Origin of the sequence: Chelatococcus reniformis, from assembly GCF_014640075.1 — a bacterium.
Taxonomy (GTDB): domain Bacteria; phylum Pseudomonadota; class Alphaproteobacteria; order Rhizobiales; family Beijerinckiaceae; genus Camelimonas; species Camelimonas reniformis.
This window is the reverse complement of record NZ_BMGG01000004.1, coordinates 309818-367488: the sequence shown is the minus strand read 5'-3', so window position 1 is coordinate 367488 and position 57671 is coordinate 309818. Positions and strand designations below refer to the sequence as shown.

44 protein-coding genes (2 of these 44 running past the window's edge) are annotated in these 57671 nt (G+C 68.6%); 22 read left to right on the top strand and 22 right to left on the bottom strand.

What is annotated here, in order from left to right:
* From IEW34_RS12750 to IEW34_RS12725, 6 genes are all read left to right on the top strand, one after another.
* Positions 1 to 213 carry the 3' portion of an ABC transporter ATP-binding protein/permease gene (locus IEW34_RS12750; protein WP_188609562.1) on the top strand. The gene continues 2367 nt to the left of window position 1, outside the view, so the window shows 213 of its 2580 coding nt (coding positions 2368-2580); its start codon lies beyond the left edge, outside the window; it ends in the stop codon at positions 211 to 213.
* Positions 210 to 1985, top strand: a complete 1776-nt coding sequence (locus IEW34_RS12745) for an ABC transporter ATP-binding protein (protein ID WP_188609561.1) — start codon at positions 210 to 212, stop codon at positions 1983 to 1985. Before IEW34_RS12750 ends, IEW34_RS12745 begins: the two co-directional genes overlap by 4 nt.
* A 199-nt stretch (positions 1986 to 2184) precedes the next feature.
* Positions 2185 to 3162 (top strand): NADPH:quinone oxidoreductase family protein, encoded by a 978-nt coding sequence (locus IEW34_RS12740; protein WP_188609560.1) that lies wholly within the window; start codon positions 2185 to 2187, stop codon positions 3160 to 3162.
* Positions 3163 to 3434: 272 nt separating this feature from the next.
* The gene (locus tag IEW34_RS12735) at positions 3435 to 4397 is read left to right on the top strand and encodes a tripartite tricarboxylate transporter substrate binding protein (protein WP_188609559.1); all 963 of its coding nucleotides are present in this window, start codon (positions 3435 to 3437) and stop codon (positions 4395 to 4397) included.
* A gap of 5 nt (positions 4398 to 4402) precedes the next feature.
* Entirely contained in the window at positions 4403 to 4900 is a 498-nt protein-coding gene (locus IEW34_RS12730; protein WP_188609558.1) for a tripartite tricarboxylate transporter TctB family protein, read from the top strand.
* Between the two features lie 10 nt (positions 4901 to 4910).
* The gene (locus IEW34_RS12725; protein ID WP_188609557.1) at positions 4911 to 6413 is read left to right on the top strand and encodes a tripartite tricarboxylate transporter permease; all 1503 of its coding nucleotides are present in this window, start codon (positions 4911 to 4913) and stop codon (positions 6411 to 6413) included.
* 396 nt (positions 6414 to 6809) lie between these two features.
* Here the strand turns inward: IEW34_RS12725 and IEW34_RS12720 are convergent, their stop codons facing one another.
* From IEW34_RS12720 to IEW34_RS12695, 6 genes are all read right to left on the bottom strand, one after another.
* The gene (locus IEW34_RS12720; protein ID WP_188609556.1) at positions 6810 to 7607 is read right to left on the bottom strand and encodes an ABC transporter ATP-binding protein; all 798 of its coding nucleotides are present in this window, start codon (positions 7605 to 7607) and stop codon (positions 6810 to 6812) included.
* Between the two features lie 24 nt (positions 7608 to 7631).
* Positions 7632 to 8531 carry a nitrate ABC transporter permease gene (ntrB, locus tag IEW34_RS12715; RefSeq protein WP_373288245.1) on the bottom strand — a complete coding sequence of 300 codons (900 nt, stop codon included), beginning with the start codon at positions 8529 to 8531 and terminating at the stop codon, positions 7632 to 7634.
* A gap of 16 nt (positions 8532 to 8547) precedes the next feature.
* Positions 8548 to 9882, bottom strand: coding sequence for a CmpA/NrtA family ABC transporter substrate-binding protein (locus IEW34_RS12710; RefSeq protein WP_244641976.1), 1335 nt, complete (start codon positions 9880 to 9882; stop codon positions 8548 to 8550).
* A gap of 354 nt (positions 9883 to 10236) precedes the next feature.
* Positions 10237 to 11343: a CmpA/NrtA family ABC transporter substrate-binding protein gene (locus tag IEW34_RS12705; RefSeq protein ID WP_188609554.1), complete on the bottom strand. Its 1107-nt coding sequence runs from the start codon at positions 11341 to 11343 to the stop codon at positions 10237 to 10239.
* Positions 11340 to 11924, bottom strand: a complete 585-nt coding sequence (locus IEW34_RS12700; protein ID WP_188609553.1) for an ANTAR domain-containing response regulator — start codon at positions 11922 to 11924, stop codon at positions 11340 to 11342. The genes IEW34_RS12705 and IEW34_RS12700 overlap by 4 nt, the downstream gene beginning before the upstream one ends.
* A gap of 80 nt (positions 11925 to 12004) precedes the next feature.
* Positions 12005 to 12913, bottom strand: a complete 909-nt coding sequence (locus IEW34_RS12695) for a universal stress protein (protein WP_188609552.1) — start codon at positions 12911 to 12913, stop codon at positions 12005 to 12007.
* A 254-nt stretch (positions 12914 to 13167) separates the two neighbouring features.
* Here IEW34_RS12695 and IEW34_RS12690 point away from each other — a divergent pair, with 254 nt between their 5' ends.
* Positions 13168 to 13659, top strand: coding sequence for a MarR family winged helix-turn-helix transcriptional regulator (locus IEW34_RS12690; RefSeq protein ID WP_188609551.1), 492 nt, complete (start codon positions 13168 to 13170; stop codon positions 13657 to 13659).
* Between the two features lie 197 nt (positions 13660 to 13856).
* Positions 13857 to 14813 carry a metal ABC transporter substrate-binding protein gene (locus IEW34_RS12685; protein WP_188609550.1) on the top strand — a complete coding sequence of 319 codons (957 nt, stop codon included), beginning with the start codon at positions 13857 to 13859 and terminating at the stop codon, positions 14811 to 14813.
* A gap of 76 nt (positions 14814 to 14889) precedes the next feature.
* Here IEW34_RS12685 and IEW34_RS12680 read toward each other — a convergent pair whose 3' ends face one another.
* The 4 genes from IEW34_RS12680 to IEW34_RS12665 all read right to left on the bottom strand — a co-directional run bounded on the left by IEW34_RS12680 (position 14890) and on the right by IEW34_RS12665 (position 21486).
* Positions 14890 to 16491: a bifunctional aminoglycoside phosphotransferase/ATP-binding protein gene (locus IEW34_RS12680; protein WP_188609549.1), complete on the bottom strand. Its 1602-nt coding sequence runs from the start codon at positions 16489 to 16491 to the stop codon at positions 14890 to 14892.
* 328 nt (positions 16492 to 16819) lie between these two features.
* A complete protein-coding gene (locus tag IEW34_RS12675) occupies positions 16820 to 18637 on the bottom strand; it encodes an ABC-F family ATP-binding cassette domain-containing protein (protein ID WP_188609548.1) in 1818 nt (605 codons plus the stop codon).
* Between the two features lie 4 nt (positions 18638 to 18641).
* Complete coding sequence (locus IEW34_RS12670; protein WP_188609547.1) at positions 18642 to 20243, bottom strand: peptide chain release factor 3; 1602 nt, start codon at positions 20241 to 20243, stop codon at positions 18642 to 18644.
* A gap of 10 nt (positions 20244 to 20253) precedes the next feature.
* Positions 20254 to 21486, bottom strand: a complete 1233-nt coding sequence (locus tag IEW34_RS12665) for an argininosuccinate synthase (RefSeq protein ID WP_188609546.1) — start codon at positions 21484 to 21486, stop codon at positions 20254 to 20256.
* 181 nt (positions 21487 to 21667) lie between these two features.
* Between IEW34_RS12665 and pncB the strand changes: the two genes are divergently transcribed.
* Complete coding sequence (pncB, locus tag IEW34_RS12660) at positions 21668 to 22969, top strand: nicotinate phosphoribosyltransferase (RefSeq protein WP_188609545.1); 1302 nt, start codon at positions 21668 to 21670, stop codon at positions 22967 to 22969.
* 265 nt (positions 22970 to 23234) lie between these two features.
* Entirely contained in the window at positions 23235 to 23885 is a 651-nt protein-coding gene (locus IEW34_RS12655) for an exopolysaccharide biosynthesis protein (RefSeq protein ID WP_188609544.1), read from the top strand.
* Positions 23886 to 23923: 38 nt separating this feature from the next.
* Here the strand turns inward: IEW34_RS12655 and IEW34_RS12650 are convergent, their stop codons facing one another.
* Both IEW34_RS12650 and IEW34_RS12645 read right to left on the bottom strand, forming a co-directional pair.
* The gene (locus IEW34_RS12650; protein WP_188609543.1) at positions 23924 to 25555 is read right to left on the bottom strand and encodes an AMP-binding protein; all 1632 of its coding nucleotides are present in this window, start codon (positions 25553 to 25555) and stop codon (positions 23924 to 23926) included.
* A 107-nt stretch (positions 25556 to 25662) separates the two neighbouring features.
* Positions 25663 to 26904, bottom strand: coding sequence for an ABC transporter substrate-binding protein (locus IEW34_RS12645; RefSeq protein WP_373288244.1), 1242 nt, complete (start codon positions 26902 to 26904; stop codon positions 25663 to 25665).
* Positions 26905 to 27141: 237 nt separating this feature from the next.
* Here IEW34_RS12645 and IEW34_RS12640 point away from each other — a divergent pair, with 237 nt between their 5' ends.
* The 3 genes from IEW34_RS12640 (at position 27142) to IEW34_RS12630 (ending at position 32083) form a co-directional block, all read left to right on the top strand.
* A complete protein-coding gene (locus IEW34_RS12640; RefSeq protein WP_188609542.1) occupies positions 27142 to 28740 on the top strand; it encodes an alkaline phosphatase D family protein in 1599 nt (532 codons plus the stop codon).
* 157 nt (positions 28741 to 28897) lie between these two features.
* On the top strand, positions 28898 to 30721 hold the full coding sequence (typA, locus tag IEW34_RS12635) for a translational GTPase TypA (RefSeq protein ID WP_188609541.1): 1824 nt from the start codon (positions 28898 to 28900) through the stop codon (positions 30719 to 30721).
* A gap of 135 nt (positions 30722 to 30856) precedes the next feature.
* The gene (locus tag IEW34_RS12630) at positions 30857 to 32083 is read left to right on the top strand and encodes an ABC transporter substrate-binding protein (RefSeq protein ID WP_188609540.1); all 1227 of its coding nucleotides are present in this window, start codon (positions 30857 to 30859) and stop codon (positions 32081 to 32083) included.
* Between the two features lie 158 nt (positions 32084 to 32241).
* Here IEW34_RS12630 and cysK read toward each other — a convergent pair whose 3' ends face one another.
* The 6 genes from cysK to ubiE form a co-directional block, all read right to left on the bottom strand.
* Positions 32242 to 33225 (bottom strand): cysteine synthase A, encoded by a 984-nt coding sequence (cysK, locus tag IEW34_RS12625; RefSeq protein ID WP_188609539.1) that lies wholly within the window; start codon positions 33223 to 33225, stop codon positions 32242 to 32244.
* A gap of 112 nt (positions 33226 to 33337) precedes the next feature.
* Positions 33338 to 33790, bottom strand: a complete 453-nt coding sequence (locus IEW34_RS12620) for an RrF2 family transcriptional regulator (protein ID WP_188609538.1) — start codon at positions 33788 to 33790, stop codon at positions 33338 to 33340.
* A gap of 145 nt (positions 33791 to 33935) precedes the next feature.
* Complete coding sequence (gene dut, locus IEW34_RS12615; protein WP_188609537.1) at positions 33936 to 34397, bottom strand: dUTP diphosphatase; 462 nt, start codon at positions 34395 to 34397, stop codon at positions 33936 to 33938.
* Between the two features lie 10 nt (positions 34398 to 34407).
* Positions 34408 to 35715 carry a phosphopantothenoylcysteine decarboxylase domain-containing protein gene (locus IEW34_RS12610; protein WP_244641948.1) on the bottom strand — a complete coding sequence of 436 codons (1308 nt, stop codon included), beginning with the start codon at positions 35713 to 35715 and terminating at the stop codon, positions 34408 to 34410.
* A 161-nt stretch (positions 35716 to 35876) separates the two neighbouring features.
* A complete protein-coding gene (gene ubiB, locus IEW34_RS12605) occupies positions 35877 to 37457 on the bottom strand; it encodes a 2-polyprenylphenol 6-hydroxylase (protein WP_188609535.1) in 1581 nt (526 codons plus the stop codon).
* 65 nt (positions 37458 to 37522) lie between these two features.
* Positions 37523 to 38302 carry a bifunctional demethylmenaquinone methyltransferase/2-methoxy-6-polyprenyl-1,4-benzoquinol methylase UbiE gene (gene ubiE / locus IEW34_RS12600; protein ID WP_188609534.1) on the bottom strand — a complete coding sequence of 260 codons (780 nt, stop codon included), beginning with the start codon at positions 38300 to 38302 and terminating at the stop codon, positions 37523 to 37525.
* A gap of 107 nt (positions 38303 to 38409) precedes the next feature.
* Here ubiE and mutM point away from each other — a divergent pair, with 107 nt between their 5' ends.
* From mutM to dnaA, 4 genes are all read left to right on the top strand, one after another.
* The gene (mutM, locus tag IEW34_RS12595) at positions 38410 to 39309 is read left to right on the top strand and encodes a bifunctional DNA-formamidopyrimidine glycosylase/DNA-(apurinic or apyrimidinic site) lyase (RefSeq protein WP_188609533.1); all 900 of its coding nucleotides are present in this window, start codon (positions 38410 to 38412) and stop codon (positions 39307 to 39309) included.
* A 108-nt stretch (positions 39310 to 39417) separates the two neighbouring features.
* Positions 39418 to 40191 carry an enoyl-CoA hydratase gene (locus IEW34_RS12590; RefSeq protein WP_188609532.1) on the top strand — a complete coding sequence of 258 codons (774 nt, stop codon included), beginning with the start codon at positions 39418 to 39420 and terminating at the stop codon, positions 40189 to 40191.
* 299 nt (positions 40192 to 40490) lie between these two features.
* Positions 40491 to 40757 carry a 30S ribosomal protein S20 gene (gene rpsT, locus IEW34_RS12585; protein WP_188609531.1) on the top strand — a complete coding sequence of 89 codons (267 nt, stop codon included), beginning with the start codon at positions 40491 to 40493 and terminating at the stop codon, positions 40755 to 40757.
* A 1370-nt stretch (positions 40758 to 42127) separates the two neighbouring features.
* Positions 42128 to 43624, top strand: coding sequence for a chromosomal replication initiator protein DnaA (dnaA, locus tag IEW34_RS12580; protein ID WP_188609530.1), 1497 nt, complete (start codon positions 42128 to 42130; stop codon positions 43622 to 43624).
* Positions 43625 to 43739: 115 nt separating this feature from the next.
* On the opposite strand, the gene IEW34_RS12575 is transcribed toward dnaA, so the two are convergent.
* Positions 43740 to 44906, bottom strand: a complete 1167-nt coding sequence (locus IEW34_RS12575) for a M20 aminoacylase family protein (RefSeq protein WP_188609529.1) — start codon at positions 44904 to 44906, stop codon at positions 43740 to 43742.
* Between the two features lie 366 nt (positions 44907 to 45272).
* On the opposite strand from IEW34_RS12575, the gene dnaN reads away from it, so the two are divergent.
* The 3 genes from dnaN to gyrB all read left to right on the top strand — a co-directional run bounded on the left by dnaN (position 45273) and on the right by gyrB (position 50373).
* The gene (gene dnaN / locus IEW34_RS12570; protein ID WP_188609528.1) at positions 45273 to 46391 is read left to right on the top strand and encodes a DNA polymerase III subunit beta; all 1119 of its coding nucleotides are present in this window, start codon (positions 45273 to 45275) and stop codon (positions 46389 to 46391) included.
* A gap of 88 nt (positions 46392 to 46479) precedes the next feature.
* Positions 46480 to 47631: a DNA replication/repair protein RecF gene (gene recF / locus IEW34_RS12565; protein WP_188609527.1), complete on the top strand. Its 1152-nt coding sequence runs from the start codon at positions 46480 to 46482 to the stop codon at positions 47629 to 47631.
* A gap of 312 nt (positions 47632 to 47943) precedes the next feature.
* The gene (gene gyrB / locus IEW34_RS12560) at positions 47944 to 50373 is read left to right on the top strand and encodes a DNA topoisomerase (ATP-hydrolyzing) subunit B (RefSeq protein WP_188609526.1); all 2430 of its coding nucleotides are present in this window, start codon (positions 47944 to 47946) and stop codon (positions 50371 to 50373) included.
* A gap of 168 nt (positions 50374 to 50541) precedes the next feature.
* Here gyrB and panD read toward each other — a convergent pair whose 3' ends face one another.
* The 3 genes from panD to IEW34_RS12545 all read right to left on the bottom strand — a co-directional run bounded on the left by panD (position 50542) and on the right by IEW34_RS12545 (position 52831).
* The gene (gene panD, locus IEW34_RS12555; protein ID WP_188609525.1) at positions 50542 to 50997 is read right to left on the bottom strand and encodes an aspartate 1-decarboxylase; all 456 of its coding nucleotides are present in this window, start codon (positions 50995 to 50997) and stop codon (positions 50542 to 50544) included.
* 62 nt (positions 50998 to 51059) lie between these two features.
* A complete protein-coding gene (locus IEW34_RS12550) occupies positions 51060 to 52016 on the bottom strand; it encodes an NAD(P)-dependent oxidoreductase (RefSeq protein WP_188609524.1) in 957 nt (318 codons plus the stop codon).
* Positions 52017 to 52057: 41 nt separating this feature from the next.
* On the bottom strand, positions 52058 to 52831 hold the full coding sequence (locus tag IEW34_RS12545) for a 2-keto-4-pentenoate hydratase (protein ID WP_188609523.1): 774 nt from the start codon (positions 52829 to 52831) through the stop codon (positions 52058 to 52060).
* Between the two features lie 189 nt (positions 52832 to 53020).
* On the opposite strand from IEW34_RS12545, the gene ilvD reads away from it, so the two are divergent.
* Positions 53021 to 54709, top strand: coding sequence for a dihydroxy-acid dehydratase (gene ilvD, locus IEW34_RS12540; protein ID WP_188609522.1), 1689 nt, complete (start codon positions 53021 to 53023; stop codon positions 54707 to 54709).
* A gap of 247 nt (positions 54710 to 54956) precedes the next feature.
* Positions 54957 to 57671, top strand: the 5' portion of a protein-coding gene (locus IEW34_RS12535; RefSeq protein WP_188609521.1) for an indolepyruvate ferredoxin oxidoreductase family protein. It continues 774 nt past the right edge of the window; the window shows 2715 of its 3489 coding nt (coding positions 1-2715); the start codon lies at positions 54957 to 54959; the stop codon falls past the right edge of the window.

The following is a 57671-nucleotide window of genomic DNA, read 5'->3' as shown; positions in this document are numbered from 1 at the left end:
TCGGAGCATCTCGTCCAACAGGCGCTGAGTGCGCTCGTCGGCCGGCGCACGGTGCTGGTGGTGGCGCACCGGCTCCATACCGTCACCCATGCCGACTGCATCGCCGTGATGCAGGCGGGCCGCATCGTCCAGAGCGGGCGCCATCAGGAACTGCTCGCCCGGCCCGGCCTCTACCGCGACCTCTGGCAAGCCGGGGAAAGGAAGAGCGCATGATCGTCGCCGCCCTCCTGCCGGCCGAGGCGCGTGCCCGCCTCGTGCCCTTTGCGCTGCTCGCCGTCGTGGCGGCGGCCTTGCGGGCCGCTTCGGCCCTGCTGCTCGTACCGTTGCTCGGCGGGCTGTTCTCGCAGAGCCCGCGCGCCGCCCTGCCCTGGCTCGGTGCGCTGGCGGTCAGCGTCGCCGCGGGCTGGATACTCGAACGCCATCTGGTGATCCGGTCCTTCGATCTCGGCTTCGCGATGATGGGCTCGATGAACCAGCGCCTCGTCGATCATCTCATGGCGGTTCAGATCGGCTGGTTCGGCGCGGAGCGGCAGGCCCAGGCGAAACGCGCCCTCGCCGGTGCCGTCCCCGAGCTCTTCGCCAGCACCGTCAATCTCGCGACGCAGGCGTCGATCTGCGTCGCTCTGCCGCCCGCGATCGCCATCGGCCTTCTCTTCGTCGCCTGGCCGCTCGGGCTGGTGGCGCTCGCTGCGGTGCCGCTGCTGTTCGGCGCCCTGCTCCTGGGCGGGCGGCTGATGCGCCGGGCCGAGGCCGACTTCGCAGCCGCGTCCGGCGAGGTGGCGGCCCGCACGGAGGAGTTTGCGCGCTCCCAGCTCATGCTGCGCGCCGCTGGACGAACGGGCACGTCCGGGACGCCGCTCGGCGACGCGATCGCGACGCAGAGGCGCAGCGGTCTGCGCATCCTCTGGTTCGCGCTGCCGGGAACACTGGCCTTCTCGCTCGCGATGCAGGCCACGCTGCTGGCGATGGTGGCGGTTCTTGCGCTGATGTTCACGCAGGGCACGGACGACGCCGTCCGCACGGTCGCGCTGATCGTCGTGGCGCTGCGTTTCCTGGAGCCGCTCAACACTTTGTCCGAGCTGTTTCCTGCGCTGGAATCGACGCGTGCGGCGGCAGGGCGCGTGCTCTCCGTCCTCGACGTCCCGACACAGACGAAGCCGGAGCGAGACGCCCGGCCCGGACCCGCGGCAGTCGCGTTCCGCAACGTCTGCTTCGCCGCCGATGGCAAGCGCGTGCTCGAGAACGTGTCCTTCGTCGTCCCGGCCGGCACGATGACGGCGATCGTCGGACCTTCCGGATCGGGCAAGAGCACGATCCTGTCGCTGGTGGCCCGGCTGCTCGATGCCGATGCCGGCGAAGTCGAGGTCTGCAGACACGACGTGCGCGGCTATCGGCCCGACACGCTGATGGAGCAGCTCGCAGTCGTCTTCCAGAACGTGCAGCTCTTCGAGGGTGGCATAGCCGAGAACATCCGCATCGCCCGGCCGCAGGCGAGTGATGCGGACCTACAGGCAGCCGCGTCGGCTGCCGGCGTCGACGAGATCGTCGCCCGCTTGGGAAGCTGGGATGCGCCGGTCGGTGAAGGCGGAGGCGCCCTGTCCGGCGGCGAACGCCAGCGCGTCAGCATCGCCCGCGCGCTGCTGAAGCAGGCCCCCATCCTGCTGCTCGACGAAGCCACGAGCGGACTGGACACCCTGAACGAAGCTGCCGTTGCCACCGCCCTCAGCCGCTTCAGCCATTGCACCGTCCTCGTGGTGGCGCACCGGTTGGAGACGATCGCCCATGCCGACCAGATCGTGTTCGTCGAAGCGGGGCGCGTTGTCGAATCGGGCTTCCGCGAGTCGCTCGTTGCGGCGGGTGGACGGTTTGCTGCCTATTGGCACCATCGCCGTGATGCACAGCGCTGGCAGATGCAGCACAGCCATGCTGGAGCGCTTCGCGATCGGATGGCATCACCCGCTGGAGGTCGGACCTCAGTGACCTGAGGGATTTCTGCGCGGTTGGAAGATTTCATCCCGTTGCGACAGGCTCCAGGTGACCCGGCCGGCGCTTGCATCGGGGTGACCTCTGCCGCCCGCGCAGGCATGGCTGGCTTGACCCGGCCACTCATCCACTTGAGAACGATGGCATAACGGCAGCCTGCCGGGCTCCGCCGACGTCATCACCATAATCAAGGAGGACACCATGCCGCGCGCCGTCGTCTGCCGTACGCTGGGAACGCCCGACGGCGTCAAGCTCGAGGAGCTGCCACGGGCGGAGCTCCCCCCTGACCAGGTGCGCGTCGCCATCCATGCGGCCGGCATCAATTTCCCCGACCTCCTGATGCTGACCGGGGACTACCAGCACAAGCCGCCGCTGCCGTTCATTCCCGGCTTCGAGGCGGCAGGCGTGGTCACCGAGGTCGGCGCCGAGGCGGCGGGCTACGCCGTCGGCGACCGGGTGATGATCGGCGGCAAGACCGGCGCCTTCGCCGATGAAGCCGTGGTCAAGCCCGAACTGCTGGAGCACTTGCCCGACGAGCTGAGCTTCGCCGAGGGTGCCACCTTCCGCGTCGCCTACCAAACAGCGCACCACGCGCTCACCGAGCGGGCTCATATCAAGCCGGGCGAGGTGCTGCTGGTGCACGGCGCCGGCGGCGGCGTCGGCCTCGCCGCGGTGCAGATCGGCAAGCTGCTGGGCGCCACGGTGATCGCCTGCGCCTCCAGCCAGGCGAAGCTCGACGTCGTGAAGGCCTGCGGCGCCGATCACACGATCCTCTACGGCGCCGGCCCCTTCAAGGACGAGGTCAAGCGGCTCACCGACGGCAAGGGTGCCAACGTCATCTTCGACCCCGTGGGCGGCGAGATCTTCGAGCAGAGCCTGCGCTGCATGGCCTTCGGCTGCCGGGTGCTGATCATCGGCTTCACCGGCGGCATCGGTGTCGCCAAGACCAATCTGGTGCTGATCAAGGGCGCCAGCGTGCTCGGCGTGCGGGCTGGCGAATCGACCAAATACGATCACGCCATGGGCGAGCGCACCAAGGTCGCGCTGCGCGAGCTCGCCGCCTCCGGCAAGCTGCGCCCGCAAGTCTCCCACACCCTGCCGCTCGAGCAGTTCCGGGAGGGCATGGAGCTCGTGCGCGACCGCAAGGCGATCGGCCGCGTGGTGCTGACGGTCAGGTGAGCGCGCACGGCCACTCCCGGGCGTGACCGGGCGGATCGCCGCGACAAGGCTCGGGACACCGGGCACTGGCGTCGCGGCCGCGGCCGCATGCCTGCAAGGCTGATCGGTTGCGCCGGATCGGACGGCGGCCGGCACGGCCTCGGTGACGCTGCTCAGAATGCAGGCCACGCCTGTAGTTGAGTGTGCATGACAACCCAGGGCTATTGACGAGCGTCCTGACGCTCCGCACACTGGCTTTATAAAATATTGAAAATTTCAGGGAGGACGTGAGGATGCCGGCAGGAATTCTGCGGTTTGCGATGGGTCTGGCGTTGTTGCTCGGTGTGGCGGCACCGGGCGTCGCCGGAGCCGATACCTGGCCCAGCCGCGAGATCACGCTGATCAACAACTTCCCGCCGGGCGCCGCAACCGACCTGACGGCGCGCATCCTGGCACGCAGCATCGAGAAGCAGCTGGGACAAACCGTCGTGGTCAAGAACGTCCCCGGCGGCGCCGGCCAGCTCGGCCCGGCCGAGCTCGCCGCCAGCAAACCCGACGGCTACACCATGGGGCTCGTCGGCACCTCGACCTATCTCACCGCGCCGCACATGATGGACGTGCCGTTCGATGCCTGGAAGGCGTTCTCGCCCATCGCCCAGGCGAGCGAGCTGCGCTACGGCCTCGCCGTTCCGTCGTCGTCGCCGATCAAGTCCGTCGAGGACCTCATCGCCGCGTCGAAGAAGAAGCGCCTGACCTACAGCTCGACCAGCCCCAACAACGTCGTCGCCCTGTTCCAGCTCGCCAAGCTGACCGGCGCCAACCTGCGCTGGGTGGTGTTCAACGGCGGCAACGAGGCGGTGCTGCAGGCTGTCGGCGGCCATGTCGACGCCGTGCTCCAGAGCGCCACCGAAATGAAGCCCCAGATCGAGGCTGGCAAGCTGCGGCTGCTCGCCTCCGCCTCACCGGCCCGCTGGGCCGAATATCCGGAGGTGAAGACGCTGCGTGAACTCGGCTACGACGCCAGCAGCCCGGGCCCCATGGGCTACGCGTTCCCCGCGGGCGTCGATCCGAAGATCCGCGACCGGATGGAGGAGGCCTTCAAGGGCGCCCTCGCCGACCCGGAGGTGCAGAAGCAGATCCAGGCGCTCGGCATCGTCCCGGAGTACCGGAGCGGCACCGACTTCATCAAATACCTGCGTGACCTCCAGCAGCCCCTGCTGGTCGTGCTCACCGAAAGCGGCATGAAGACCCGGTAAGCGCGATGTCGATCGGTGGAGCGCGGTGGACCGCGCTCGGTCTCCTGGCCGCGGCGCTGGCAGCGCTGTGGCAGGCTCTCAAGCTGTCGCGGTGGGGCTTCGACGGCCCCGGCCCGGGGCTTTTTCCTCAGGCCCTCGGAGCCGTCTGCGCGGTGCTGGCGCTGGCCGTGCTTCTGGCGCCGGCGAGTGACGACGATGCGCAGGCGGAGGGCGGCGGCGTGGAGCGCTACGGCAGCGCCCCGCCCGCCCAGCGGCACACGTTCCACGTCTATCTGATCGCGCTGGCCTTGCTCGTTGCCGGGACCTTCTGGGCCGGCTTCGTCGTCACCGCGTTCGTCGTCGTCGTGCTGATGATGCGCTTCGGCGAGGGGGTCGGCTGGCTTCGCTCGCTGGGCTTTGCCGCGGCCTGCACCGCCCTCGGGCTGGTCTGCTTCGGCTGGCTGCTGCGCGTGAGCCTGCCCACGGGCTGGGTCGACCGCGCCATCTACGCCATGTTGCGATAGGAGGCCGACGATGGAAGCTCTCCTCGGCGGCTTCGCCACCGTGTTCCAGCCGATGACGCTGCTTTATTGCTTCATCGGCGTCTTTCTCGGCACCGTGGTCGGCATCCTGCCCGGTCTCGGGCCGCTGACGACCATCGCCATCCTGCTGCCGATCACCTTCAAGATGGACGTCACGTCGGCGATCATCATGCTGTCGGGCATCTATTATGGCGTCGCCTACGGCGGCACCATCACCTCGGTGCTGATGCGCATTCCGGGCGAAGCCTCGTCCATCGTGACCTGCCTCGACGGCTACGAGATGGCGCGCAAGGGCCGGGCCGGCGCGGCGCTCGGCATCGCCGCCCTCGGCTCGTTCTTCGCCGGCACGGTCGGCGTGATCGCGGTGTCGTTCCTGTCGCCGCCCCTGGCCAGTGCGGTGCTGGCCTTCGGGCCGGCCGAATACACCATGGTCATGCTCGCGGGCCTCGCGCTGGTGACGTATTTCTCCAGCGGCTCGCGCTTCAAGGCGCTGTTGATGGTCGGCTTCGGCCTGCTCCTGGGCTGCATCGGTTCCGATCCCCTGGCCATGACCCCGCGCCTGACCTTCGGCGTCTTCCACCTGTCGGGCGGCGTCGATCTGGTCCCGCTGGCCATCGGGCTGTTCGGCATCTCCGAAGTCCTCTCCATGGCGCTACAGAAGCCCGAGAATCTCAAGGTGCTGGCGCCCCCCTCGCGGCTGCTCGGCTTCCTGCCGTCGCGCACCGAGGCGCGCCGGTCGGTCGGTCCGGTGGCGCGCGGCACGGTGCTGGGTTTCCTCGTGGGGCTGCTGCCGGGCGGCGGCGCGGTGCTCTCGACGTTTCTGTCCTATGCGGTCGAGCGCAAGCTGTCGCGCCACCCTGAGGAGTTCGGGCGCGGCGCCGTCGAGGGGCTCGCCGGGCCCGAATCGGCCAACAACGCGGCCACGGCCGGCGCCTTCGTGCCGCTGCTCTGCATGGGCATACCGGCCAACGCGATCACGGCCCTGCTGCTCGGCGCCTTCATGATCCACGGCGTGGCGCCGGGGCCGACAATCCTGGAGCGCCAGCCGGAGCTGTTCTGGGGGGTCGTCGCCAGCATGTATATCGGCAACGTCATGCTGCTGATCCTCAACCTGCCGCTGGTCGGGCTTTTCGTGAAGATTCTCGAGGTGCCGCGCGCCTATCTGGCGCCGCTGATCCTCATCATCTGCATGATCGGCGTATACTCCACCAACAGCGCCGCCGCCGACGTGTTGCTGGCGGCCCTGTTCGGCGTGGTCGGCTATGTGCTGCGGCGCTACGGCTACGACCTCGGGCTGGTGATCCTCTCCTACGTGCTGGGCGCGATCTTCGAGCGCTCGGCGCGGCAGGCGCTGGCGATCTCCGACGGCGATCTGTCGATCTTCGCCTCGAGCCCGCTGTGCATTGCGTTCGCAGTGATCACCGCCGTCCTGCTCGCCGTCGCGCTTATCCCGCGGCGACGCCTGCCGGTCCCGGCGCTGCAGCCGCCAGCGTGAAGGCGCGAGGGAGACGGAAGGCTGCCTTGTCGAAGAGTTGCATCTGATGGGCCGGATCCGCTCATCAGATCGATGGAACCCGCGATAGCGCAAGAGGTACTCCGCCATCGGATGGAGACCATTCAATGGCGGAGCATGATGATAAGGCAAGTTAAGCTGGGGCTCTTGTCGTGCGGATTGGGCACTCTATCCAATCGCTTCGCGCCCCAGCGAGCTAACCGTTTCCGACGACTTTGGCCATCTTGCTTCGCTCCTGCGAGAATTGAGGCTTCCATCTTGCAGCATGTCAGATGGTACCTCCCGGCAGAGCCTGCAAGTACCTCCGATGGGCGAGACTTGATCAGAGTAGGGCGCTGATTTGCGAGGGAAAGTTTATGCGGCCGCAAGCAATGGCGCTCAGGCCGCTTCCACGTAGCGATGACGCTCGTAGAGGAAGCGCAGCACCGCCTCGCGGCAGTTCAGATAGATCGGATCGCTCGCCGCCTCGAGCCGGTTGCGCGGGCGTGCCAGCGGCACCGTCAGCAACTGGCCGATCTGGGCCGCCGGCCCGTTGGTCATCATGACGATGCGGTCGGAGAGCAGCACCGCCTCGTCGACGTCGTGGGTGATCATGATCACCGTGTTGCGCAGCTTCATGTGGATCTGCATCACCTGGTCCTGGAGGTGCGCCCGCGTCAGCGCATCGAGCGCGCCGAACGGCTCGTCGAGCAGCAGCACCTTGGGCTCCATGGCAAGCGCCCGGGCGATGCCGATGCGCTGCTTCATGCCGCCCGATACCTCCGCCGGACGCTTGTCCCTGGCGTGGGCCATGTGCACCAGCTCCAGATTGTGCAGCGTCCAGTCGTGCCGCTCGGCGCGGCTGCGCGTGCCGCCCGACACCTTGTCGACGGCAAGCCGCACGTTCTCATAGGCCGTCAGCCACGGCAGCAGCGAATGGTTCTGGAACACGATGGCCCGGTCCGGACCGGGACTGTTGACCTCGCTGTGGTCGAGGATGACTGCGCCGGTGGTCGCCCGGGTGAGACCCCCAATGATGTTGAGCAAGGTGGACTTGCCGCAGCCGGAGTGGCCGATGATCGAGATGTACTCGCCTGCGTCGATGGCGAGGTCGATGTCGGCCAGCACGTGGCTGGTCTTGCCGCCGCTGACGTAGGTCTTGCCCACGCCTTCGATCCTGAGGAATTCGCCGGACACGGGGGATACTCCTTCGTGAGAGGCTCAGGCGGCGGTGCCGCGCGTGGCCAGGCGGCCGATCAGCGCGACCAGCCGGTCGAGGAGGAAGCCGACGACGCCGATGTAGAGCAGCGCCACGATGATGTCGGGCAGGCGCGAGGAGTTCCACGCGTCCCAGATGAAGAAGCCGATGCCGACGCCGCCCGTCAGCATCTCGGCGGCGACGATGGCAAGCCACGACAAGCCGATGCCGATGCGCAGGCCGGTGAAGATGTAGGGCGCCGCCGACGGCACCATGATGCGCCAGAAGAATTCGATCGAGTTGAGCCGGAGCACCGCGGCGACGTTGCGGTAATCCTGGGGGATGTTGCGGATGCCGACGGCGGTGTTGATGATCACCGGCCAGATCGCGGTGATGAAGATCACGAAGATCGCGGATGGATTGGCGTCGCGGAACGCCGCCAGCGCCAGCGGCAGCCAGGCGAGCGGCGGCACCGTGCGCAGCACCTGGAAAATTGGATCGAGGCCGCGCATGGCCCAGACGCTCTGACCGATCAAGGTGCCGAGCAACACGCCGACGATCGCCGCTAGTCCGAAGCCGATGGCGACGCGCTGAAGGCTGACCAGCACGCGCAGGCCGAGGCCGATGTCCTGGCTGCCGTGATTGAAGAACGGGTCGACGATGAGATCGTGCGCCTCGCTCCAGATCTGCACCGGGGACGGCATGCCCGATCCGGGCGCCCCGGTGAGAAGCTGCCAGATCAGCCCCAGCAGGGCGACTGCGATCAGGGGCGGCAACGTATTCGCCAGCAGCCGCCGCAGCAGGGGGGCGAGGCGCGTCGTGGCGGCGGAGGCGCCGTGCCGCGGCCGCGGGGCTTCCGAGGTGGCGGCATTGGGCAGTTGCGGCAGCACGCGTGGGTCTTGCGAGGTCAGGGGCATGGTCACGTGGCGGCTCCGCTCCTCAGACCATGGCGCGCTTGATCGACAGGCTCTTGAGGTAGCCCACGGGATCGGCAGGATCGAAGACCTTGCCGTCGAAGAAGGTCTCGACACCGCGCGAGGTGGAGGCCGGGACGTCGGCGGCCGCCGCGCCGATCGCCTTGGCCGCCTCGCGCCACAGATCCTCCCGGTTCACCTTGTCGACCCAGGCCTTGATGTCCATCGTCGGCTCGTATTTGCCCCACCGGATGTCCTCGGTGATGAACCAGGTGTCGTGGCTCTTGAACGGATAGGAGACGCCGCCCGTCCAGAACTTCATCTGCTGGTCGGTGCCGGTCGCCGCGCGCCCGTTGCCATAATTGATGTCGCCCTTCAGTCGCCCGATGATGTCGGCGACGGGCACGTTGAACCACTGGCGTTTGCCGACGATCGTGGCCAGCTCGGCCTTGTTCTCCACCTTCTCGCACCACTGCTGCGCCTCCATCACCGCCATCAGCAGCGCCAGCGCCGCCTTGGGGTTCCTGTCGACCCAGTCGGCACGCATGCCGAGCGCCTTCTCGGGATGCCGCTTCCAGATCTCGCCTGTCGTGCAGGCCGTGAAGCCGATGCCCTGGTTGACGAGCTGCTCGTTCCAGGGCTCGCCCACGCAGAATGCATCCATGGTGCCAACTTTCATGTTGGCGACCATCTGCGGCGGCGGCACCACGATGGTGGAAACGTCCTTGTCGGGGTCGATGCCGGCGGCCGCCAGCCAATAACGGATCCACAGATCGTGCGTGCCGCCGGGGAAGGTCATCGCGACCTTGACCTCCTTGCCTGCCGCCTTGCGCTCCGCGAAGGCGGCCTTGAGCGGCGAGGCGTCCACGGTGACCTTGAGGTCCTTGTAGTCGTTGGAGACGGAGATTGCCTGGGCGTCGTAGTTGAGGCGCGCCAGCAGGTACATGGGCGTCGGCTGGTTGTTCTGGGTGACCTTGCCCGTCGAGATCAGGTAGGGCGTTGGGCTCAGGATGTGTGCGCCGTCGATCCCGTTCGCCGCCCCGCCCAGGACGAGGTTGTCGCGCGTCGCGCCCCACGAGGCCTGCTTGACCACCTCCACATCGGGCATCCCGTACTTGGCGAACAGCCCCTTCTCCTTGGCGATGACGAGGGGCGAGGCGTCGATCAGGGCGATGTAGCCGAGGATCGCTTTGCTGGTCTCCGGCCCCGCGCCCTGGGCGAAGGCCCCGCCCGGGAAGACAGCCTTCGCAGCGCTGAACAGGGCCGCGGCCGACACCGTGCCGCCGAGGAAGCTGCGGCGTGTCGGCTGCCCGTGGCCCGCCTCGACAGCGGCTGCTTTCGTGCTGCTCTGCGCATCCATGGTCATCGAGCTCCCTCTGGTCTGGGCACTAGAGCGTTTTCTTCACGCGAACCGGCGTCCACTTCGCTCGAAAACGCTCTAGGCGCCGGAAGGCACAAAAAAAAACCGCGTCGAGCTTGGGAGGGCCCCCAAACCTCGTTCGCGGCATTGCTAGAGGCCCGCCATTAGGCCTTCAGCTGCTCGTCACGCACGTCTCATGCCAGGATGCCAAAATCGCTCGCACCTCGACATCGGTCCCAGCGCCATCGGTGTGACCGCGGCGTTTTTGAGCCGTGGACGCAGCCTTGCGGGCGCCCACCGCTGTCGGGGATGCTGCGGCGCAAAAGAAACAGGCTCGCGGCGCCTGAAAATGCGTCAGCGCCCGTCCCGCAGACGTGCCGCGAACGGCTGGGGGATCGGCGTTTGCCCAGCGGTCACCCCGGCACACTCGAACAGATCGGGGCGGTAGACGCGGTGGGCGTCGGCACGGTGCGCGCCGGGTGAGGCGAGCTGGCCGGCATCGGCCATCTGCGCCAGCAGGAAATCGACCTGGGCCGCGATGGGCCGCAAGGCGGCGGGGTCGAGCCGGATATAGGCCAGATCCGGCGCTGCGGGGGCCGCCGGCCCCAGCGACAGCGCGCCGGCCAGGATCATCTCGACGATGGCGGGTGCCACGCCCAGGATCTCGGGCCGCGCCATGAGCCGCGCCAGGGCGGCGCGGTTAGCCGGATCGGCACACCAGCCGGCCGCGCCCGCCAGCGCGCGCACCAGCGCCGTCACCGTCTCCGGCCTTTCGTCGACGAGGCGCGTCGGCACGCCGAGCACCTTCTCCGGGCAGTCGGCGACGATCTGAGTGCCATGATGCATGATCATCGCGTGCCCCGCGGCGATCGTCGTCGCGTTCCACGGCGCGCCCACGCAGAAGCCGTCGACATGGCCACTTTCGAGGCTCTTGGCCATCAGCGGCGGCGGGATGACGACCAGGTTGGTGTCCCGCTCCGGGTCGATGCCGCCCGCCGCCATCCACGTCCGCAGCTGGTAGTGGTGCGTCGAGAACGGGAAGGTGTGGGCGAAGGTCAGGGGCGGCTGGCCCGCTGCTGCCCGCCGGCCGATGAGGCGCTTCAGCGCCGCGGACGAGGCGCGCGGGTCCTGGCTCGGCGCCGTCGCGGCCTCCGCGGCGAGCGCCTCGTAGAGGGGTCGCGAGACGGTGATCGCGTTGCCGTTGAGGTTGAGTGCGATCGGCACGCTGATCGCCACCTTGATATGGCCGAGCCCGAGCGTCGAGGCGATCGCCGCGGGGGCCAGCATGTGGGCGGCGTCGAACAGGCCGACGTTCAGCTTGTCCCGGATGTTGGCCCAGGACACCTCGCGTACCAGATCCAGGCGGAGGCCCTCGGCCTCGGCGAAGCCCTCATCCCGCGCTGCGACCAGCAGTGCCGCATCGAGCAACGGAATGAAGCCGATCCGCAGGGGGATGGTCATCGCAGCAGCTCCGCCGCCGTCACGATGGATTGCGCCACCTGCGCGAGCGTGCGGTTCTCGTTCATGGCGGCGCGGCGGATGAGGCGAAAGGCCTCGTCCTCGGAGATGTTCTTGACGCGCATGAGAATGCCTTTGGCGCGGTCGAGGACCTTGCGCTCCTCGAGCTTCGACTTCGCCTCCGCCAGCTCCTGCTTGAGCTTGGTGAAGGCGTTGAAGCGGACGATCGCCGTCTCGACGATGTGCTTGACCCGGCTCTGCTTCAGCCCGTCAACAATATAGGTCGACACGCCAGCCTCGATGGCCGCGGCGATCATCGGGCTGTCGGACTGGTCGACGAACATCGCCACCGGGCGGCTGACCAGACGGCTGACGTGGAACATCTGCTCCAGGCTGTCGCGGCTGGGGTTCTCCAGGTCGATCACGATCATGTCCGGATCGATCGCCTGCAGCCGCGCGAGCAAGCCGGAGGTCTCGCCGATCACGATGATCTGCGTGTAGCCGGCGTCGCGCAGCCCCTCCTCCAGGATGGCGCTGCGTACCGGGCTCTCGTCGACGATGGCGATCCGCGTGGCGTTGGTCATCTGCCCCTGGACAGGCACGCCGGCTCACCGGGGCCGACGCAGCCAGCTCAGGCAAATCTTGCGCCGCGGCGGACGTCGGCTCAGTGCGCCAGGAGCAGCGGGGTGTCGGTCAAGGTGATGACGTCGCGCGTGGTGCCGCCGGTGAACCACTCGCGCAGGCGCGAGTGACCGTAGCCGCCCATGACGATCAGGTCGGCGGAGAGGCGGTGGGCCTGATCGAGCAGCACCTCGGCGGCGGCACGACCCGCACGGTCGACGGAATGGACCTCGACCTTGGCGCCGTGGCGATCCAGATGGGTGGCGAGGTCGTCGGCCGAACGCGCGACCAACTCGTCGTCCCTGACGATGGCGTAGACGATATCGGTGCGGGTGGCGCGGGTGATCAGCGGCAGCGCCTCGGCAACGGCGCGCGCCGCTTCCCGGCAGTCGCGCCAGCCGATCAGCACGCGCCGGATGGTGTCGGGCGCGGGCCGGCCGGGCGGGATTAGCATGATGCCGCGGCCGCTCTCCAGCAGCACGGCCTCCACCAGCTCCGCCCAGTCGCCGGCCGCATCGTTGCGGTAGGGGCAACTGGCCACGAACAGATCGGCCCAGCGCGCCTGGCGGGCGGCGAGCCGGGCCAGATTGGCCGGCCGTTCGTCGATGCGCCGCACCTCGGTCGGCACCTCCAGGCGGTCGAGACGCTCGACCAGGCGCGCCGTGATGGCGTCGCCCTCGCGCCGCAGTTGCTCCTCGATGTCGGCGACGACCGAAACGGCCGCGGCCCCCGCCTCGATCGGCATCACCGTCGCGTAATCGGGCAGCGGGTTGGTGAACAGGCCGGTGACGTGGGCGCCGATGGTCGTCGCCACCGTCTGGACGTGACCCAGGCGAACCTCGTCCTCGGCCGATCCGTCGAGATGCACCATCAGGTCCTTGATCATCGCCGTCATCCATGGGTAAGGCTGCGGGGGCGCATCCGGCGGGATTTGCAGTTCGATGCCATTCATGGCATCCGCGTTCTCCAACTTCAAATCCGGCGGCCGCGACGCCACCGATCTGCGAGCGAAGGTGCGCCGCGCGCCGGATGAACGCAAGCGCGGCCGGCCGATCGCCGGGACCGGCGGCCTGCCATCGCGGAACGCCGGTCAAACGACCGCTTTCATGCTAAGAGCCGCGCAGACGGCTTGCGCTTCCCGGAACCGGGACGACGCCTCGCCGTCCGGACGGCTCCCTTCCCGCGCCATGCGCCCTAGGCCACGATATGCACGACCCTTTTCCCGGCGACGACGAGCGCCCCGCCAGCACCGAGGCCACCGGCCCGCTGGTTCTGCAAGACTACATGCCCTACCGCCTCGCGGTCCTGTCCGAGGCGGTCTCGCAGGGGCTCGCCAGGCACTACGCGCGCCGGTTCGGCATCGCCATTCCGGAATGGCGTGTGCTCGCCGTCCTGGGCGAGTTCAAGCGGATGACCGGCAAGGCCATCGGCCAGCACACGCGCATGCACAAGACCAAGGTGTCTCGGGCGGTGTCCGCACTGGAAAAACGCGGCCTGATCGTCGGCGAGGTGAGCCCCAACGACCGCCGCGAGATCAATCTGTCCCTCACCGACGAGGGTTACACCGTGTATCAACAGATCATTCCCGTCGCGCTCGGCTACCAGGAGAAGGTGGTCGGCGGCCTGGCCGACACCGACATCGCGGCGCTCAACCGGGTCATCGATGCGATCTTCGATCGCGTCGATGAGCCCGACTGACGCATCTCACCATTGGATGAGCGCATCCAATGGCACGCAATGGCTTCGGGTCTATCTGGAGCGATTCTCCGCAATTGAGTGATCCCACCCGCACGCGAGGCGATCTGAGCGGTGCCTTGCCTCTTCAACGTGCAACGTTATAACGTTTTATCGACCGGCCGCTCTCCGGCCCGCCGTACGGCTCAAGGAACCATCCCATGGCTTGCATCTCAGATCGGGGCCGCCCCTTCTCCCGGCGGATCGGCGCGACGCGGCGTGCCGTCGCGGGGGCGCTGGCCCTCGTCGCCGCGGCCCTCGCAGCCCCGGCCGCACTGGCGGCCGAGCCGCTGCCGGTGGTCGCCACGTTCTCGATCCTTGGCGATCTGGTCAAGCAGGTCGGTGGCGACCGTGTGGCCGTCGAGGTGCTGGTCGGCCCGGACGGCGATGCGCACGTCTTTTCGCCGGCACCCGCCGACGCCAAGCGGCTGACGGCCGCCAAGCTCATCGTCGTCAACGGCCTCGGTCTGGAGGGCTGGATCGCGCGGCTCATCAAGGCCTCCGGCAGCAAGGCGACCGTCGTCGTCGCCTCCCAAGGGGTGAAGACCATCGCCGGCGAGGACGAGGATCATCCCGGGCGCGCGGCGACCGACCCGCACGCCTGGCAGAACGTTGGCAACACAGAGATCTACGTGGCCAATATCCGCGACGCGCTGATCAAGGTCGATCCGGCCGGCAAGGCCGACTACGACACGCGTGCGACGGCCTATCTGGCCGAACTCGCCAAGCTCGACGGCGAGGTCAAGGCGGCGATCGCCGCCATTCCGCCGGACCGGCGACGCATCATCACGACCCACGACGCCTTCGGCTATTTCGCCCGCGCCTACGGGCTGGAGATCATCGCGCCCCAGGGAGTGTCGACCGAGACGGAGGCTTCGGCCAGGGATGTCGCGCGCGTCATCAAGCAGATCAAGGCGCAGAAGATCCCGGCGGTGTTCCTCGAGAACATCTCAGATCCGCGCCTCATGGACCGTATTGCCCAGGAGACCGGCACCATCGTCGGCGGCAAGCTCTACTCGGACGCGCTGTCGCCCGCCGGCGGCCCGGCCACGACCTATGTCGACATGATGCGCTCCAACAGCGCCGCCTTCAAAGCCGCGCTCGCGCCGAAGTCGTGACCGCGGCGCGGCCGCGCGCTCGCCCACCAAGCGAAGCCAGCGGGCGACTTGCCGTGCTTGGAGGGCTCGGCTCCGATCAGATGAACTCGCCGGACCGGGACAGGCTGTCGGCGCGCTCCAACGTATCCCACGCCGCCGCGACGACCCGATCGGGCGTCGGCGTGGCATCGATCCGGCTCCAGCCGATCGGACCCGTGTCGTAGCGCTGCTGCGCCCGCACCGTATCGGCGCGGGCATCTGACGCGTCCCCGCGCCGCGCCTCGACGCGGGCCACGAGCACGTCCTCGGGCGCCGTCAGCCAAAGGCCGGCAAACGGCACGCCCGCGTTGCGCGCCACCGCTTCGAGGGCGGCGCGCTCATGGGCACGCGCATAGACGGCGTCGACCACCACCGCGGCGCCGGCCTCGAGCGCGGCGGTCGCCTTGCGGGCGAGCGCTGCATAGACCGCCTCCCCGGCCCCCGCGTCGTAGGCCTCGGGCGGCAGTTGCTCGCTCTCCATGACCCCGAACAGCCGCTTGCGCTCGATGTCGCTGCGCAGGTGAACGGCGCCGGGCGCGCGGCCGAGGCGCGGCGCCAGGCGCCCGGCCAGCGTGCTCTTGCCCGTGCCGGAAAGGCCGGCGACGGCGACCAGGCGCGCTGGCACCGGCGCCAGGAAGCTGTCGGCCAGATCGAAATAGCCGGCGACCTCGGCCGCCTCGCGGTCGCGCGCCGCGCCGTCGAGGTGATCGAGACCGGCGGCGGTGACCTTGGCGCGGATCGAGGCGCGGATCGACAGGAACAGAGGCAGCGCCGCGAGCCCCTCCAGATGCGCCTCGTCCGCCAGCCAGAGATAGCGGTTGAACAGCAGGTTGCTCTGATCGGCAAAGCCGCGGTGCACGAGGTCCATCAGCAGGAACGCCAAATCGTAGAGCAGGTCGCAGGTGGCGATGCGCTCGTCGAACTCGATAGCGTCGAACAGCGTCGGTTTGCCGCCGAGCAGCACGATGTTGCGCAGGTGCAGATCGCCGTGGCAGCGCCGGACGTAGCCGCCGAGGCAACGGCTGACGAGCAGGCCCCGGTTCCCGGCGAAGGCCTCGCGTCCGGCGGCGATGATGGCGCGCGCCCGGCTCGCCGCGAACAAGTCCGGATACTCGGCGAACGCCTCGGCGTTCTGCTCCAGGTACATGGCATTGGTGTCGACCTCGGCCGGGTCGAGCCGGCGCTCGCCCGCCTCGTGCGAGGCGGCCACCACCTGCGCGAGGTCCGCCATCAGCGCCGGGGTCAGGCCGCCCGCGGCTGCCACCCGGTCGAGCGTGCAGTCGTGGGGAAAGCGGCGCATCTTCACCGCCCACTCGACAACCTCCCCGTCTGCCGCCCCGTCGAAGCGCAGGCCGCCGTCGGCGCCGCGGCGGATGGAGACGACGCCTAGGTAGATGCTCGGCGCATAGACCGCGTTCACCGCGAACTCGGTGCGGCAGGCGGCCTCGCGCTTGGCCAGCGTGGAAAAGTCAAGGAAGGGGAAGCGGACGGCCCGCTTCACCTTGTAGACGAAGGGCCCCGCCAGCACGACGACGGCGCCGTGCGTGTCGATCCGCACGGGCGGCGCGGCAAGCCCGAAGGTCGAGGCCGACCCGATGAAGGCGAAGACCTCACTCTGATCGGCGACGACGTGGGGAGATGAGCCGGCAAGAGATGACATGGACGGGCCCGCAGCGTTCGCACCTCCCTACAGCCGATCGCAACCGTAAGGAACCGCCGTCGCTGCGGGCTATATAGGCAGCGCGTCCGGAAAGGGATGACTTTTCTTGGGATCATTCCGCGCCAAGTCTCTGTTTTGAGCACGTGTCCGAACACCCGTGTCCACGGCTTGGGCTCACGCTCTCGCCATCGCGCCCTTGGATGGGCGATCATCCGACGGCGCAGAAATGCTCATCGCCTTTCGAATCTGCATCGTCTCATTTGCCCTTGGGTGATTCACCCACGCGCAAGGCGCTCTCGTGCAGCGCTTCGTCCATCACCGCGCGCGCTCAGGAGGCGAGCTCGTCCCGCAGCATCTCCAGCTCCAGCCAGCGGTCCTCGGCGGCCGCGAGCTCCGCTTGCGCCTGGGCCGCCGCGGCGGAGAATGTGTCGAAAGCCGCCCGGTCGCGCGCGTAGAGATCGGGATCGGCGAGCTTGGCCTGGAGTGTCGCGAGCTTGGCCTCCAGCGCCGCAATGGCCTTGGGCAGCGTCTCCAGCGCGTGCTTCTCGCTGAAGCTGAGCCGGCGCCGGCCCTCCCGCGGAGGGGCGGGCGGCGTCGCAGCGGGACGCGCCTTGTCGGCCGGGCGCTCGCGCGGCGGCTCCCTGGCGGCGGCGAGGTCGGCACCGCGCTGGGCCAGCATGTCGGAATAGCCGCCGGCATAGGCCAGCCAGCGGCCCTGGCCTTCCGGTGCCAGCACCGCATCGACGATGCGGTCGAGGAAATCGCGGTCATGGCTGATCAGGATGACGGTGCCCTTGTACTCGCCGAGCATCTCCTCGAGCACATCGAGCGTGTCGAGATCGAGGTCGTTGGTCGGCTCGTCCAGCACCAGCAGGTTCGACGGCTTGGCCAACGCCAGGGCGAGCATCAGGCGCGCCCGTTCGCCGCCCGACAGCACGCGCAGCGGCGTGCGCGCCATCTCGGGCGGAAACAGGAAGTCGCCCATATAGGAGACGACATGGCGCGGCACGCCGCCCACGCTCACCGTGTCGCTGCCGCCCCCGGTCAGCGTCTCGGCCAGGGTGGCCTCCGGATCGAGGCTGTCGCGGCGCTGCTCCAGCGTCGCCATCTCCAGGTTGGCGCCGAGGCGAACCGTGCCGGTGTCCGGCGCCAAGGCACCGGTGAGCAGGTTGAGCAGCGTCGTCTTGCCGGCGCCATTGGGGCCGATGATGCCCAGCCGGTCGCCGCGGTGGATGCGCAGCGACAGATCACTGACGATCGCTCTTTCGCCGAAGGATTTGCCGATGCCCACGGCCTCGATGACCAGCTTGCCCGAGCCGTCCGCCTCGCTGGCCGCCATCGCGGCCTGGCCGGTGGCGCGGCGGGCGGTGCGCCGGGCATCGCGCATGCTCGCCAGTTCGCCCATGCGGCGCATGTTGCGCTTGCGCCGGCCGGTGACGCCGTAGCGCACCCAATGCTCCTCGGCGGCGATCCTGCGGTCGAGCTTGTGAGCCTCCCGCTCCTCCTGCTCGTAGACGCTGTCGCGCCAGGCCTCGAACTTGTCGAAACCGACCTCGGCGCGGCGCGTGATGCCGCGATCGAGCCAGACGGTGGCACGGGCCAACCGGCCGAGAAAGCGCCGGTCGTGGCTGATCAGCACCAGGGCGGTCCGACCTTGCGCCAGCTCGCTCTCCAGCCACTCGATGGTCGGCAGATCGAGGTGGTTGGTAGGCTCGTCGAGCAGCAGAATGTCCGGTGCAGGCGCCAGCACGCGCGCGAGCGCCGCGCGACGCGCCTCGCCGCCGGACAGGTTCGCGGGGTCGGCCTCCGGCTCGAGGCTCAGTTCCTCTACGTAGCGCGCCGCCTGATAGTGGTCGTCGCCGGGGCCGAGACCGGCCTCCACATAGGAGAGCACCGTGGCGTGGCCGGAGAAATCCGGCTCCTGCGGCAGATAACGCAGGGTGGCGCCGGGCTGGAGGAAGCGCGTGCCGCCGTCGGACTCGACCAGGCCGGCGGCGATCTTCAGCAGCGTCGACTTGCCGGAGCCGTTGCGGCCCACCAGCGCCAGCCGCTCCCCGCGGCCCACGGCGAGTTCGGCGCCGTCGAGCAGCGGTTGCGTGCCCAGGCGCAGGCGGATGTCGGCGAGGGCGAGGAGGGGCGGCGCCATGGCGTCAATCGCCCGCGCGCGTCTGGTAGTCCTTCACGTCGCTGGCGCGGATCTCGGGCCAGCGCTCCTGTTCGTAGGTGAGCGAGAAGGCGCTCGCCGCCATGAACACCGGCTCGCGATCGAGATCGAGCGCGATCGACGAGGTGTGGGCGTTGACGAAGCGGTCCAGCTCCAGCTTGTCGTCGCAAGTGATCCACCGGCAGATGGAGAAACGCGTCGGCTCGTAGTCGATCGGCAGGCTGTACTCCGCCGCCAGGCGCTCCTTCAGCACGTCGAGCTGCAGCGCGCCGACGACGCCGACGATGGCGCCCGACCCGTCCACGGGCTGGAACACCTGCACGACCCCCTCTTCGGCCATCTGCTGCAACGCCTCGCGCAGCTTCTTGGCCTTCATGGGGTCGGTGAGCTTGATGCGGCGCAAGAGCTCCGGCGCGAAGCTCGGCACGCCGCGGAAGACGATCTCCTCGCCCTCGGTCAGCGTGTCGCCGATGCGCAGCGTGCCGTGGTTGGGCAGCCCGACGACGTCGCCGGCGAAGGCCTCCTCGGCGATGGCGCGGTCGCGGGCGAAGAAGAACTGGGGCGCGGCCAGGCTCATGGGCTTGCCCGTGCGCACCAGCTTGGCCTTCATGCCGCGCGTCAGCCGGCCGGAGCAGACGCGCATGAAGGCGATGCGGTCGCGATGGTTGGGATCCATGTTCGCCTGGATCTTGAAGACGAAGCCGGTCATGCGCGGCTCCGTCGGCTCGACCAGGCGCGTATCGGCCTGCTGCCCGCGCGGCGGCGGCGCGAACTCGCCCATGGCGTCGATGAGGTCGCGCACACCGAAATTGCGCAGTGCCGAGCCGAAGAACACCGGCGTCAGGTGCCCCTCGCGGAAGCCCGCCAGCTCGAATGGCCGGAGCGCCTCACGGGCCAGCCCCAGCTCCTCGGCGAAGGCGTCGCGCTCGTGCTCCGGCAACATGGCGAGCAGGCGGCCGTCCTCCGGCCCGTTGACGGCGAAGGCCTCCGTATCGTCGTCCAGCCGGCGCACCAGGTTGCGGCGCAGGTCGTAGGTGCCGGCGAAGGACCTGCCGCGGCCGATCGGCCACGTCACCGGGGCGGTATCGAGGGCGAGCGTCTTCTCGATCTCGTCGAGCAGATCGAAGGGGTCGCGCGCCTCCCGGTCGAGCTTGTTGACGAAGGTGACGATGGGGATGTCGCGCAGGCGGCAGACCTCGAACAGCTTGCGGGTGCGCGCCTCGATGCCCTTGGCGGCGTCGATCACCATCACGGCGGCATCGACCGCCGTCAGCGTGCGGTAGGTATCCTCGGAGAAGTCCTCGTGGCCCGGCGTGTCGAGCAGATTGAAGACCCGGCCGCCATACTCGAAGGTCATGACCGAGGTGACGACCGAGATGCCGCGCTCGCGCTCGATGCCCATCCAGTCCGACCGCGTCGCCGCGCCGCCCCGCTTGGCCTTGACCGCGCCGGCGAGCTGGATGGCACCGCCGAACAGCAAGAGCTTCTCGGTCAGCGTGGTCTTGCCCGCGTCCGGGTGCGAGATGATGGCGAAGGTCCGCCGGCGGGCGACGGCGTCCGCCTCTGGGGTCGTGGCATGAATGGTCATCGGTGGCAGCTCAGATGCCGAGGTTCCTCTTACGCTGGGCGAGCGTGCGCAGCCGCAGCGCGTTCAGCTTGATGAAGCCCGCCGCGTCGCGGTGGTCATAGGCCACCGCACCCTCCTCGAAGGTGACCAGGTCCTGGCTGTAGAGCGAATAGGGGCTCTCGCGGCCGACGATATGCACGCCGCCCTTGAAAAGCTTGAGCCGGACCGAGCCGGTGACGAACTCCTGGCTCTTGTCGATCAGCACCTGCAGCATCTCGCGCTCCGGCGAGAACCAGAAGCCGTTGTAGATGAGCTCGGCATACTTGGGCATGAGCTCGTCCTTCAGGTGCGCCGCCCCCCGGTCGAGCGTGATGCTCTCGATGCCGCGATGCGCCAGGAGGAGGATGGTGCCGCCGGGCGTCTCGTACATGCCGCGGCTCTTCATGCCGACATAGCGGTTCTCGACCAGATCGAGCCGGCCGATGCCGTTGATGCGGCCGAGTTCGTTGAGCTTGGCGAGCAGCGTCGCCGGCGACATCCTCACCCCGTCGACGGCGACGGGATCGCCCTTCTCGAAATCGATGCTGACGACCGTCGGGGTATCGGGCGCCTGCTCGGGATCGACGGTGCGGGAATAGACGTAGTCGGGCACCTCGACCGCCGGGTCCTCGAGCACCTTACCCTCGGAGGAGCAGTGCAGCAGGTTGGCGTCGACCGAGAACGGCGCCTCGCCCCGCTTGTCCTTGGCGATGGGGATCTGATGGTCCTCGGCGAACTTGATCAGCGCCTCGCGCGAGCGCAGGTCCCATTCGCGCCAGGGCGCGATGATGGTGACGTCCGGCTTCAGGGCATAATAGGCGACCTCGTAGCGCACCTGGTCGTTGCCCTTGCCGGTGGAGCCGTGGGAGACGGCGTCGGCCCCGGTCCTCTCGGCGATCTCGATCTGCTTCTTGGCGATCAACGGCCGGGCGATCGAGGTGCCGAGCAGATAGAGCCCCTCGTACTGGGCGTTGGCGCGAAACATCGGGAACACGTAGTCGCGGACGAACTCCTCACGCACGTCCTCGATGAAGATGTTTTCGGGCTTGATGCCGAGCAGCAGCGCCTTCTGCCGCGCCGGCTCCAGCTCCTCGCCCTGGCCGAGGTCTGCGGTGAAGGTCACGACCTCGCAGCCATACGTCGTCTGCAGCCACTTCAGGATGATCGAGGTGTCGAGACCGCCGGAATAGGCGAGAACGACCTTGTTGACGGGCTTGGCGGACATAATCTTCCAATCGCGGGGGTACGCTCGGTCGGCCGGGCTGAGAGCTTGGAGGCGCGGACTATACTGAGGCAAGGGCGCGGCGCAAGGAGCGGCTCCGGGCGCCGGCGCGCCGCCGCCGCATCAGCTTGACATTATTCCGCCTGCACGGATTTGTGCCATGGGATAAGCGTGGAGAGGCCCAATGGCCACCATCGATATAGCACGACGGGTCTACGACCACAGCTGGAAGCTCGATCCGATCGTTCGCAGCCTGCTCGATACCGACTTCTACAAGCTGCTGATGCTCCAGATGATCTGGGGCCTCTACCGGGACGTGCGCGCCGACTTCACGCTGATCAACCGGTCGCATTCCGTCCGCATCGCCGACGAGATCGACGAGCGCGAGCTGCGCGAGCAGCTCGACCACGCACGCAGCTTGCGCTTCGCCAAGAAGGAGATGATCTGGCTCGCCGGCAACTCCTTCTATGGCCGGCACCAGATCTTCGCCCCCGATTTCCTCGCCTGGCTCGTCGACTTCCAGCTGCCGGAGTACGACCTCAGGCGCGAGGACGGCCAGTTCGTGCTCAACTTCTCCGGCCCGTGGACCCACACCACCATGTGGGAGATCCCGGCGCTGGCCATCGTCAACGAGCTGCGCTCGCGCGCCGCCATGAAGGGCATGGGCCGCTTCGACCTCGACGTGCTCTACGCACGTGCCAAGGCCAAGCTGTGGGAGAAGGTGGAGCGGCTGCGCAAGCTGCCCGAGCTCCGGATCTCCGATTTCGGCACGCGCCGCCGCCACAGCTTCCTGTGGCAGCGCTGGTGCGTGGAGGCGCTGAAGGAGGGCCTTGGCGAGGCCCTGCTCGGCACCAGCAACGTGCTGCTCGCCATGGACACCGACCTGGAGGCCATCGGCACCAACGCCCATGAGCTGCCGATGGTGCTGGCGGCGCTGGCGGACACGGACGAGGAGCGGCTGACGGCGCCCTACCGCGTGTTGGAGGCCTGGGAGCGCTACTACGGCGGCAATCTGCTGGTCGTGCTGCCCGACGCCTTCGGCACCACCTCGTTCTTGAAGCGCGCGCCCGACTGGGTCGCGGACTGGACCGGCTTCCGACCCGATTCCAAGCCACCGATCGAGGGGGGCGAGGAGATTTATACCTGGTGGCGTCTCAGGGGCCGTGATCCGCGCGAGAAGTTGCTGGTGTTCTCCGACGCCCTCGACGTGGAGGCGATCGAGAGCACCTACCACTACTTCCAGGGCCGCGTGCGCATGAGCTTCGGCTGGGGCACCAACCTCACCAACGACTTCGAGGGCTGCGCGCCGGGGCCGCGGGACGGACTGAAGGCCGCCTCCCTGGTGTGCAAGGTGTCCAGCGCCAACGGCCGGCCCGCGGTCAAGCTGTCCGACAACCCGCAGAAGGCGACCGGCGAGGAGGCCGAGATCGCCCGTTACGAACGGCTGTTCGAGTTCGAGGAGCCCTCGCGCGCCAAGGTGGCGTGAGCCACGCTGGCCACCGCAACATCCCGCCCACGCCTCACCGTGGTCGCCAAGTTGACGCTATTGGTGGCCACGATTGGGAGTTCGACCGAGCATCTCGGGTAAATGGTCTCATCCGCCCGGTGAGAGGCGTGTCGTTTGTGTAAAGCCAAAGCGCTGCCGCAGGCGCCCGGATGGTCCGTCCGCCTGTCAGCACTCCTCGAGGTCCGTTGGGATGAGTGATAGCCAAGCCATCGCCGAGGGCCGAGTCCGCCAACCGAGGGGCCGGGTGCGGCGCGTCTTGCGGCGATGGTTTGCCCGAACACGCCAGGGGCCGCGGGGGCCGATCGTACGCGACCTGCTCGACGTGGCGCGCGGCGTCAACGGTGAGCGCGCGACCGTGGGGACCATCATCGACCGGCTCGGCATGGAAGGGCTGGGCCTGGCCCTGCTGCTGCTGACACTGCCGACCATGATCCCCCTGCCGGGGCCCGTCGGGCTCGTGCTCGGCGCGCTGATGGCGCTCATCTCGGTGCAGATCATGGCGGGGGCGAGCCAGCTGTGGCTCCCCCGGATCGTGCGCGAGCGGACGGTGCCGGTGCCGACCCTGCGCCTCGCCATCGCCGCCGCACTGCCATGGATCGTCCGGGCCGAGCGCTGGTTGTGCGAGCAACGGCTGTCGTTCCTGACCGGGCCGCGCGCCCGCATGGCCCTTGCATTGCCGGTGCTGGCCCTGGCGCTGGCGATCATGGCGCCGATCCCCTTCGGCAACCTCGCCCCGGCGATCGCCATGGTGGCGTTCGCGCTGGGCCTGATGGCCCGCGACGGTGCCGCCATCCTGGTCGGTCTGCTGCTGACGGTTCCAGCCCTGACGGTGATCACGCTGCTGATCGTGGCGAGCACCTCCCTGATCGGTGGCGCCGCCTCGATCGTGCGCTGACGCCGCAGCTCGAAGGGCCGCGACTCCGGCGTAGCCGCTCAGCGGCCGGGGCCTGTGCGCTTCTTGCGGGCCCTGAGGTCGATGGCGCCGGCGAGCGCCTCCGGGCGAGCGCCTTTGGCCACGATCTCGGTCTTCTGCACCTTCTGCGTGCTGGTCTTGGGCAACGCCGGCACGAACAGCACCCAGCCCGGCGGCTTGTAATAGGATAGCCGCGCGTTGGCGTGGTCGAACAGGGCCTGCGCCAGTGCCTCGCCGGCCGCATAACCCTCCTTCGGCACCACGCAGGCCATCACCTCCTCCTCGCGGATGTCGTCGGGTACCGCGATGACCGCGACCTCCAGCACCCCCTCATGGCCGAGCAGCGTCGCCTCGACTTCGGCCGCCGAGATGTTCTCGCCCGAGCGGCGGATGATGTTCTTGTTGCGGTCGACGAAGAACAGCATCCCGGTCTCGTCCTGGGTGACGACGTCGCCGGTGTGAAACCAGCCGCCCAGCCAGGCTTCCGCCGTCGCCTCCTCGTTCTTGAGATATTCGCGAAAGAAGCCGCGCCGTGGATCGTCGCCCGAGCGCCGCACCAGCAGCTGTCCGGCCTGGCCGAGGGGCACGTCGGCCTCCTCGGCGTCGACGACGCGCGCTTCGAGCTCCAGCCCGGGGCTGGCGCCGGGACGGCCGAAGGCGCGGGTGTCGATCAGCCGGGGCTCGACCGAGGCGATGAAGCCGCCGCCGGTCTCGGTCATGCCCCACAGCTCGATCAGCGGCAGCCCGAAGCGCTCCTCGAAGGCCCGGTGCAGGTTTGGCTCGCAGCCGGCGCCGACGCCCAGCCGGACACCGTGCGCACGGTCCTGGGGGCCCGGCGGCAGCTTCATCAGCATGGCGGGGATGATGCCGAGGTAATGGAAGATGGTGGCGCGGGCATCGGCGAGTTCCTGCCACCAGGAATTGGGATGGAAGCGATCGGGCAGGATCGAGCAGCCGCCGGTGGTGAGCGCGCCCATGAAGCTGAACACGCCGGCGTTGATGTGAAACAGCGGCAGTGGATTGTAGATGCGCTCCTCGGCCTCGCGCAGCTCCAGCAGCCCGCCGCGCGTGCGGTAGAGCTCGCCGACCAGATCGTAATAGTCGTTGGTCACCACGCAACCCTTCGGCCGGCCGGTGGTGCCGGAGGTGTAGAACAGGGTCGTCTCGGTGCCCGGCCCCGGTTGCTCGCGCCGGGCCGCCGACGGAGCAGGCGGCAGCGCCCGGGGGTCGCCGACTGCGCGCAGCGGCGGGCGCTGTGCGCATTGCGCCGCCACGGCGCCGAGGTCGTCCAGCCGATGCGGCAGGGCGACGATGAGACAGAGCTCGGAATGCTCGATGAGATAGCGGCTCTCGTCGGGCCGGTAGTCCGGGTTGATCGGCACGGCGCCGATGCCGAGGCTGTTCAGGGCGAGGAAATGAAGGTGGTGCTCCGGCCGGTTCTCGAGCAGCAAGCCCACCCGATGGCCGACGCCATAGCCGGCCGAGGCATAGGCCTCGCGCAACTGTCCGACCCGTTCTGTCGCCTCGGCATAGCTTATTTCGATGCCTGTCGGCAGATAGCTCCGGCTGGCCAGCGGTCCGACCGCGACGAACGGGCGGTCCGGCCACCGCTTCGCGACATCGGCGAACGTCTCGTAGACGGTGCTTGCCATGGCGCTTCTCCCTGCTTGTTGGGACATCGCACCGCGGCGGCCGCTCCGCGGCAGCGCCGATGCCCGGACGGAACGACGGACCGCGGGCGCCGCAAAGCGCCCGCCGATCAGCGCGGCAGCGCGGCGTCGAGCACCGGTCCGAAAGGCTCGTAGCGCTCGCCGTTGAATCGAACGAGCTGCAGCTGCTCGATCGGGAAGTAGTCGGTCGGGCTGGTGTTGATCTTGATGCCGGGCAGCAGCAGGCCGGGCGCAAAATCCCTTAGGTTCGCCGCCTGCTTCATGATCGTCTCGCGTGAGAGATCGCTCCCCGCCTGCTTCAGCACCTGCTCCATCACCTGGGCCGAGACAAAGGCGTAGACCGTGAGCGAGTCCTTGCGGTCGGCCTCGGGATAATGCTTGTCGAGGAATGCGTTCCAGGCCTTGAACGCCGGGTCGTCCTTCCACGTCGGATCGTTGGGGTCCTTGAGATAGGCGCTGGAGATGATGCCCTTGGCGTTCTCCAGCCCGGCCGGCTTCATCACCGCCTCGATCGAGGAGGCGTTCGAGCCCAGGAAATGCATGGGCTGCCAGCCCAGCTCCGCGATCTTGCGGATCGCCTGCGCCGCGAACTTCGGCGTCGTCATGTTCATGAATACGTCGGCGCCCGCGGCCTTGATCCGCAGGACCTGGGAATCGATCGTCGCGTCGGTGGTCTCGTAGGGGATCTTGGCGACGATCAGCGAGGCTTTGTCGCCGAGCCCGCTCTCGAAGCCCTTCAGCACGTCGCGCCCGAAATCGTCGTTCTGGTAGAGGATGCCGATCTTGGCATCGGGCTTGACCGAGAGCAGGTGCGCGGCGAAGGCCCGTCCCTCGCTTTGGTAGCTCGGCTGCAGGCCCATGCTCCAGGGGAAGCTCTTGGGGTCCCCGAACTTCGTCGCCCCCGAGGCGATGAAGATCTGCGGCACCTTCTTCGCATTCATGTACTTGGCGATGGCCGAATTGGTGGGCGCGCCGAGCGGGCCGAAGATGGCGGCCACCTCGTCGCTCTCCACCAGCTTGCGCGCCTGCTCCACCGTCTTGGGCGGGCTATAGGCGTCGTCATAGCTGATGTAATCGATGGTGCGCCCGCCGATGCCGCCATTCTCGTTCAGCATCTTGAAATAGGCGCCGGGCAGCCGCCCCAGCACGGAATAGACGGCAGCTGGGCCGCTGTAGGCGTCGATGTTGCCGATCTTCACGGCCGCCGCAGTCACGCCCGGCGTATCGGCCAGCCCGAGCGCCGGAGCGAGCATCAGCGCCGCCCCCAACGCCAGCGCGCCGGCGTGCCGACGCGCCCGCGACTCCGAACGATCGAAGGTTACTCTGGACATGCCGCGCCCCCGAATCCTGCCCTACGCCCACGGTACAGGCCGGCACCGACGCACGATAGCGGCGTCGGCCCAATACCGACCATACCGACTTTGGTACGGAACCGTACGCATCTCTTTCTATAGCACCGGCCGCGTCCGTCAATCGTCAGAGGTCGGTCGTCATCCCAGCGTCACGCGGCAGTCGCCGTCTCTCTATGTGGCGCGGGCAAAATAGCCCGCGTGAAGGATAGGCAGCCCATGACCGACGTCTCGCACCCCCCGTTGATCACCCGCCGGCGCCTGCTGGCCGCGGGCGGTGCCACCGGCCTTGTCGGCATGGCCGGCGGCCTCGCCCTGCCGGCCATCTCCCGTGCGGCCGACCGGCCGGTGCTGAGCCACGGCCTGCAATCCGGAGACGTCTCGGGCGATACCGCGGTGGTCTGGGGCCGGGCCGACCGGCCGGCACGCCTGCTCGTCGAGCTCTCAACGACGGAGAGCTTCAAGGAGCCGTTCGACGGGGTGTTCGTCGACGTGCTGCCCGAGAGCGACATGACGGGGAAGGTCGCGCTCGCCGGCCTGCCGGCCGGCCAGGACGTCTTCTACCGGCTGACGCCGCAGGACCTCGCCGAGCCGAGCGTTCGCGGAGAGGCTCTCGTCGGCCGGTTCCGCACCGCGCCGGCCGACCGGCGGTCGGTCTCCTTCTGCTGGTCAGGCGACACCGCCGGCCAGGGCTGGGGCATCGACGAGAGCCGCGGCGGCATGGCCATCTACTCGACCATCCTGAAGAGCCGGCCCGATTTCTTCATCCACTCCGGCGACAACATCTACGCCGACGGGCCGATCAAGGCGGAGGTGACGCTGCCCGATGGCAGCGTCTGGAAGAATCTCGTCACCGAGGCGAAATCCAAGCCCGCCGAGACCCTGGCCGAGTTCCGCGGCAACTATCAGTACAACCTGCTGGACAGGAACGTGCTGGCCATGAACCGGGATGTCCCCCTGCTGGTCCAGTGGGACGACCATGAGGTCACCAACAATTGGTGGCCGGGCGAGCCGTTGACCCGGGCCGAGCACCGACGCAAGGGCTACGTCGACAAGAACATGATGCTGCTCGCCGCGCGGGCGACGCGCGCTTTTCACGAGTACAGCCCGATGCGATTCGAGCCGGCTGAGCCCGGACGCGTCTATCGGAAGATCGCCTACGGCCCTCTCCTCGACGTGTTCATGCTCGACATGCGCAGCTACCGCGGCCCCAACGGCGAGAACCGTCAGGAGCAGTACGGGCCGGACGCCCATTTCCTGGGCCCGGCGCAACTGGCCTGGCTGAAGCGCGAGCTCAAGGCATCGACCGCGACCTGGAAGGTGATCGCCGCCGACATGCCGGTCGGCCTCATCGTCGTCTACGACAGCGACCGCAAGTTCGGCTCGGAGGCCATCGCCCAAGGCGACGGCCTGCCGCTCGGGCGTGAGCTGGAGGTGGCCGACCTGCTCTCGTTCATGAAGCGGGAGAAGGTACGCAACGCCGTCTGGCTCACGGCCGACGTGCACTACACGGCGGCGCACTTCTACAACCCGGACAAGGCCCGCTTCCAGGAGTTCGACCCGTTCTGGGAGTTCGTCTCCGGGCCGCTGCACGCCGGCACCTTCGGCCCCGGGGCCCTCGACGATACGTTCGGGCCCGAGTTGCGCTACGCCAAGGCACCGACCAAGGAACAGGGGCAGAACGCCTCACCGGCCGCCGGCCTCCAGTTCTTCGGGCACGTGGCGATCGACGGGGCGACGGGGCAGATGGAGGTAACGCTCAAGGACGCGGCCGACACTGACCTGTGGAGCACCACCATCGATCCCGTGCAGAGCTGACGCCGCGCGCCGACCGCGACGGCGGCTTGCGCTCGCTTGCCTGGCACCGCATATAGGCTTGCGATTCAGCCCAGCAGCGTAATCGAAGGGGCGCCGCGTTGTCGTCGACGCGGCCTTCTGTTATTGCGCTGCAACGAAATTCCTTTCAGGTCCGGTTATGAAGCTCCGCAACATCGCGATCATCGCGCACGTCGACCACGGCAAGACCACGCTCGTCGACAAGCTCCTGCAGCAGTCCGGGTCCTTCCGCGAGAACCAGCGCGTCGCCGAGCGCGTCATGGATTCCAACGACCTGGAGAAGGAGCGCGGCATCACCATCCTGGCCAAGGCCACGTCGGTGGTCTGGAAGGACACGCGCATCAACATCGTCGACACGCCCGGCCACGCCGACTTCGGCGGCGAGGTGGAGCGCATCCTGTCCATGGTCGACGGCGCCATCGTGCTCGTCGATGCGGCCGAAGGCCCGATGCCGCAGACCAAGTTCGTGGTCGGCAAGGCGCTGAAGATCGGCCTCCGGCCGATCGTCGCCATCAACAAGGTGGACCGGCCCGACGGTCGCCCGAGCGAAGTGATCAACGAGGTGTTCGACCTCTTCGCCGCGCTCGACGCCACCGACGATCAGCTCGACTTCCCGATCCTCTACGGCTCGGGCCGCGATGGCTGGATGGCGCTGTCGCCGGAGGGGCCCAAGGACGAGGGCCTGGCGCCGCTGTTCGACCTGGTGCTGCAGCACGTGCCGGAAGCGCAGGTCGACACCGCGCCCTTCCGCATGCTGGGCACGCTGCTCGAGGCCAACCCCTTCCTCGGCCGCATCATCACCGGCCGCATCGCCTCGGGCACGGTCAAGCCCAACCAGTCCATCAAGGTCATCAACCGCGAGGGCAAGCTGGTCGAGACCGGGCGCGTCAGCAAGATCCTCGCCTTCCGCGGCATCGAGCGCCAGCCGATCGACCTGGGCGAGGCCGGTGATATCGTCTCCATTGCCGGCCTCGTGGAAGGCTCGGTGGCGGACACCTTTTGCGACCCGTCGGTCGACACGCCGATCCAGGCTCAGCCGATCGATCCGCCGACCGTCACCATGTCGTTCATCGTCAACGACAGCCCGCTCGCCGGCACCGAGGGCGACAAGGTGACGAGCCGCATGATCCGCGATCGCCTGTTCAAGGAGGCGGAGGGCAACGTCACGCTGAAGATCGAGGAATCGTCCGACAAGGACAGCTTCTACGTCTCGGGACGCGGCGAGCTGCAGCTTGCCATCCTGATCGAGACCATGCGCCGCGAGGGCTTCGAGATCGCCGTGTCGCGGCCCCGCGTGGTGTTCTCGCAAGGGCCCGGCGGTGAAGTGCTGGAGCCGATCGAAGAGGTCGTCGTCGACGTCGACGAGGAATATGCCGGCACCGTGGTGCAGAAGATGTCCGAGCGCCGGGCCGAAATGATCGAGATGAAGCCGTCGGGCGGCAACCGCCAGCGGCTCGTCTTCCATGCCCCGACACGCGGCCTCATCGGCTACCAGTCCGAACTGCTGACCGACACGCGCGGCACCGCGATCATGAACCGGCTGTTCCACAGCTACCAGGACCACAAGGGCGAAATCCCCGGCCGCACCAACGGCGTGCTGATCGCCAACGAGGCGGGCGAAGCGGTGGCCTACGCCCTGTGGAACCTGGAGGACCGCGGCCCGATGATCATCGACGCCGGCGTCAAGGTGTACCAGGGCATGCTGGTCGGCATCCACACCCGCGACAACGACCTGGAGGTCAACGTCCTCAAGGGCAAGAAGCTCACCAACATCCGCACCACCTCGAAGGACGAGGCGGTGAAGCTGACGCCGCCGATCCGCATGACGCTGGAACGGTCGCTGGCCTGGATCCAGGACGACGAACTGGTCGAGGTGACGCCCAAGTCGATCCGCCTGCGCAAGCGCTACCTCGACCCCAACGAGCGCAAGCGCCAGGAACGCGCGAAGGAAGCGGCAGCCTGAGAGCGCCTAGCCTGATCCTATAGTCGAAGAGCCATGAAATTTCCGCGGCGGGGCATTCCCTCGCTGCGGATTTTTGCATAGCCTTCCCCAAAATGACGCGGCCAAAGCATCGCGTCACATCCGGGAGGACGATGCATGAGTTCTTTGAGGTCGACGGCCATACTGGCGCTCGCGTTCGGTGCAGCCCTCGCAAGTCCGGCGCTGGCGCAGAAAACATACGACACCGGCGCGACCGATACCGAGATCAAGATCGGGCAGACCATTCCGCTGAGCGGCCCGGCCTCCGCTTACGGTGGCATCGGCCGCGTCCAGGCGGCCTATATCCGGATGATCAACGACCAGGGCGGCATCAACGGCCGCAAGATCAACCTGATCCAGTACGACGACGCCTACAATCCGCCCAAGACGGTGGAGCAGGTACGCAGGCTCGTCGAAAGCGATGAGGTGCTCGCCACCTTCCAAATCATCGGTACGCCACCCAACGCCGCGGTGCAGAAGTATCTCAACGACAAAAAGGTCCCGCAGTTGCTCGCCTCGACCGGAGCGACGCGCTTCACCGATCCGAAGAACTTTCCGTGGACGATCGCCTTCAATCCGAATTACCAGTCGGAAGCGCACATCTACGCGAAATACATTCTCACCAATTTCCCCAACGGCAAGATCGCGATCCTCTTTCAGAACGACGACCTCGGCAAGGACTACGTCAAAGGCCTCAAGGACGCGCTCGGGCCAAGGGCGAACATGATCGTCGCCGAAGCGTCCTATGAGCTGTCCGACCCCACGGTCGACGCGCAGATGGTGAAGCTGAAGGCATCGGGAGCCGATGTCTTCTTCAACGTCACCACGCCGAAGTTCGGTGCGCAGTCGATCCGCAAGGCCGCCGAACTGGGCTGGAAGCCGGCACTGCACATCCTCGACATCAACGCCACGCCCGTCAGCCAGACGCTGGTGCCGGCGGGGCTCGAGAACGCCAAGGACATCGTCTCGGTCAACTACGGCAAGGACCCGCTGGACCCGCAATGGACAGATGACGCGGGCATGAAGAAGTACAAGGCATTCATGGCCAAATGGGCGCCGAACGAGGACGCCGACAGCGGCATCGCCACCTACGGCTATTCTACCGCCGCGCTGCTCGTGCAGATCCTGCAGCAGGCGGGCGACAACCTCACGCGCGCCAACATCATGAAGCAGGCGACGAGCATCAAGGACTACGCCGCCGATCTGGCGCTACCCGGCATGACGGTCTCGACCACGCCCGACGATTGGCGCATCAACAAGCAGTTCCAGATGATGAAGTTCGACGGAAAGCGTTGGGTCCTGTTCGGACCGGTCGTCACCGACGACTTCAAGATGACGAACTGAGGGCTGATCCGTCGCGGCCGGGCTTCGTCCGGCCACCCCTCGGGGGGGCGGATCAAGCCCGCCGGAGCTGAGCCGTCCTCGCGACTTCACCTCGAAAGGATGCATGGCCGGGTCAAGCCCGGCCATGTCGCGTGAGACGGCGGGCGATGGCCCCTGCCTCACAGGCCCTCGAACAGCGGCGTCGACAGATAACGCTCGGCGAAGGAGGGGATGATGATGACGATCGACTTGCCTGCCGCGTCCGGTCGCTGGGCGATCTCCAAGGCCGCGGCGATGGCCGCGCCCGATGAGATGCCCGCCGGAATGCCTTCCACCCGGGCCAGCAGCCGCGCGCTGTCGAACGCCGTCTGGTTGCCCACGGTGATGACTTCATCGATGATCGAGCGGTCGAGGATCTCCGGCACGAAGCCGGCCCCGATGCCCTGAATCTTGTGCGGGCCCGGCTGGCCACCGGAAAGCACCGGGCTGTCCTCGGGCTCCACGGCGACCATCTTCACCTGCGGCCGGCGCTGCTTGAGCACCTGACCGACCCCGGTGATCGTGCCGCCGGTGCCGACGCCGGAAACGACAAAATCGACCTCGCCATGCGTGTCGTTCCAGATCTCCTCGGCCGTCGTGCTGCGATGAATGGCCGGATTGGCTGGATTGGCGAACTGCTGGGGGATGATCGAGCCGGGGATCGAGGCATTCAGCTCCTGCGCGCGGGCAATGGCGCCGCGCATGCCCTGGGCACCGGGGGTGAGCTCCAGCTGGGCGCCGAGCAGAAGCAGCATCTTGCGCCGCTCGATCGACATGGTCTCCGGCATCACCAGGATGAGCCGATAGCCGCGCGCCGCGGCGACGAAGGCGAGCGCAATGCCGGTGTTGCCCGACGTCGGCTCGATCAGCGTCGAACCGGGCTTGATGAGCCCTTGCGCTTCGAGCGACTCGATCATGCTGACGCCGATGCGGTCCTTGACGCTGGCGATCGGATTGAAGAACTCGAGCTTGGCGAGCAAGTTCGCCTTGATGCCCTTGTCCCGGGCCAGACGGCTCAGGCGCACGAGCGGCGTGTCGCCGATCGTGTCGGTGATCGAATCGTAGACCCGGCCTCGTCCGGCCCTTTGCACGCCGCCGTCGGCCTTCCCCGTTGGTTCCGCCATTTCGCTCTCTCCTGGACGCCGCCGCCGACCCGTGTCGGCGAACGGCGATCGACTGCCACGCCGGCGGCCGCCTTATGACGAACACTACCGTGCAATTTTATCGATCAACACGCTAGATTGTGAAATCGGCCGCAGCCTGCACGTCGCCGAACACGGTTCGCGTGTCGGCCGCCCGGCAGAGATCCTCCACCGTGACCTCGTCGAGCTTGCCGAGGAAGGCCTCGGCCGCCGCCTTGACCGCAGGATCGATGACCGTCTCGACCAGCCGGGACGCCGGCGCGGGCGGCAGCGGCTCGTCTTCACTCGCCGCCATGACGGCGCGCACGATGTCGCCTGCGGAGATCCGCCGGCGCTCCCGCGCCAGCTCGTAGCCGCCGCGCGGGCCGCGCACGCCCTTCAGGATGCCGGCGCGGACGAGCGTTTGCAGCACCGTCTCGAGGTGGCGCGGCGGCAGCTGGTGGCGCCCGGCGAGGAGCTTGGCCGCGACAGGCATGGGCCGGGCGTGGATTGCCACGTCGACCACGGCCGCGATGGCAAGCACGCTGCGCCGCGACAATAACATCATGGACCCGTGTCTCCGCCTCTGCCCGGACCGGACGTTCCGGCGCGGGCGCCCGATCAGGGCCTGTTCCGCGCGCCTCTGCCAAATACCATCATAATGGGCTCGTTGCCGAAATTACACCCGGCGAAGACGGTGATAAGCCAGATCCTCAGCTTACGCCTGTGGAGCCGAAGCCGCCGACCCCGCGCGCCGTTCGATCGAGGTCCTCGACCTCGACGATCGATGCCTGCGGCGCCGGCGCCACGACCGCCTGAGCAATCCGGTCTCCGCGGCGGATCGGGAACGGGTGCTCCCCCAGGTTGACGAGGCAAACCGAAAGGGCGCCGCGGTAGTCGCTGTCGATGGTGCCTGGGCTGTTCAGCACGGTCACCCCGTGACGGACCGCCAGGCCCGAGCGAGGCCTGATCTGCAACTCGAATCCCGCAGGGACCGCCACGGCGAAACCGGTCGGCACCAGCAGCCTCGCCCCCGGTGCGAGGCGGATCGCCGGCTCCTCCGGCACCGCGGCACGCAGATCGAAACCCGCCGCGCCGTCCGTCGCATAGGCAGGAAGCGGCAGGCCAGCCGCCTCGGGCAGCCTGCGAAAGCGGAGCAAGGGGGGGTGGGTCATCGTCTCGCGCCTATGGGCGGAGCGCGGTGGCGATGCGGGCGACCAGGCGACGGGCGACCTCGTCCTTGTCGAGCGTGGGCCAGTCGTCGACGCCCGTCGCCGTCACGAGATGCACCGTGTTGGAGAGGCCGCCCATGATGCCGGTCTCGGGCGAGACGTCGTTGGCGACGATCCAGTCGCACCCCTTGCGGGCGAGCTTGGCCTTGGCGTGCTCGATCACGTGCTCCGTCTCAGCGGCGAAGCCGACGACCAGTCCCGGCCGACCCTTCGTCATTCGCGACACGTGCGCGAGGATGTCCGGGTTCTCGACCAGCGTGAGCGTGGGGGCGGCGGTGCCCTGCTTCTTGATCTTCTCCTCGGCCGCGTCGGCCACACGCCAGTCGGCCACGGCGGCCGTGAAGACGGCGGCGTCGGCGGGCAGCGCCACCTCCACCGCCTCGAGCATCTCGCGGGCGCTCTCGACGTGCACCACGTGCACGCCCGGCGGATCGGGCTGGGCCACCGGGCCCGACACCAGCGTGACGTAGGCGCCGGCCTCGGCAGCGGCGCGGGCGATGGCGTGGCCCTGCCGGCCCGAGGAGCGGTTGGCGATATAGCGCACCGGGTCAATCGGCTCGTGCGTCGGGCCGGAGGTCACCAGCACCCGCCGCCCCACCAGCGGCCGGGCCGGCTCCAGCCGCCCCACCGCCTCGCCCATCCCCGGCGCGGCCCCCGTTGGCGCCCTCTGATAGATGACATTGTGATAGGGCACCTGCGAGACGCCGGGCGTCTCGGGCAGCAGGGCTGCCTCGATGGCGGCGACGATCTCCAGCGGCTCGGCCATGCGCCCGGCGCCGGATTCGCCTCGCTCCGCCATGGAGCCAACGTTGGGGCCGACGAACAGCACGCCATCGGCGGCAAGGCGCTCGGCGTTGCGCTGGGTCGCCGGGTGCTGCCACATGCGCGGGTTCATCGCCGGCGCGACCAGGACCGGCTTATCGGTGGCGAGCAGGGCATTGCTCGCCAGGTCGTTGGCAACGCCGTTGGCGAGCTTGGCCAGCAGGTCGGCGGTCGCCGGCGCCACCACCAGAAGGTCCGCCTGGCGCGACAGGGCGATGTGGCCGATATCCGCCTCGTCGGTAAGCGAGAACAGGTCGGTGAAGACCTTCTCCTGCGACAGTGAGGCGGCCGATAGCGGCGTCACGAACTCCTGCGCCGCCGCGGTCATGACGCAACGCACCGAAGCGCCGCGCTCCTTCAGGCGGCGGATCAGGTCGAGCGCCTTGTAGGCGGCTATGCCGCCGCCGATGATCAGCAGAATGCGTCGCCCGACCAGCACCGATCGTCCTCCCCGAAGGTCCTGCCTGTTAGAGCATCGGCCCCGTGGCCGGAAACCGGTCTTGGCACCGGGTCGATGCGATAACAAAGAGATAGAGCGGCAACTGCGATACCATCGCAGCGCCTCTTGCGCCATCGCGCGCCGCCGCGCCAATACCCATGCTAGCGCGAGCCGAACATCATCCACCCCGCAAGCAGGATGACGATCAGCCACAGGGCAAGCGCGCTCCACCGCGCCCGGCGTGCTTCGGCCCGGCCGATGCGGTCGGTGGTGTCGGCATCCAGCGCGAAGCCGGTGGTGGCCGCCTCCTCCAGCCTGTCGAGCACGCGTTCGGCGCGGCCCAGCGTCTCGGGCAGCGCCGCCACCCGCGCCGCCAGGCCCGCGAGGCCCCGCCCCGCCTCCTCCAGGCGCCCCACCGGCCCAAGATTGCGGGTGATCCACTCGCGCACCACCGGGTCGGCGGTCGACCACATGTCGAGGTGCGGATCCAGCGTGCGGCCGACGCCCTCGACCACCACCATGGTCTTCTGCAGCATGACCAGTTCGGTCCGCGTCTTCATGGCGAAGAGGGCTGTGACCTCGAACAGCAGGGTCAGCACCCGCGCCATGGAGATCTCGTCGGCGCGGCGATTGTGGATCGGCTCGCCGATGGCGCGGAGCGCCTGGGCGAAATCGGCGACGCTGTGCTCTGCCGGCACATAGCCCGCTTCGAAATGCACCTCGGCCACGCGCATGTAGTCGCGGCTGATGAAGCCGTAGAGGATCTCCGCCAGGAAGCGGCGCTCCTTGAAGCCGAGCCGGCCCATGATGCCGAAATCGACCGCCACCAGCCGACCGTCGCCGTCGACGAACAGGTTGCCCGGATGCATGTCGGCGTGGAAGAAGCCGTCGCGCAGCGCGTGGCGCAGAAAGGATTGGATGATCGCCCGCGCCAGGGCCACCCGGTCATGGCCCGCCGCGGCCACGGCGCCGAGGTCGGTAAGCTTGACGCCGTCGATCCATTCGCTGGTCATCACGTCGCGCTCGGTGAGGCTCCACTCGACGCGCGGCACGCGGAAATCGGGATCGCCCTTGGTGTTCTCGGCCAGCTCCGACAGCGCCGCCGCCTCGAGCCGCAGGTCCATCTCGATGGTCACCGAGCGCGCCAGCGTCTCCACGACCTCCAGCGGCCGCAGCCGCCGGGTGCTGGGCACCAGCCGTTCGACGGCGCGCGCCGCGTAGCGCATGGCACCCAGGTCGCGCTGGAAGCGGGCTCGCACACCGGGTCGCAGCACCTTGACGGCGACGAGATCGCCGTTGGGCAGGCCGACCGGGCGCGCCTTGTGCACCTGCGCGATCGAAGCGGCACCGACCGGCCCGCTGAAGTCGGCGAAGATCTGCTCGAACGGGCGGCCGAAGGATTGGGCGATGATCGCCTCGGCCTGGGCCTGCGGGAACGGCGCCATGCGGTCCTGCAAGGTCTCAAGCTCGCGGGCGATGCGCACCCCGACCACGTCGGGCCGCGTCGCCATGAACTGGCCGAGCTTCACCCAAGACGGCCCGAGCCGGGTGAGGCCCGCGGCCACGCGGCCGCTGCCGCGGTCGGCACCCGCTCCCCGTCGCTCGATGAGACGCGCGCAGCGCAGGCCGATGCGCGCCACCGGCGGCAGCGCGCCGGCGTCGATCGCCGCGAGCGCGCCCTCGCGCGCCAGCACCAGCCCGACGCCGAGCAGCCGCACGCCGTAGATCAGCTCGCTCAGCACGAGCAGCTCATCTGCATGAGCATGTTCTCACCGTGGAGCCGGCGTTCCCTGTCGGGTCCATGCGCTCAGATTTTCCAGGCCGAATGCAGGGCGACGATGCCGCCGGTCATCGATCGCGCCGTCACGCGGCCAAAGCCGGCGCCCTCGATCATGCGGGTGAACAATGACGCGTTAGGGAAGCGGCGGATCGATTCCACCAGATAGCGGTAGGGCTCGGCCTCTCCGGTGACCAGGCGTCCGAGCGCCGGAATGACATGGAAGGAATAGGCATCGTAGACGCGGTCGAGGCCGGGCAGGTCCACGTGTGAAAACTCCAGGCACAGGAAGCGCCCGCCGCGCCGCAACACGCGGAAGGCCTCGGCCAGCGCCACCTCCAGCCGCGGCACGTTGCGAATGCCGAAGGCGATCGTATACGCATCGAACGAGCCCTCCGGGAAGGGCAGCGCTTCCGCGTTGGCCTGCACGAAGTCGATGCGTTCGCCGAAGCGGCCGCCTGCCCGCTCCCGTCCCACCGTCAGCATCTCGCCGTTGATGTCGAGCACCGTCACCCGGGTGCGTTGGCCCCCGGCCGCCAGCGTGCGGAAGGCCACATCGCCGGTGCCGCCGGCCACGTCGAGTACCCGCAGCGCGCGATGCGGCGACGGCGCCAGGGCGGCGACCATGTCGGCCTTCCAGGCCCGGTGCAGCCCCCCCGACATCAGGTCGTTCATGATGTCGTAGCGCCGGGCCACCTTGTGGAAAACGTCGTCCACCAGCGTCTGCTTCGCGTCGAGGTCGACGCTGGAGAAGCCGAAGTGCGTCCGGCCCCCGCTGGCTGCATCGTGGGCTTGGCGATTGGCGGTCATGCGCTCGTTCCTTCCGGCGCGGACCATAGCGAAGCCTGGCGCAAGCCGCTATGTGTCATGCGGGCCGCCATGACCACCCCCGGCGGCTGTGGACAGACATCGCCCCTGTGCCCGAGCTTCCCGAAGTCGAAACCGTCCGCCGCGGCCTCGAGCCGGCGCTGGTCGGCGCGCACATCGACCGCGTCGTCCTGAACCGCAAGGATCTTCGCTTCCCCTTTCCGGAGCGCTTCGTCGCGCGCCTGGAGGGGCAGGAGGTGATCGCGCTCGGACGGCGCGCCAAGTACCTGCTGGCCGACCTCGCAGGCGGCGAGGTGCTCGCCATGCACCTCGGCATGACCGGCCGCTTCACCATCATCAAGCCGGTTTGCGCCGGCCCGGACGGGGGCCTCACCGAGCCGGGCGGCTTCTATTACACGGCAGCGACCCGGGGCGCCCACGATCACGTCTGCTTCGAACTCTCGACGGGCCACCGCATCGTCTACAACGACGCGCGCCGCTTCGGCTTCATGGTGCTGTTGGCGCGTAGCGAACTCGACTCCCACCCGCTGTTCAGGGGCCTCGGAGTCGAGCCGCTCGGCAACGAGCTCGACGGCGCCCTGCTCGCCCGCCTGTTCGCCGGCAAGGCGGCGCCGCTGAAGGCCGCGTTGCTGGACCAGCGACTGGTCGCGGGCCTGGGCAACATCTACGTGAGCGAGGCCCTGCACCGGGCCGGGCTTTCGCCGCAGCGGGCGGCGGGCACCCTGGCCGGTCGCACGGGCAAGCCCACCCGAGGCGCGGACCGGCTGGCCGGCGCCATCCGCGATGTGCTCGCCGAAGCGGTGGCGGCCGGCGGTTCCACCCTGCGCGACTACCGCCAGACGGACGGCGCGCTCGGCTATTTCCAGCACCGCTTCCGCGTCTACGACCGTGAGGGCGAGCCCTGCCCGACGCCGGCGTGCCGCGGCGTCATCGCCCGCAGCGTGCAGTCGGGGCGCTCCACCTTTCATTGCGCCGTCTGCCAGCGCTAGAACCGGAGCGGGGTCAAGGTCCGCAATCGCCTTTGGCCAAACGCCCATGGACGGGCCGACACCAGTGATCTAGTCGGTCACCCCAATCAGGAGAGGAAGGATCATTCGATGGCCTATGAGACCATTCTCGTCGAGACGCGCGGCAAGGTCGGGGCGATCACGCTCAATCGGCCGAAGGCGCTCAACGCGCTCAATGCCCAGCTCATGACTGAGCTCAACCAGGCCCTGGACGCCTTCGATAGCGACGCCACGATCGGCTGCATCCTGATCACCGGCTCCGATCGCGCCTTCGCCGCAGGCGCCGACATCAAGGAGATGGAGGAGAAGACCTATCCGGCGACCTACCTGGAGGACTTCTTCGTCACCGGCGACCGCATCGCCGCTCGCCGCAAGCCCATGGTCGCCGCGGTCGCCGGCTTCGCCCTCGGGGGCGGCTGCGAGCTCGCCATGATGTGCGACATCATCATCGCGGCCGACACGGCCAAGTTCGGCCAGCCCGAGATCAAGCTGGGCGTCATGCCCGGCATCGGCGGCACGCAGCGCCTGACCCGGGCGGTCGGCAAGGCCAAGGCGATGGATCTCTGCCTGACCGGCCGCATGATGGGAGCTGAGGAAGCCGAGCGCTCCGGCCTGGTCGCCCGCGTGGTACCCGCCGACAAGCTGCTGGAGGAGGCCTTCGCGGCGGCCGAGGCGATCGCCTCGATGTCCCTGCCGATCCTGATGATGACGAAGGAGAGCGTGAACCGCGCCTTCGAGACGTCCCTCTCGGAGGGCGTGCGCTTCGAGCGCCGTGTCTTCCATGCGATGTTCGCGACGGCCGATCAGAAGGAGGGCATGTCCGCCTTCGTCGCCAAGCGTCCGCCGGACTTCAAGAACGCCTGAACGCGGAAGCGCCGGCCGGTGACGCGAGGCGCGGGCGCGGACACATCCGTGCCTCCTCGTCGCCGTCTCCTTTGGCGGGGCCGTACGGCCGATGGCCGATCGGCCAACCCGCCGCGCCCGGCCATGCTGGCCGCGCTGCAGTTTATGTCACTAAAGAATTGACGACATCGGCGATCGCACCTATAAGCCACCAACCCGGACGGCCTTCGCGCCGTCCGATTTCTTTTCAACAGCTCGATGCCCCGCGTGCCGGACGATAACGCCGGCGGCAGCATCTGCAACCGAACGAGGACGGCGCGATGGCCAACACATCGTCGGCCAAAAAGGCGGCCCGCAAGATCGTGACCCGCACGGCGGTGAACAAGAACCGTCGCAGCCGCATGCGTACCTTCCTGCGGAAGGTCGAAGAGGCCATTGCTGCGGGCGATCAGGCGGTCGCCGCGGCCGCGCTGCGGGCGGCGGAGCCCGAGCTGATGCGCGCTGCGCAGAAGGGCGTGGTCCACAAGAACACCGCCTCCCGCAAAGTGTCGCGGCTGGCCCATCGCGTGAAGGTGCTCGGCGCCTGACGCCAAGCACCCCCCGGCCCGGCGGCGCGGGCGCCGCGGCGCCCGCCGATCGCCCACCCCCGCACCTTCTCCCGCGTCGACCTGTTCGTGATCCGGTCCGCCGCCGTAAGGCTTGGCGCCTCGACTGGGATGGGGCCCCGGCTCAGTTCTCCCCTGCCGCCGCCGCTCTAGGGCATTTTTCGCGCTTCTTTCCGATCGGGCGGTTCCGCCCCGATGGGAGCACGCTCAGGCGGCCGGCGCCGCGGCGCTGCCCGTATTGACGGCAACGGATCGGTCGGCTCTGCCGGCAGATCACCCCCTCCCTCCGCACATGTCTCGGCGGCCCGCCCCCTCCAGGGGCGAGCATTTCGCGTTCGCGCCGCCGCGGATCGGACGCAGAGAAGCCCGGCGGGTCAACGGGTTGAACATGTCTCGGAGCCGTTGAGCGTGCCGCCGGCGTGCCTCTTCAGGTCAATGTCACGGAGCCCTGGCGGCGTGCAGCCAATCCCCGTTGTCCCACAAATCCACATCACGGCCCACGGTCTGCGCATACCGGGGTTCGGGTCACTTGCCTCATTCCCCGGGCAGCCGAACGCCCAGCGATGGACTCGATGGATAAAGTTCATAGGTGCCGGCCTACAGCACCGGCGCAGCCTGGCCGGCGAGCACCGGGGGGCGCGGCCTGCTGCAGGCGCGAGGCGCTGTCAAGCCGAGGCAAAACAAGTCTTTTTAACCCTTGACAACGATTACATGGCAATCCGGTGACGCCGCTCGCCACTGGTCCCGTTTCGCGCAGTCAAAGCCGCGAGAAAACAGATGGTTAGGGGGCAAAGCGCTGCGGAGGCACCGAATCGCGGCAGAAGCGGCGAACGGATCCAGACGCGTTCGGAACGATTCCGCCGCCGAAACAACGGCAGGCGGACCCTGTCGTCCACAACGAAACACTTGGCCGGGCAACGGCTTGCGCGCGCCGCTGCGGCGAGGGCGCGAGCCGCCCCGATCCACCGGGACGGCGCGGATGGAGGTCGGGGGACATTCCTGTTGCGGGGCTCGGACCCCCCATGTAATGTCACTTCACTTCGGGCGACACCGAGGCTTCCACCAAATATTTTGGTCGTTGAATGCCTCATGTGGGGGAGATTTACCTGTGTCCAGCGACTATAAAGAGCACGTTCATTCAGCGTACTCTAACGTCGATGGCTATTTGATTTCGTACTGCTAAGTCAGACGAGCCACAGGTTCCAATTACACTCCCCGAATATCGCTGCCTTACTTGAGTTGGCTTTTGTCGGCATCGGCCGACGAAAACCCATGCACAAAACCATGCGGCGCCGTCTCACTGGCTTGAGCGGGCGAGGCGAACAGCCGTGCAAACAACGGAGTGCAAGGAGATGTATAAGGGCGATATCAGCAGCGCAGCCCACACTGCTAGCGTTCGCGAGCGCGCGGATGATGCTGCCGAATCGTCGGACCGAAAGCCCGGCGAGGCTTGGTCGATTGTCCGCCGCCGGTTGCGTGCGGAACTGGGTGAGGATGTCTTTTCCAGCTGGTTCGGCCGGCTGGAGCTGCAGACGGTCAACGACGGCGTGGCGCACCTGACGGTGCCGACGCGCTTTCTGAAGAGCTGGATCGAGGCGAACTACCTGGACCGGGTGCGTGCAGTCTTCCAGACCGAGTTCAACGACGTCGCCCGCATCACTGTGGCGGTGCGCTCGGCCGCCGGCAGCACCGCCGCGCGCTGCGCCGAGCCATCGGTCCGGCCCGTTCAGATGACCCCGGCGCGTCCCAGCGGCGCGGAACCGGCCGCGCCCGCGGCACCGACGGCACGGGAGCAGCGGATGGACGATCTCGTCGGCAACCCGCTCGACTCACGGCTGACCTTCGCGCAGTTCATCGTCGGGCGCTCGAATGCGCTTGCGCATGCTGCCGCCGAACGCATCGCCGGCCACGAGGGTGGGGTTCCGCTCTATAGTCCGTTCTTCCTCCACGCCGGCGTCGGCCTGGGCAAGACCCACCTGCTGCAGGCGATCTCGCGCGAGATGGAGCAGCGCGGCCGCCGCGTCATCTATCTCACGGCCGACCGCTTCATGTATGGCTTCGTCTCGGCGTTGAAGGCGCAGACGGCGCTGGCGTTCAAGGAGAAGCTGCGCGGCATCGACCTCCTGGTGCTCGACGACGTCCAGTTCATCCAGGGGCGCTCCATTCAGCAGGAATTCGGGCACACGGTGAATGCGCTGATCGATGCCGGACGTCAGATCGTCGTCGCCGCGGACCGGCCGCCGAGTGATCTGGAGGCGCTGGACGAGCGCGTGCGCTCGCGGCTAGCCGGCGGCCTGGTGGTCGAGATGGGCGCGCTCGACGAGGGCCTGCGCGCCCGCATCCTGGACGCGCGCATCACGGCCGTGCGGAGCACGAATCCGTCGTTCAGCGTCGGGCCCGAGGTGGTCCAGTACGTCGCCTCGGCCATCGCCACCAATGGCCGCGATCTCGACGGCGCGGTGAACCGCCTGCTCGCCCACACGACGCTGACCGGTGGGACGATCACGATCGAGACCGCCGAGGGCGCGATCCGCGATCTGGTGCGCACCCGCGAGCCCAAACGCGTCAAGATCGAGGACATCCAGAAGCTGGTCGCCACCCGGTACAATGTGTCCCGCTCGGACATCCTGTCGGAACGGCGCACGGCGGCCGTGGTCAAGCCCCGCCAGATCGCCATGTACCTGTCGAAGCAGTTGACTCTGCGCTCGCTGCCCGAGATCGGACGGCGCTTCGGCGGCCGCGATCACACCACGGTGCTGCATGCGGTGCGCAAGATCGAAAAGGCAGTCGGCGAGGATCGCTCGCTGTCCGAAGAGGTCGAGCTACTGAAGCGCATGCTCCTCGACTGAGGGAGCGAGACGCCAAGACCAGGCTTGACCCGACCCGGCCTTGGCTTTTTCGGGCGCACGAACCCTGAGCGCAAGCGTCACCGGGTCAGACCTCCCCGTCCGACCGGGGCATGCCCTACGCCCCGGCGCTCGCCCGCTGCTCGGCGATCCGCGCCAGCAGCGCGGCCCCGAGCGGCAGGATGCCGTCATCGAAGACGAAGGCTGGGTTGTGCAGCGGCGCCGACACATTGCCGGACAGCCAGACATAGGCGCCCGGCACCTGGCGCAGCATGTCGGCGAAATCCTCGCTGCCCATCTTCGGCGTCTCGTTGCGGTTGACCATGTCGGCGCCGAACAGGTCGGTCGCCACGTCGGCCGCCACGTCGCTCTGCGTATCGCGGTTGTCGAGCACCGTGAAAATGTTGCGGATGCTGACCTTGGCCTCGGCCCCGTGGCTCGCCGCGACGTGGGTGGCCAGCGCGGTGATGCGGGCGCGGATGAGCTCGAACACGCCGTCGTCGAAGGCGCGCACCGTCCCGCCGAGATGAGCCCGCTCGGGGATGACGTTATAGGCCGAGCCGGCATGGAATTGGGTGACCGACACCACAGCCGGCTGATGCGGATCGACGTTGCGGCTGACGATCGTCTGCATCGCCTGGACCAGCTCGGCGCCGATGGTGACCGGATCGATGCCCAGGCTCGGCATGGCGCCGTGCGAGCCTTTGCCGATGATCTCGATGTCGAAGAAATCTGCACCGGCCATCGCCGGCCCCTTGCAGATGCCGACCTTGCCGCGCGGGCCGACCGGCGCGTTGTGCAGGCCGTAGATCTCGTCGCAGGGGAAGCGGTCGAACAGGCCGTCGGCGAGCATGGCGCGGGCGCCGCCGAGCCCCTCCTCTGCCGGTTGGAAGATGAAATTGATCGTGCCATCGAAGGCGCGTGTCTCGGCCAGGTAGCGGGCCGCGCCCAGGAGCATGGTGGTGTGGCCGTCATGGCCGCAGCCGTGGAACTTGCCCGGGATCGTCGAGGCGAAGGGAAGCCCGGTCTCTTCCTGCATCGGCAGCGCATCCATGTCGGCTCTGAGGCCGATGCGGCGGGCGTTGCCGCCGGTCCCGCGCAGCACGCCGACGACGCCGGTACCGCCGACGCTACGGTGCACCTCCACGCCCCAGCTGGTCAGCTTTTCGGCCACCAGGGCCGACGTCTGCACCTCCTCGAAGCCGATTTCGGGATGAGCATGGATGGTGTGGCGGATGGACACCAGTTCATCCTCGAAGGACTTGATGCGGTCGAGCACGCTCATCATCGTTCCCTTGGGTGGTGCCCGGAGCACGCTCCAGACGCAGAAGGTTACCGCCCGTCGATACGACGGGCCGAGCGATCGGGGTCGTGGTCCGGCACGCGCCCCGCCATTGCGGATGGGAGCGGGCGGCGCGATGATGCCTCTGCGGCCGCCGGCTTGTCGAGACGTCATTGTGGGCGATTGCCCAGCGGCGCAGCCGCTTCCAGGATCGGCGGACGCCTGCCGGGCCTTGCGCGCGCGCGGGCGAAACGCCATTGTCGCCTCCCCGTGCAGGCAAGGCGCCGGCCCTCGGCGCCCCACCCACATGCACGCTCGCCTTCAGCTTGGCGCGGCTTGCGCCCTCCAAGAACGTCAACGGGTTCGGTCATGAAAGTCACTGTCGAGAGGACAGCTCTGCTCAGGGCCCTCGGCCATGTCCACCGCGTCGTCGAGCGGCGCAACACGATCCCGATCCTGTCCAACGTTCTGGTGCGGCTGGGCGAGGGGACGCTCAATCTGAAGGCGACGGACCTCGATCTCGAGGTTACCGAGACGCTTCCGGCCGACGTCGCCAGCGGCGGCGCGACGACCGTGCCGGCCTACGTGCTCTACGACATCGTCCGCAAGCTGCCGGACGGCGCGCAGGTCTCCCTCGAGGCGACCGGCGACACCGGCCAGATGCTGATCCGGGCGGGCCGCTCCCGCTTCTCGTTGCAGGCCCTGGCGGAGGGCGACTTCCCGGACCTGGCGGCCGGCGACCTGCCGCACCGCTTCGCGCTGCCCGCCGCGGAGCTGAAGCGCCTCATCGACAAGACGCAGTTCGCCATCTCGACCGAGGAGACGCGCTACTACCTGAACGGCATCTACCTGCATACGCTGACCAGCGACGGCGGCACCATGCTGCGAGCGGTCGCCACAGACGGCCATCGCCTGGCCCGCGTCGAGATCCCGGCACCGGCGGGCGCCGACGGCATGCCCGGCATCATCGTCCCGCGCAAGGCGGTCGCCGAGATCCAGAAGTTGCTCGACGGCCACGACGGCGACGTCACGGTGGAGCTGTCGGCGATCAAGATCAGGCTCTCGATCGGGTCCGTGGTGCTGACTTCCAAGCTGATCGACGGCACGTTTCCGGACTATCAGCGTGTCATTCCGGCCGGCAACGACAAGATCCTCATCGTCGACCAGAAGGAGTTCACCGACGCCGTCGACCGCGTGTCGACGATCTCGTCGGAGCGCGGCCGGGCGGTGAAGCTGGCCCTGATCGACGGACGTCTGACGCTCTCGGTCACCAACCCCGATTCGGGGAGCGCCACCGAGGAGATCGACGTGGACTACGATGCGCCCTCGCTGGATATCGGCTTCAACGCGCGCTACCTGCTGGACATCACCGGCCAGCTCGACGGCGATACAGCCCTGTTCAAGCTCGCCGACCCTGGATCGCCCACCGTGATCCAGGATCGCGAGGGGGCGCAGGCGCTCTACGTGCTGATGCCGATGCGGGTCTGACGCCCCACCGGGGCGCCACCTGCTCCTCGGGCTTATCGGCCGCTGCGCGGCCGTGCCTCGCGATGGAGCGGGCCAGCGCCCGCCGCCCATGGACATGAGTGCCGCCCGCCCCCGCGTCGCCCGCCTGATGCTGCAGCAATTCCGCAGCTATCCCGGGCTCGACCTTGCCATCGACGCACCCCTCGTGGCGCTGACCGGGGAGAATGGCGCCGGCAAGACCAACCTGCTCGAGGCCCTCTCCCTGTTCTCGCCCGGCCGCGGCCTGCGGCGGGCCGATCTCGCCGACATGAGCCGCATCGGCAGCGGCGGCGGCTTCGCGGTGTCGCTCACGCTGGATGAGCCGAGCGGGGGCACGCGGCTGGGCACCGGCATCGAGCCGCGAGGGCCGGGCGAAGGCGCCCAGCGACGCTGCCGCATCGACGGCGAGCCGGTGCCGACCCCCGCCGCCTTTGCCGACCGTCTGCGTCTCGTCTGGCTGACGCCCGCCCTGGACGGCCTGTTCGCCGGCTCGCCCGGCGATCGGCGCCGCTTCCTCGATCGCCTGGTGCTGGCGGTCGATGCCGGCCACGGCGCCCGGGCCAACGCCTTCGAGCGGGCCCTGCGCAGCCGCAACCGTCTGCTCGAGGAGGACCGGCCCAACGCCGCCTGGCTCGATGCGGTCGAACGGGAGGTTGCCGAGCTCGGCGTCGCGATCGCCTCGGCCCGCCGTGAGGCCGCCGACCGCCTCGCCGTGCTCACCGCCGAGCGCAACGAAGCGTCGACGCCGTTCCCGTGGGCCGCGCTCACGCTGGACGGCGAGATCGAGGCGATGGTGGCCGACCGCCCGGCGCTCGACGTGGAGGACCATTACCGCCGTTTGCTGCGCGACGGCCGGGCTCGCGACCGGGCGGCAGGCCGCACCCTCGCCGGCCCGCAGACAACCGATCTGGCGGTCCGCCACGGCCCCAAGGACACGCCGGCGAGCCTCTGCTCCACCGGCGAGCAGAAGGCGCTGCTGATCGGCATCGTGTTGGCACACGCCCGGCTGGTGGCCGCCATGAGCGGCATCGCGCCGCTCGTGCTGCTCGACGAGATCGCGGCTCACCTCGATCCCCGCCGGCGCCAGGCGCTCTACGACGCCCTCGCCGCCCTGGGCTCGCAGGTGTGGATGACCGGGGCGGATCCTGCCCTCTTCGGCGAGTTGCCCGCCACCGCCGCGATCCTTCGGGTCACGCCCGGGCGCGTCAGCTCCGGCGCATAGAGCGTTTTCGAGCGAAGTGGACGCCGGTTCGCGTGAAGAAAACGCGACAAAACAATCAGATAGAGCATTTCGGCGATTCGAAGAAACGCGGAAATGCTCTAGAGGCGGCGTGATCAGTCGTTGCGACGCCGCGGCCGCTGGCAAGAGGCGCCCCGACCCAGGTCGTCCGCCGGGCGAGGGCCGCGGCCAATCGAAGCGCCTGTATATATTAACTACGCGCGCGTGCGCGCGGTGGTTTATGTGCGATGCAGTGATTACATTGAGGGCTGACGAATCAACGAGCCGTCACCGCTCTGATGGCGAAGGAACACGATGGCCGAACCTGCACCCAACGTCGATCCCGAAGCCTATGGCGCCGAATCGATCCAGGTCCTGAAGGGGCTGGATGCGGTCCGCAAGCGCCCTGGCATGTACATCGGCGATACGGATGACGGTTCTGGTCTCCACCACATGGTCTACGAGGTGGTCGACAACGCCATCGACGAGGCGCTGGCGGGCCACGCCAACGAGGTCACCGTGACGCTCAACGCGGACGGCTCGTGCACCGTCACCGACAACGGTCGCGGCATCCCGACCGACATCCACGCCGAGGAAGGGGTGTCGGCGGCCCAGGTCATCATGACACAGCTGCACGCCGGCGGTAAGTTCAACCAGAACGCGTACAAGGTCTCCGGCGGCCTGCATGGCGTCGGCGTCTCCGTCGTCAACGCGCTGTCGAGCTGGCTCAGGCTGCGCATCTGGCGCAACGGCCACGAGCACGCGATGGAGTTCCGCCATGGCGACGCGGTGTCGGCGCTTGCCGTCGTGGGTCCGTCGGAGGGCCGGCGCGGTACCGAGGTCAGCTTCCTGCCCTCGCCGCAGACCTTCGCCATCGTCGAGTTCGACTACGACACGCTGGAGCACCGGCTGCGCGAGCTTGCCTTCCTCAACTCGGGCGTGCGCATCATTCTGACCGACGCGCGCCACGCCGAGCACAGACGCGCGGAGCTGATGTACGAGGGCGGCGTCGAGGCCTTCGTACGCTACCTCGACCGCTCCAAGGAAGCCGTGATCGACAAGCCGATCGTGGTGCGGGCCGAGCGCGACGGCATCGGCGTCGAAGCCGCCCTTTGGTGGAACAACACCTACCACGAGAATGTGCTCGCCTTTACCAACAACATTCCGCAGCGCGAGGGCGGCTCACATCTCGCGGGCTTTCGCGGCGCACTGACGCGCCAGCTCACCGGCTACGCGGAGAACTCGGGCGCCACCAAGAAGGAGAAGGTCTCGCTCTCCGCCGACGATTGCCGCGAAGGGCTCACCTGCGTGCTCTCGGTCAAGGTGCCGGACCCGAAGTTCTCCTCCCAGACCAAGGACAAGCTGGTCTCCTCGGAGGTTCGGCCCGTGGTCGAGGGCATCGTCAACGAGGCGCTGAGCCAGTGGCTCGAGGAGAACCCTCAGGCAGCCCGCAAGGTGGCCGAAAAGGTGGTGGTCGCTGCGGCCGCGCGCGAGGCCGCGCGCCGGGCACGCGAGCTATCGCGGCGCAAGGGGGCGCTCGACATGGCCTCGCTGCCGGGCAAGCTCGCGGACTGCCAGGAACGGGATCCGGCCAAGTCGGAGTTGTTCATCGTCGAGGGCGATTCGGCCGGCGGCTCGGCCAAGCAGGGCCGCAACCGCGAGTATCAGGCGGTGCTGCCCCTGCGCGGCAAGATCCTCAACGTCGAGCGCGCGGGCCCCGACAAGATGCTGTCGTCCGAGCAGATCGGCACGCTGATCCTGGCGCTCGGCACCGGCATCGGCAGCGAGAACTTCAACGCCGACAAGCTGCGCTACCACAAGATCATCATCATGACCGACGCGGACGTGGACGGCTCCCACATCCGCACCCTGTTGCTGACGTTCTTCTTCCGGCAGATGCGGGACATCATCGACCGCGGCCATATCTTCATCGCCCAGCCGCCGCTCTACAAGGTGGCGAAGGGCAAGGCCCACCAGTACCTCAAGAACGAGCGCGCACTGGAGGACTATCTGATCGACGCCGGTCTGGAGGGCACCACGCTGCGCCTCGCCTCCGGCGAGGAGCGTGGCGGCCGTGACCTGCGCGCGCTGGTCGAGGAGGCGCGCCACGTGCGCCAGGTGCTCGGCGCCCTGCACACCCGCTACGACCGGTCGGTGGTGGAGCAGGCCGCCATCGCCGGCGGCATGCGGGCGCACATCGTCGACAACGAGCCGGAGGCCGCCGCGGCCATCGCCGAGCGTATCGCGCAGCGGCTCGATGCGATCTCGGAGGAAACCGAGCGGGGTTGGCAGGGCGCCATCGGCGACGGCGGCTTCACGCTCACCCGCACCGTGCGGGGCGTCAAGCAGGTGGCAACCCTGGATGCCAGCCTGCTCGCCTCGATCGAGGCGCGGCGGCTCGACGAGCGCACGGCCTCGCTGCTGGAGGTCTACGGGCAGCCAGCCGCCCTGCTGCGGAAGACGGAGAGCCTGCCCATTCACGGCCCCACGGCCCTGTTCGAGGCCGTCACCGGGGTCGGACGCAAAGGCCTGTCGCTGCAGCGCTACAAGGGCCTGGGCGAGATGAACCCGGACCAGCTCTGGGACACGACCCTCGACCGCGACAACCGCTCGCTGCTGCAGGTCAAGGTGAAGGACGGGCAGGACGCCGACGACCTGATGGCCAAGCTCATGGGAGACGTGGTGGAGCCCCGCCGCGAGTTCATTCAGGAGCATGCGCTGACCGTCTCGAACCTGGACGTGTGAGCGGTCGACTCGAAAAATTGCGAGTATTACAAAGAATTTTCAGTCTTCTGAGAGGATGGATGGCCGCCAAGCCCGGCTACGACGAAGTAGAGGCGGGCCAACTTTACCTGCAACGGCATAGCCGGCTTGACCCGGCTATACCATCCACTCGAAAATATCGCAGCCCGTTCAAGCGCTGGTGCGCACCTCGAGGGGCGTGACGTTCGCCTTGCCGTTCTCGCCGACGATGGAGAAGGCGTAGCGCCCCTCGGCGTCGCGATCGACCTTGTAGGCCAGACGGTCGACGACGTGGTTGGCCGCATCGAAGACGAGGACGCGGGGGCGGAGCGAGACCAGTTCGCTCTCCGGCACGTAGACCGAGTTGCAGATGATGATCTCGTCGCCGGGCTGGCAGGTGCGGGCGGCTGCCCCGTTCAGGACGCAGCAGCGGGAGCCGCGTTCGCCGAGGATGACGTAGGTCGAGATGCGCGCGCCCGAGCTCTTGTTCCAGATCTCGACGAACTCCATCGGCAGGATGCCGGCTTCCTCGCAGTGGTTGGGATCGAGCGTGATCGATCCGTGATAATTGAGGTTGGCGTCGGTAACCCGGATGCCGTGCAGCTTGCCGGCAACGATCTTTCGCATCGCGTTCTCCCCCACGCGGCCGCGCCTCCTCTGGACGGACGCAGCCGGGCTGTGGCGACCTTTTACCAGGAAATTTGGCTGCGCAGAGGCCGGCCGTGCACGAAGGCGTCGGCATTGACGGCGACCTGGTCCACCAGCCGAGCGTAGTAGCGCTCGGGCGCGGCGCCGCCGAGGTGCGGCGACACGATGACGTTGGGCAGGCGCCACAATGGGCTCTCCGGCGGCAGCGGCTCGGGCTCGGTGACATCGAGCCCAGCGCCCGCGACGGTCCCTCCCTCGAGCGCCGCGAGCAGCGCCACCGGATCGACCACGCCGCCGCGCGCGACATTGACGAGAACGGCGCCGGGCCGGCAGGCGGCCAGCTCACGGGCGCCGATCATGTGGTGCGTCTCGGCTGAGTAAGGGACGGCGATGACCACCGCGTCGGCCTCGGCCAGCCCCTCGTGCAGGCGCGTCAGCGGCAGCATGGTGTCGGCGAGCGGATGCGGGCGCCCGGCCCGCGACACGCCCGTCACGCGCATGCCGAAGGGCCGCGCGCGCTGCGCCACTTCGGCGCCGATGCTACCCATGCCGACGATCAGCAGATGGCCGCCGTAGAGCATGTCCATGCGCGCGCGGATGGTGAGATCCCAGGCCGCGCGCTGCTGCGCCGCCTCGATCTCGCGCAGCCGGCGTACCAGGGCGAGCAGGAGGGCCATGGTGTGCTCGGCGACGATGGGCGACCACACGTCGCCCGCGTTGCAGACCACGACGCGCTCCGGCACGCCGTGCTCGACCAGGGGCTCGTAGCCGGCGGTCAGCAATTGCAGCCAGCGGCAGCGGCAGTCCGCGCGCCGCAGGGCCTCGGCCAGCGCGGCGGTGTAGCTGAGGCCGAGCAGCACCAGCCCGTCCGCCGCCTGCGCCGCCTGCGGCAGCTCGCCCGGTTTGGCTACGCCGACCTCCAGGCCGGGAATCTCGCCGAGCCGGCCGGCGATCTGCGCCGGCATGATCGGCGAGCACACGACGATGCGTTTCGACAAGGCTGCTCCTTGAGTTGGCTTGAAGGGATCGATGGCGACAATCAGTCCAGGGTGAGTTCGACCGTGCCGAGCGGCCCGAAGCGGGCAACGAAGTGGCCGCCCATCGCCGACGGGTGGGGCGGCGTGCAGGTGCCGCTGCTCACCAACTCCCCGGCTCGCACGGGCTGTCCGGCGGCCGACAGGTCGTTGACCAGCCCGGTCAGGCACGCCAGCGGGTTGCCGAGCACCGCGGCGCCCGCCCCCTTGGCGATCTCACGCCCATCCGCCTCGAGCGTGACGGCGAGCGAGGGCAGATCGACGGCACGCCAGTCCCGCACCGGCGCACCGGTGACGACGGCCCCGGCGTAGCCGAGATCGGCGACGATGAGACGCGCATCGGCCTTCTGCCAGTCCCGCATGCGGCTGTCGGCGACCTCTATGATCGGCACGATCTCGGCAACCGCCGCGGCGACGGTCTCCAGGTCGTAGGGCGCGGCGCGGGGCGGCAGGTCACGGCCGAAGCGAAAACCGATCTCAGTCTCCGCGATGGCCACGAAGAACGAGCTGCGGGAGAGGTGCGCCGGGCTCGCGTGCGCGGCAGCCGACAGGATCGGCCCATGGAAGGGTCTCGCAAGGCCGAGGGCATCGAGCGCCGCCTGGGTCGTCGCGCCGATCTTGTAGCCGATGCGGGTGCCGCCGATGCGCGCGAGAAGCTCGCCTATGTGTTCGTCCTGAACGGCATAGGCGGCCGCAAGCGAGGCGGGCAGCTCGATCGCGTCGGCGATCGCCGCGCGCGTCTCGCGCGCCCGCAGCAGATCGCTCACCAGTGCCGTCATCGTCCCATCCCTGATCTGTCGTTCGTTCCGCGTAATCTTACGCCGTTACCGGCCGCGAACCGTCAAGTCGGCGACAATTCACCGGCGCCATGCGGCTGCGCGCACCAACATTGTCGCGATTGTGACATTGCCGGCGGCCGCTCCAATGCAGAATGGTTCCAAACAAAAGATCAGGAGGACGAGCGCCCCATGCCCCCCTACCCCAAGCCGCGTAGTTCGGCGCTGACCGCGCGGACCAGCTTTGGACCGCGCGCCATGCTGCGCGCCGCGGGCCTCGGCCCGGCGGATTTCGACAAGCCCATCGTCGGCATCGCCAACACCTGGAGCGGCGCGATGCCCTGCAACATGCATCTGCGAGAGCTGAGCGCACGGGTCGCCGCCGGCATTCGCGATGCGGGCGGCATCCCGCTCGAGGTCAACACCGTCGCCGTCAGCGACGGCGTGCTCGCGGTCGGCGGCGCGTCCCTCGTCAGCCGAGAAGTTATCGCCGACTCGATCGAGCTCGCCGCCTCGGCCTACGCCTTCGACGCCATGGTGGCGATCGGCGCCTGCGACAAGACCAATCCGGGCTGCGTGATGGCCATGGCGCGCCTCAACATCCCAGCCGTCTATCTCTATGGCGGCAGCATCGCACCGGGCCGCTTCCGCGGCGCCGACGTGACCATCCAGACCGTCGCCGAAATGGCCGGCGCGCTGGCCGCGGGAACGGCGAGCGCCGAGGACATGGACGAACTGGTGGATGCCGCCTGCCCCGGCCCTGGCGCGTGCGGCGGCATGTTCACCGCCAACACCATGGGCTCGGCGATCGAAGCCATGGGACTGACCGTGGCCAACTGCACCAGCGCCCCCGCCGTCGACAGCCGTCGGACCGACCTTGCCTATGAAACCGGCACGCTGGCGTTGCAGATCCTGGCCCGCAACGTCAGACCGCGCGACGTGATCACGCGGGAGGCATTGCACAACGCCATTGGCGTGGTCGCGGCGATGGGCGGCTCCACCAATGCCGTGCTTCATCTGCTCGCCATCGCCCATGAAGCCGGTGTCGAGCTGAAGCTCGAGGACTTCCAGGACATCAGCGATCGCACGCCGCATCTCGGCAACTTCACCCCTTCCGGGGCCTACAACATGCGGGACCTGCACGAGATCGGCGGCGTGCCGGTGGTGATGCGGACGCTCCTTGACGCCGGCCTGCTGAGCGGAGCAGCGACCAGCGTCGATGGCCGCACGCTGGCCGAGCGCCTCGACGGGGTGACCCTGCCGGCCGACCAGGACATCGTCGCGCCGGTCGCGGCGCCGCGCCATCCCACCGGCGGCTGGGTGGTGCTCCGCGGCGACATGGCCCCGGACGGCGCCGTCCTGAAGGCGACGGGAACAGAGTTGCGCCGGCACGTCGGCCGCGCCCGCGTGTTCGAGGACGAGCCGAGCGCCTATGCCGCGCTGATGGCGCGCCTGATCGAGGCCGGCGACACGATCGTCATCCGCAACGAGGGGCCCGCGGGCGGCCCCGGCATGCGCGAGACGGCGCGGGTCACGGCCGCTCTCGTCGGCTTCGGCTTCAAGGACAGCGTCGCTCTCGTCACCGACGGCCGCTTCTCGGGCATCTCGCACGGGCTGGCGATCGGCCACGTCAGCCCCGAGGCGGCCGCGGGAGGCCCGATCGCCCTCGTCCAGGAGGGCGACACGATCACCATCGACCTGGATGCACGCCGTATCGACTTGGACGTGCCGCGCGAGGAACTCGCCAGCCGCAGGAGCGCGTGGCGGCCGCAGCCGCGCACAGCCTCGTCGAGCGTGTTCGCCAAATACGCCAGGAACGTCGCTTCGGCATCGTTTGGCGCGGTGACGTCGACCGGGCCCGGCGGCGCCGAGCACGGTTGACGTCGCCGTGGGGCCGGCGCGCACCGCTGGCCCACGAGGCCGATCATCATTCGCCCGCTCCCGCTCAAGCCGCGCGCGGACACTGTCGCACCTTTGACATTGCCGGCGTCCCTTCCAGTGCAGAGTGGTTCCAAAGAAGAGACCGTCGGGGACGAACGCCCATGACCCAGCAAGCAAGATATCGACCGGTCACGGCCGCCCCGCCGCCCGTGTGCGGACAGCAGACCTCTGAGCGGAGGTGGGTGCCATGACCAAGCCCGTCACCCTCGCCGACAAATACGAGGTCGCCTCGGGCCGCATCTATATTTCAGGCATCCAGGCGCTCGTGCGCCTGCCCACCATCCAGCAGCAGCGCGACGCCCTGGCCGGCCGCAACACCGGCGGCTTCATCTCCGGCTATCGCGGCTCGCCGCTCGGTGGCCTCGACAACGAACTGTGGCGCCAGCAAGCGCTGCTCGAGCGCCACAACGTGGTGTTCCAGTCGGGCCTCAACGAGGATCTGGCGGCCACGGCGGTCTGGGGCAGCCAGCAGGTCAATTTGCAGCCCGACGCCACCGTCGATGGCGTGTTCGGCCTCTGGTACGGCAAGGGACCGGGCGTCGACCGCACCATGGACGTGCTGAAGCACGCCAACATGGCCGGCACCTCGCCCTGGGGCGGCGTGCTGGCGATCGCCGGGGACGACCACGGCTGCCAGTCGTCGACGCTGCCGCACCAGAGCGAGCAGTTGTTCGAGGCCGCCCTGCTCCCGATCCTCAATCCTGCTAACGTGCAGGAATACCTGGACTTCGGCCTCTACGGCTGGGCGCTGTCACGCTTCTCCGGCTGCTGGGTCGGCTTCAAGGCCATCGCCGAGACTGTGGAGAGCGCCACCTCCATCGATGTCGACATCACCCGCCCACAGATCGTCCTGCCGACGGACTTCGAGGCGCCGCCTGGCGGCGTGCACATCCGCTGGCCCGATCCGCCGCTGGAGGCGGAGCGGCGCCTGCACGGGCCGAAGATGGACGCGGTCGCCGCCTTCGTGCGCGCCAACGCCATCGACAAGCTGGTGGTCGAGCCCCCGGCCCCGCGCCTCGGCATCATCACCACCGGCAAGGCCTATCTGGACGTGCGCCAGGCCTTTGACGATCTCGGCCTCGACGTCGCCGCGATCGCGGCTCTCGGCATCCGCATCTACAAGGTGGGTCTGACCTGGCCGCTGGAGCGCCAGGGGGCGCTGCGCTTCGCCGCGGGCCTCCAGGACGTGCTCGTGGTGGAGGAGAAGCGCGGCTTCATCGAGCGCCAGCTGGTCGAGATGCTCTACAACATGGAGGCCTCGCGACGGCCGAGCGTCGTGGGCAAGCGCGACGAGAGCGGCGGGCGCCTGCTCGGCAGCGAGGGCGAGATCACACCGACGATGGTGGCGCGCGCCATTGTCTCGCGGCTGGAGCGGTTCGATGCGGTCACGCCGAACCTGCGCCAGCGCGTGGCGCGGCTCGAATCGTTCGAGCGGGTCACGAGCGGCACGAAACTCGCCCGCACGCCGTTCTTCTGCTCCGGCTGCCCGCACAACACATCGACCGCGGTGCCCGAGGGCAGCCGCGCCATGGCCGGCATCGGCTGCCACGGCATGGCGACCTACATGCCGCACCGGCGCACGCAGACCATCACCCAGATGGGCGGCGAGGGCACCAATTGGATCGGCCAGGCGCCGTTCACGGCCACCAAGCACGTCTTCCAGAACCTGGGCGACGGCACCTACACCCACAGCGGCTCGATCGCGCTGCGGGCAGCGGCGGCGGCCGGCGTCAACATCACCTACAAGATCCTCTACAACGACGCCGTCGCCATGACCGGCGGCCAGCCGGCCGAAGGCAGCCTCACCGTTCCGCAGATCGCCCACCAGGTGGCAGCGGAGGGGGCGAAAGTTGTAGCCGTGGTCAGCGATGAACCCAACAAATACCCGTCGGCCGCCGTGTTCCCGCCCGGCACGCTCATCCACCACCGCGACGACCTCGACGCGCTCCAGCGCCGCCTGCGCGACACGCCGGGCCTCACCGCTATCATCTACGATCAGACCTGCGCGGCCGAGAAGCGCCGCCGCAGGAAGCGCGGCCAGTTTCCCGATCCGCCCAAGCGCGTGTTCATCAACGAGGCCGTGTGCGAAGGCTGCGGCGACTGCTCCACCCAGTCCAACTGCATCTCTGTGAAGCCGCTGGACACCGAGCTCGGCCGCAAGCGCCAGATCGACCAATCCGCCTGCAACAAGGACTTCTCCTGCCTCAAGGGCTTCTGCCCCAGCTTCGTCACCGTGCACGGCGGCCGCATCCGCAAGGCCGAGCGGGCCACCGTCGCGGCCGGCGAGGATCCCTTCGCCGCGCTGCCGCCGCCGCGCCTTCCGCAGCTGAGCGAGCCCTATTCGATCCTGATCACCGGCATCGGCGGCACCGGCGTGTTGACCGTCGGGGCCCTGCTCGGCATGGCGGCGCATCTGGACCGCAAGGGCGCCTCGGTGCTCGATTTCACCGGCCTCGCCCAGAAGAACGGCGCCGTGATGAGCCACGTGCGGCTGGCCGCTACGCCTGACGACCTCAAGGCCGTGCGCATCGGCGCCGGCGGCGCCGACCTCCTGCTCGGCTGCGACCTCGTCGTCACCGCCGGCGCCGAGGCACTGGCGCGCATCGAGCGCGATGTGACACGGGCGGTCGTCAACACGCACGAGCAGCCGACCGCGGCCTTCGTCACCGACGCCAGCATCGACTTCGAAGGCCACGTCATGCGCAAGGCCGTCACCGAGGCGGTGGGCGCCGCCGGCCTCGACCTCGTGGACGCGACGCGGATCGCGACCCGGCTGATGGGCGACAGCATCGCCGCCAACCTGTTCATACTCGGCTACGCCTTCCAGAAGGGGCTGGTGCCGCTCTCGCTCGAGGCGATCGACGGCGCCATCGCGCTCAACAACGTGTCGGTCGAGGCCAAC

Excerpts from the sequence above, each read along its gene's own strand:
- IEW34_RS12745 (WP_188609561.1), top strand. The coding sequence starts at position 210 with ATGATCGTCGCCGCCCTCCTGCCGGCCGAGGCGCGTGCCCGCCTCGTG.
- IEW34_RS12740 (WP_188609560.1), top strand. The coding sequence starts at position 2,185 with ATGCCGCGCGCCGTCGTCTGCCGTACGCTGGGAACGCCCGACGGCGTC.
- IEW34_RS12735 (WP_188609559.1), top strand. The coding sequence starts at position 3,435 with ATGCCGGCAGGAATTCTGCGGTTTGCGATGGGTCTGGCGTTGTTGCTC.
- IEW34_RS12730 (WP_188609558.1), top strand. The coding sequence starts at position 4,403 with ATGTCGATCGGTGGAGCGCGGTGGACCGCGCTCGGTCTCCTGGCCGCG.
- IEW34_RS12725 (WP_188609557.1), top strand. The coding sequence starts at position 4,911 with ATGGAAGCTCTCCTCGGCGGCTTCGCCACCGTGTTCCAGCCGATGACG.
- IEW34_RS12710 (WP_244641976.1), bottom strand. The coding sequence starts at position 9,882 with ATGGATGCGCAGAGCAGCACGAAAGCAGCCGCTGTCGAGGCGGGCCAC.
- IEW34_RS12705 (WP_188609554.1), bottom strand. The coding sequence starts at position 11,343 with ATGACCATCCCCCTGCGGATCGGCTTCATTCCGTTGCTCGATGCGGCA.
- IEW34_RS12700 (WP_188609553.1), bottom strand. The coding sequence starts at position 11,924 with ATGACCAACGCCACGCGGATCGCCATCGTCGACGAGAGCCCGGTACGC.
- IEW34_RS12695 (WP_188609552.1), bottom strand. The coding sequence starts at position 12,913 with ATGAATGGCATCGAACTGCAAATCCCGCCGGATGCGCCCCCGCAGCCT.
- IEW34_RS12690 (WP_188609551.1), top strand. The coding sequence starts at position 13,168 with ATGCACGACCCTTTTCCCGGCGACGACGAGCGCCCCGCCAGCACCGAG.
- IEW34_RS12685 (WP_188609550.1), top strand. The coding sequence starts at position 13,857 with ATGGCTTGCATCTCAGATCGGGGCCGCCCCTTCTCCCGGCGGATCGGC.
- IEW34_RS12680 (WP_188609549.1), bottom strand. The coding sequence starts at position 16,491 with ATGTCATCTCTTGCCGGCTCATCTCCCCACGTCGTCGCCGATCAGAGT.
- IEW34_RS12675 (WP_188609548.1), bottom strand. The coding sequence starts at position 18,637 with ATGGCGCCGCCCCTCCTCGCCCTCGCCGACATCCGCCTGCGCCTGGGC.
- IEW34_RS12670 (WP_188609547.1), bottom strand. The coding sequence starts at position 20,243 with ATGACCATTCATGCCACGACCCCAGAGGCGGACGCCGTCGCCCGCCGG.
- IEW34_RS12665 (WP_188609546.1), bottom strand. The coding sequence starts at position 21,486 with ATGTCCGCCAAGCCCGTCAACAAGGTCGTTCTCGCCTATTCCGGCGGT.
- pncB (WP_188609545.1), top strand. The coding sequence starts at position 21,668 with ATGGCCACCATCGATATAGCACGACGGGTCTACGACCACAGCTGGAAG.
- IEW34_RS12650 (WP_188609543.1), bottom strand. The coding sequence starts at position 25,555 with ATGGCAAGCACCGTCTACGAGACGTTCGCCGATGTCGCGAAGCGGTGG.
- IEW34_RS12645 (WP_373288244.1), bottom strand. The coding sequence starts at position 26,904 with ATGTCCAGAGTAACCTTCGATCGTTCGGAGTCGCGGGCGCGTCGGCAC.
- IEW34_RS12640 (WP_188609542.1), top strand. The coding sequence starts at position 27,142 with ATGACCGACGTCTCGCACCCCCCGTTGATCACCCGCCGGCGCCTGCTG.
- typA (WP_188609541.1), top strand. The coding sequence starts at position 28,898 with ATGAAGCTCCGCAACATCGCGATCATCGCGCACGTCGACCACGGCAAG.
- IEW34_RS12630 (WP_188609540.1), top strand. The coding sequence starts at position 30,857 with ATGAGTTCTTTGAGGTCGACGGCCATACTGGCGCTCGCGTTCGGTGCA.
- cysK (WP_188609539.1), bottom strand. The coding sequence starts at position 33,225 with ATGGCGGAACCAACGGGGAAGGCCGACGGCGGCGTGCAAAGGGCCGGA.
- IEW34_RS12620 (WP_188609538.1), bottom strand. The coding sequence starts at position 33,790 with ATGATGTTATTGTCGCGGCGCAGCGTGCTTGCCATCGCGGCCGTGGTC.
- dut (WP_188609537.1), bottom strand. The coding sequence starts at position 34,397 with ATGACCCACCCCCCCTTGCTCCGCTTTCGCAGGCTGCCCGAGGCGGCT.
- ubiE (WP_188609534.1), bottom strand. The coding sequence starts at position 38,302 with ATGACCGCCAATCGCCAAGCCCACGATGCAGCCAGCGGGGGCCGGACG.
- IEW34_RS12590 (WP_188609532.1), top strand. The coding sequence starts at position 39,418 with ATGGCCTATGAGACCATTCTCGTCGAGACGCGCGGCAAGGTCGGGGCG.
- rpsT (WP_188609531.1), top strand. The coding sequence starts at position 40,491 with ATGGCCAACACATCGTCGGCCAAAAAGGCGGCCCGCAAGATCGTGACC.
- dnaA (WP_188609530.1), top strand. The coding sequence starts at position 42,128 with ATGTATAAGGGCGATATCAGCAGCGCAGCCCACACTGCTAGCGTTCGC.
- IEW34_RS12575 (WP_188609529.1), bottom strand. The coding sequence starts at position 44,906 with ATGAGCGTGCTCGACCGCATCAAGTCCTTCGAGGATGAACTGGTGTCC.
- dnaN (WP_188609528.1), top strand. The coding sequence starts at position 45,273 with ATGAAAGTCACTGTCGAGAGGACAGCTCTGCTCAGGGCCCTCGGCCAT.
- recF (WP_188609527.1), top strand. The coding sequence starts at position 46,480 with ATGGACATGAGTGCCGCCCGCCCCCGCGTCGCCCGCCTGATGCTGCAG.
- gyrB (WP_188609526.1), top strand. The coding sequence starts at position 47,944 with ATGGCCGAACCTGCACCCAACGTCGATCCCGAAGCCTATGGCGCCGAA.
- panD (WP_188609525.1), bottom strand. The coding sequence starts at position 50,997 with ATGCGAAAGATCGTTGCCGGCAAGCTGCACGGCATCCGGGTTACCGAC.
- IEW34_RS12545 (WP_188609523.1), bottom strand. The coding sequence starts at position 52,831 with ATGACGGCACTGGTGAGCGATCTGCTGCGGGCGCGCGAGACGCGCGCG.
- ilvD (WP_188609522.1), top strand. The coding sequence starts at position 53,021 with ATGCCCCCCTACCCCAAGCCGCGTAGTTCGGCGCTGACCGCGCGGACC.